At 64.1% G+C, this 56,557-nt stretch carries 50 protein-coding genes and 2 pseudogenes (2 of these 52 cut by a window edge); 26 read left to right on the forward strand and 26 right to left on the reverse strand.

The genetic code is table 11. From position 1 onward, the window contains the following. From EN852_RS19375 to EN852_RS19385, 3 genes are all read left to right on the forward strand, one after another. Positions 1–241, forward strand: partial view of a sugar ABC transporter permease gene (locus EN852_RS19375; protein WP_127876487.1) — the 3' portion only. It extends 629 nt beyond the left edge of the window; only the last 241 of its 870 coding nucleotides appear in the window; its start codon lies beyond the left edge, outside the window; the stop codon is at positions 239–241. Next, positions 238–1,062: a carbohydrate ABC transporter permease gene (locus tag EN852_RS19380; RefSeq protein WP_127876488.1), complete on the forward strand. Its 825-nt coding sequence runs from the start codon at positions 238–240 to the stop codon at positions 1,060–1,062. Before EN852_RS19375 ends, EN852_RS19380 begins: the two co-directional genes overlap by 4 nt. Before the next feature lie 81 nt (positions 1,063–1,143). Then, entirely contained in the window at positions 1,144–2,688 is a 1,545-nt protein-coding gene (locus EN852_RS19385) for a M81 family metallopeptidase (protein WP_127876489.1), read from the forward strand. 117 nt (positions 2,689–2,805) lie between these two features. Here the strand turns inward: EN852_RS19385 and EN852_RS19390 are convergent, their stop codons facing one another. From EN852_RS19390 to EN852_RS19415, 6 genes are all read right to left on the reverse strand, one after another. Continuing rightward, positions 2,806–4,860: a M3 family metallopeptidase gene (locus EN852_RS19390; RefSeq protein ID WP_127876490.1), complete on the reverse strand. Its 2,055-nt coding sequence runs from the start codon at positions 4,858–4,860 to the stop codon at positions 2,806–2,808. A 78-nt stretch (positions 4,861–4,938) separates the two neighbouring features. Beyond that, complete coding sequence (locus tag EN852_RS19395; RefSeq protein ID WP_127876491.1) at positions 4,939–5,355, reverse strand: nuclear transport factor 2 family protein; 417 nt, start codon at positions 5,353–5,355, stop codon at positions 4,939–4,941. A gap of 10 nt (positions 5,356–5,365) precedes the next feature. Continuing rightward, entirely contained in the window at positions 5,366–6,007 is a 642-nt protein-coding gene (locus EN852_RS19400) for a carbonic anhydrase (RefSeq protein WP_127876492.1), read from the reverse strand. 150 nt (positions 6,008–6,157) lie between these two features. Continuing rightward, a complete protein-coding gene (locus tag EN852_RS19405; protein WP_127876493.1) occupies positions 6,158–6,925 on the reverse strand; it encodes a DUF429 domain-containing protein in 768 nt (255 codons plus the stop codon). Then, a complete protein-coding gene (gene pdxY, locus EN852_RS19410; protein ID WP_127876494.1) occupies positions 6,922–7,806 on the reverse strand; it encodes a pyridoxal kinase PdxY in 885 nt (294 codons plus the stop codon). The genes EN852_RS19405 and pdxY overlap by 4 nt, the downstream gene beginning before the upstream one ends. 12 nt (positions 7,807–7,818) lie before the next feature. Then, on the reverse strand, positions 7,819–8,067 hold the full coding sequence (locus tag EN852_RS19415; protein WP_127876495.1) for a hypothetical protein: 249 nt from the start codon (positions 8,065–8,067) through the stop codon (positions 7,819–7,821). Positions 8,068–8,275: 208 nt separating this feature from the next. On the opposite strand from EN852_RS19415, the gene EN852_RS19420 reads away from it, so the two are divergent. From EN852_RS19420 to ppa, 5 genes are all read left to right on the forward strand, one after another. After that, positions 8,276–8,923: a LemA family protein gene (locus EN852_RS19420; protein WP_127876496.1), complete on the forward strand. Its 648-nt coding sequence runs from the start codon at positions 8,276–8,278 to the stop codon at positions 8,921–8,923. Between the two features lie 203 nt (positions 8,924–9,126). After that, positions 9,127–9,948 carry a YgcG family protein gene (locus EN852_RS19425; protein WP_246694329.1) on the forward strand — a complete coding sequence of 274 codons (822 nt, stop codon included), beginning with the start codon at positions 9,127–9,129 and terminating at the stop codon, positions 9,946–9,948. Positions 9,949–9,953: 5 nt separating this feature from the next. After that, positions 9,954–10,592: a TPM domain-containing protein gene (locus EN852_RS19430; RefSeq protein WP_127876498.1), complete on the forward strand. Its 639-nt coding sequence runs from the start codon at positions 9,954–9,956 to the stop codon at positions 10,590–10,592. Between the two features lie 229 nt (positions 10,593–10,821). Continuing rightward, entirely contained in the window at positions 10,822–11,331 is a 510-nt protein-coding gene (locus EN852_RS19435) for a GNAT family N-acetyltransferase (RefSeq protein ID WP_095816522.1), read from the forward strand. A gap of 121 nt (positions 11,332–11,452) precedes the next feature. Then, positions 11,453–11,989 carry an inorganic diphosphatase gene (ppa, locus tag EN852_RS19440; protein ID WP_127876499.1) on the forward strand — a complete coding sequence of 179 codons (537 nt, stop codon included), beginning with the start codon at positions 11,453–11,455 and terminating at the stop codon, positions 11,987–11,989. Here the strand turns inward: ppa and EN852_RS19445 are convergent. The 4 genes from EN852_RS19445 to EN852_RS19460 are packed head-to-tail and all read right to left on the reverse strand — an operon-like array spanning position 11,986 to position 16,441. Continuing rightward, the gene (locus EN852_RS19445; RefSeq protein ID WP_127876500.1) at positions 11,986–12,933 is read right to left on the reverse strand and encodes an ABC transporter permease; all 948 of its coding nucleotides are present in this window, start codon (positions 12,931–12,933) and stop codon (positions 11,986–11,988) included. The two genes, ppa and EN852_RS19445, sit on opposite strands and share 4 nt — an antisense overlap. A gap of 3 nt (positions 12,934–12,936) precedes the next feature. Beyond that, the gene (locus EN852_RS19450) at positions 12,937–13,914 is read right to left on the reverse strand and encodes an ABC transporter permease (RefSeq protein ID WP_127876501.1); all 978 of its coding nucleotides are present in this window, start codon (positions 13,912–13,914) and stop codon (positions 12,937–12,939) included. A gap of 1 nt (position 13,915) precedes the next feature. After that, complete coding sequence (locus tag EN852_RS19455) at positions 13,916–15,379, reverse strand: sugar ABC transporter ATP-binding protein (RefSeq protein ID WP_127876502.1); 1,464 nt, start codon at positions 15,377–15,379, stop codon at positions 13,916–13,918. A gap of 48 nt (positions 15,380–15,427) precedes the next feature. Next, on the reverse strand, positions 15,428–16,441 hold the full coding sequence (locus EN852_RS19460; RefSeq protein ID WP_127876503.1) for an ABC transporter substrate-binding protein: 1,014 nt from the start codon (positions 16,439–16,441) through the stop codon (positions 15,428–15,430). Between the two features lie 195 nt (positions 16,442–16,636). Here EN852_RS19460 and EN852_RS19465 point away from each other — a divergent pair, with 195 nt between their 5' ends. The 7 genes from EN852_RS19465 to EN852_RS19495 all read left to right on the forward strand — a co-directional run bounded on the left by EN852_RS19465 (position 16,637) and on the right by EN852_RS19495 (position 25,477). Further along, positions 16,637–19,054: a glucan 1,4-alpha-glucosidase gene (locus tag EN852_RS19465; RefSeq protein ID WP_127876504.1), complete on the forward strand. Its 2,418-nt coding sequence runs from the start codon at positions 16,637–16,639 to the stop codon at positions 19,052–19,054. A 33-nt stretch (positions 19,055–19,087) separates the two neighbouring features. Next, a complete protein-coding gene (gnd, locus tag EN852_RS19470; protein ID WP_127865952.1) occupies positions 19,088–20,101 on the forward strand; it encodes a phosphogluconate dehydrogenase (NAD(+)-dependent, decarboxylating) in 1,014 nt (337 codons plus the stop codon). Between the two features lie 13 nt (positions 20,102–20,114). Continuing rightward, positions 20,115–21,491 (forward strand): glucose-6-phosphate dehydrogenase, encoded by a 1,377-nt coding sequence (zwf, locus tag EN852_RS19475; RefSeq protein WP_127865953.1) that lies wholly within the window; start codon positions 20,115–20,117, stop codon positions 21,489–21,491. 18 nt (positions 21,492–21,509) lie between these two features. Continuing rightward, on the forward strand, positions 21,510–22,214 hold the full coding sequence (locus EN852_RS19480) for an ROK family protein (protein WP_127865954.1): 705 nt from the start codon (positions 21,510–21,512) through the stop codon (positions 22,212–22,214). 207 nt (positions 22,215–22,421) lie between these two features. Beyond that, the gene (locus EN852_RS19485) at positions 22,422–22,883 is read left to right on the forward strand and encodes a MucR family transcriptional regulator (RefSeq protein ID WP_127865955.1); all 462 of its coding nucleotides are present in this window, start codon (positions 22,422–22,424) and stop codon (positions 22,881–22,883) included. A gap of 107 nt (positions 22,884–22,990) precedes the next feature. Continuing rightward, positions 22,991–24,091, forward strand: coding sequence for an aminotransferase class I/II-fold pyridoxal phosphate-dependent enzyme (locus EN852_RS19490; protein ID WP_127876505.1), 1,101 nt, complete (start codon positions 22,991–22,993; stop codon positions 24,089–24,091). 147 nt (positions 24,092–24,238) lie between these two features. Beyond that, complete coding sequence (locus tag EN852_RS19495) at positions 24,239–25,477, forward strand: MFS transporter (protein WP_127876506.1); 1,239 nt, start codon at positions 24,239–24,241, stop codon at positions 25,475–25,477. Positions 25,478–25,633: 156 nt separating this feature from the next. Here EN852_RS19495 and EN852_RS19500 read toward each other — a convergent pair whose 3' ends face one another. Continuing rightward, positions 25,634–25,951: a GYD domain-containing protein gene (locus EN852_RS19500; protein ID WP_127865958.1), complete on the reverse strand. Its 318-nt coding sequence runs from the start codon at positions 25,949–25,951 to the stop codon at positions 25,634–25,636. A gap of 237 nt (positions 25,952–26,188) precedes the next feature. Between EN852_RS19500 and EN852_RS42420 the strand changes: the two are divergent. After that, positions 26,189–26,328 (forward strand): annotated as a pseudogene (locus tag EN852_RS42420) (MucR family transcriptional regulator); the annotation flags it as partial. 98 nt (positions 26,329–26,426) lie between these two features. Beyond that, a pseudogene (locus EN852_RS42425) lies at positions 26,427–29,623 on the forward strand (amino acid permease). Positions 29,624–29,858: 235 nt separating this feature from the next. On the opposite strand, the gene EN852_RS19515 reads toward EN852_RS42425, so the two are convergent. The 3 genes from EN852_RS19515 to EN852_RS19525 form a co-directional block, all read right to left on the reverse strand. Then, positions 29,859–30,059, reverse strand: a complete 201-nt coding sequence (locus EN852_RS19515; RefSeq protein WP_127876508.1) for a hypothetical protein — start codon at positions 30,057–30,059, stop codon at positions 29,859–29,861. Between the two features lie 124 nt (positions 30,060–30,183). Next, a complete protein-coding gene (locus EN852_RS19520) occupies positions 30,184–30,417 on the reverse strand; it encodes a hypothetical protein (RefSeq protein WP_127876602.1) in 234 nt (77 codons plus the stop codon). A gap of 200 nt (positions 30,418–30,617) precedes the next feature. Next, on the reverse strand, positions 30,618–31,688 hold the full coding sequence (locus EN852_RS19525; RefSeq protein WP_127876603.1) for a cyclic nucleotide-gated potassium channel: 1,071 nt from the start codon (positions 31,686–31,688) through the stop codon (positions 30,618–30,620). A gap of 346 nt (positions 31,689–32,034) precedes the next feature. Between EN852_RS19525 and EN852_RS19530 the strand changes: the two genes are divergently transcribed. Together EN852_RS19530 and EN852_RS19535 are read left to right on the forward strand one after the other, a co-directional pair. Further along, entirely contained in the window at positions 32,035–33,141 is a 1,107-nt protein-coding gene (locus EN852_RS19530; RefSeq protein ID WP_189546068.1) for an efflux RND transporter periplasmic adaptor subunit, read from the forward strand. Next, positions 33,138–36,341, forward strand: coding sequence for a multidrug efflux RND transporter permease subunit (locus EN852_RS19535; protein WP_127876510.1), 3,204 nt, complete (start codon positions 33,138–33,140; stop codon positions 36,339–36,341). The genes EN852_RS19530 and EN852_RS19535 overlap by 4 nt, the downstream gene beginning before the upstream one ends. A 115-nt stretch (positions 36,342–36,456) precedes the next feature. Here the strand turns inward: EN852_RS19535 and EN852_RS19540 are convergent, their stop codons facing one another. The 4 genes from EN852_RS19540 to EN852_RS19555 form a co-directional block, all read right to left on the reverse strand. After that, a complete protein-coding gene (locus EN852_RS19540; protein WP_127876511.1) occupies positions 36,457–36,882 on the reverse strand; it encodes an Ohr family peroxiredoxin in 426 nt (141 codons plus the stop codon). Between the two features lie 222 nt (positions 36,883–37,104). Continuing rightward, positions 37,105–37,770, reverse strand: a complete 666-nt coding sequence (locus tag EN852_RS19545; RefSeq protein WP_127876512.1) for a VOC family protein — start codon at positions 37,768–37,770, stop codon at positions 37,105–37,107. Between the two features lie 54 nt (positions 37,771–37,824). Further along, positions 37,825–39,141, reverse strand: coding sequence for an epoxide hydrolase family protein (locus EN852_RS19550; RefSeq protein WP_127876513.1), 1,317 nt, complete (start codon positions 39,139–39,141; stop codon positions 37,825–37,827). Between the two features lie 86 nt (positions 39,142–39,227). After that, positions 39,228–40,589, reverse strand: a complete 1,362-nt coding sequence (locus tag EN852_RS19555) for an epoxide hydrolase family protein (RefSeq protein ID WP_127876514.1) — start codon at positions 40,587–40,589, stop codon at positions 39,228–39,230. A gap of 222 nt (positions 40,590–40,811) precedes the next feature. Here EN852_RS19555 and EN852_RS19560 point away from each other — a divergent pair, with 222 nt between their 5' ends. After that, entirely contained in the window at positions 40,812–43,667 is a 2,856-nt protein-coding gene (locus EN852_RS19560) for a winged helix-turn-helix domain-containing protein (protein ID WP_127876515.1), read from the forward strand. Between the two features lie 266 nt (positions 43,668–43,933). Here EN852_RS19560 and EN852_RS19565 read toward each other — a convergent pair whose 3' ends face one another. The 7 genes from EN852_RS19565 to hemC all read right to left on the reverse strand — a co-directional run bounded on the left by EN852_RS19565 (position 43,934) and on the right by hemC (position 51,571). Continuing rightward, the gene (locus EN852_RS19565) at positions 43,934–44,899 is read right to left on the reverse strand and encodes an MBL fold metallo-hydrolase (protein ID WP_127876604.1); all 966 of its coding nucleotides are present in this window, start codon (positions 44,897–44,899) and stop codon (positions 43,934–43,936) included. Positions 44,900–45,440: 541 nt separating this feature from the next. Then, a complete protein-coding gene (locus tag EN852_RS19570; protein WP_127865969.1) occupies positions 45,441–46,157 on the reverse strand; it encodes a glutamine amidotransferase in 717 nt (238 codons plus the stop codon). An 18-nt stretch (positions 46,158–46,175) separates the two neighbouring features. Further along, positions 46,176–46,655 carry a TerB family tellurite resistance protein gene (locus EN852_RS19575; protein WP_127865970.1) on the reverse strand — a complete coding sequence of 160 codons (480 nt, stop codon included), beginning with the start codon at positions 46,653–46,655 and terminating at the stop codon, positions 46,176–46,178. 32 nt (positions 46,656–46,687) lie between these two features. Then, positions 46,688–48,256, reverse strand: a complete 1,569-nt coding sequence (locus tag EN852_RS19580; protein WP_127876516.1) for a heme biosynthesis protein HemY — start codon at positions 48,254–48,256, stop codon at positions 46,688–46,690. 10 nt (positions 48,257–48,266) lie between these two features. Next, the gene (locus EN852_RS19585) at positions 48,267–49,727 is read right to left on the reverse strand and encodes a COG4223 family protein (protein WP_127876517.1); all 1,461 of its coding nucleotides are present in this window, start codon (positions 49,725–49,727) and stop codon (positions 48,267–48,269) included. 205 nt (positions 49,728–49,932) lie between these two features. Further along, positions 49,933–50,646, reverse strand: a complete 714-nt coding sequence (locus EN852_RS19590) for a uroporphyrinogen-III synthase (RefSeq protein WP_127876518.1) — start codon at positions 50,644–50,646, stop codon at positions 49,933–49,935. Position 50,647: 1 nt separating this feature from the next. Continuing rightward, positions 50,648–51,571 carry a hydroxymethylbilane synthase gene (hemC, locus tag EN852_RS19595; protein ID WP_127876519.1) on the reverse strand — a complete coding sequence of 308 codons (924 nt, stop codon included), beginning with the start codon at positions 51,569–51,571 and terminating at the stop codon, positions 50,648–50,650. Positions 51,572–51,781: 210 nt separating this feature from the next. Between hemC and tsaD the strand changes: the two genes are divergently transcribed. The 6 genes from tsaD to EN852_RS19625 all read left to right on the forward strand — a co-directional run bounded on the left by tsaD (position 51,782) and on the right by EN852_RS19625 (position 55,830). After that, positions 51,782–52,867 carry a tRNA (adenosine(37)-N6)-threonylcarbamoyltransferase complex transferase subunit TsaD gene (gene tsaD / locus EN852_RS19600; RefSeq protein ID WP_189546070.1) on the forward strand — a complete coding sequence of 362 codons (1,086 nt, stop codon included), beginning with the start codon at positions 51,782–51,784 and terminating at the stop codon, positions 52,865–52,867. Beyond that, positions 52,864–53,868, forward strand: coding sequence for an NAD(P)H-dependent glycerol-3-phosphate dehydrogenase (locus tag EN852_RS19605; RefSeq protein WP_127876521.1), 1,005 nt, complete (start codon positions 52,864–52,866; stop codon positions 53,866–53,868). The genes tsaD and EN852_RS19605 overlap by 4 nt, the downstream gene beginning before the upstream one ends. 17 nt (positions 53,869–53,885) lie before the next feature. Next, entirely contained in the window at positions 53,886–54,182 is a 297-nt protein-coding gene (locus EN852_RS19610; protein ID WP_112100902.1) for a YciI-like protein, read from the forward strand. A gap of 93 nt (positions 54,183–54,275) precedes the next feature. Beyond that, positions 54,276–54,701 (forward strand): EVE domain-containing protein, encoded by a 426-nt coding sequence (locus EN852_RS19615; RefSeq protein ID WP_127876522.1) that lies wholly within the window; start codon positions 54,276–54,278, stop codon positions 54,699–54,701. Beyond that, entirely contained in the window at positions 54,656–55,354 is a 699-nt protein-coding gene (locus EN852_RS19620; protein WP_189546059.1) for a methyltransferase, read from the forward strand. The genes EN852_RS19615 and EN852_RS19620 overlap by 46 nt, the downstream gene beginning before the upstream one ends. A 50-nt stretch (positions 55,355–55,404) precedes the next feature. Continuing rightward, complete coding sequence (locus tag EN852_RS19625) at positions 55,405–55,830, forward strand: DUF1761 domain-containing protein (protein WP_127876524.1); 426 nt, start codon at positions 55,405–55,407, stop codon at positions 55,828–55,830. Positions 55,831–55,839: 9 nt separating this feature from the next. On the opposite strand, the gene gcvA is transcribed toward EN852_RS19625, so the two are convergent. After that, a protein-coding gene (gcvA, locus tag EN852_RS19630) for a transcriptional regulator GcvA (protein WP_127876525.1) crosses the window boundary here: on the reverse strand, positions 55,840–56,557 show its 3' portion. 203 nt of this gene lie beyond the right edge of the window; only the last 718 of its 921 coding nucleotides appear in the window; the start codon falls outside the window, past its right edge; the stop codon is at positions 55,840–55,842.

Genomic DNA, 56,557 nt, shown 5'->3' on the forward strand with positions numbered 1-56,557 from the left:
CATCAACATCGCGATCGTGCTCAACACCATCTATGTCTTCAACTCCTTCCCGATCATCTGGGTGATGACGCAGGGCGGGCCGGCCAACTCGACCGACATATTGGTCACGCATCTCTACAAGCTCGCCTTCCGCATCGGCAAACTGGGCGAGGCTTCCGCCGTGTCGCTGGTGATGTTCGCGATCCTGCTCATCTTCACCATGATCTATGTGCGGCTTGCCATGCGGGAGCAGCGCGCATGACGCCGAAGCTGAAACGCACCTTCATCGCGTGGCTGCTGCTGGCCCCTTTGATCGTGGTGACGATCTTCCCCTTCGCCGTGATGTTCCTCACCGCCGTCAAGCCGCGCACCGAGGTGCTGACGCCGACCTGGTGGCCGAGCGAATTCCGCTGGGAGAATTTCGCCGACATGTGGGTGGCGACCGGTTTCGGCCAGGCGCTTCTGAATTCGCTTTATGTCTCCGCCTTGGCGACCATCGGCGCGATCCTGATCTCCGTGCCGGCGGCCTATGCCATGTCGCGCTTCCGTTTCGCCGGCTATGGCGCCTTCCGCCAGTTCCTGCTGATCTCGCAGATGATCTCGCCGATCGTGCTGGTGCTCGGCCTGTTTAGGCTGATGGCTGCCTGGGGCCTGGTCGAGTCGACCACGGCTCTCGGCTTCATCTACATGGCCTTCAACGTCGCCTTCACGGTGTGGATGCTGCAGAGCTATTTCGACACCATCCCGCGCGACCTCGAGGAGGCGGCCTGGATGGAAGGCGCCGGCCGCTGGCTGACCTTGCGCAAAGTGTTCCTGCCGCTCTGCCTGCCGGCGATCGCGGTGACGGCGATCTTCACCTTCATCAACGCCTGGAACGAGTTCGTGGTCGCGCTCACCATGCTGCGCAGCCAGGAAAGCTACACGCTGCCGATCCAGGTTTTCTCGCTGGTCGCCGGCCGCTATACGATCGAATGGCACCATGTCATGGCGGCCACGCTCTTGGCGACGCTGCCGGTGGCGATCCTCTTCATCTGGCTGCAGCGCTACCTCGTCCGGGGCCTTGCGCTCGGGGCCGTCAAATAGCAATCCCGGCAATTCCAGGAAAAATACGCAGCGGTTTTCGTTCCGGAATCGCGAAAAAACAAGAAAGTCTAGGGAGCGTTCATGCGCATCTTCACCGCCTCGCTGGCGACGGAAACCAACACCTTCTCGCCGGTCCCGACCGACCGGGCCTCCTTCGAGATGGCCTTCTATGCCGGCCCGGGAAAACATCCGGAGACGCCGACGCTGTGCTCCTCGCCGATCGTGGCGCTACGCAAGCGCGCTGCGAAGGACGGGCTGACCGTCATCGAAGGCACGGCGACCTGGGCCGAGCCCGGCGGCCTGGTGCAGCGGCAAACCTATGAAGCGCTACGCGACGAGATCCTTGGCCAGCTAAGGGAAGCGCTGCCGGTAGATGCCGTCATCCTCGGCCTGCACGGCGCCATGGTCGCGCAAGGCTATGACGATTGCGAAGGCGATCTGCTGGAGCGGGTGCGCGCCATCGTCGGCCCGGAAGTGGTGATCGCCTCCGAGTTCGATCCGCACAGCCATCTGACGCCGAAACGCGTCGCGGCTAGTGATGTGATGGCCTATTTCCTCGAATTTCCGCACACCGATTTCTACGAGCGCGGCGAGCATGTCGTCGAGCTCGGCCTCGCCGCGGCGCGTGGCGAGATCAGGCCGGTGATCTCGACCTTCGACTGCCGGATGATCCAGGTGCTGCCGACCAGCCGCGAGCCGATGCGCTCCTTCGTCGACAGGATCAAGGCGCTGCATGGCAAGGACGGTGTGCTCTCGGTCTCGGTCATCCACGGCTTCATGGCCGCCGACGTGCCGGAGATGGGCACGCGCATCCTGGTCGTCACCGACAATGACAAGGCAAAGGGCGACAAGCTCGCCGAGACGCTGGGCCGCGAGCTCTATGCAATGCGCGAACAGACGGCGATGACGATGCTCTCCGCCGCTGCGGGTATCGATCAGGCGCTAGCCGTGCGCGCGGAACGCCAGGACAGGCCGGTGGTGATAGCCGACATCTGGGACAATCCCGGCGGCGGCGTGCCGGGCGACGGCACCATCGTGCTGCGCGAGCTGCTCAAGCGCGGCGTAACCAAGGTCGGCGTGGCGACGATCTGGGACCCGATCGCGGTGACCTTCTGCCACGCCGCCGGCGAAGGCGCCGTCATCGACCTGCGCTTCGGCGGCAAGGCCGGCCCTCAGGCCGGCGAGCCGATCGATGCGCGCGTCACGGTGCTGAAGACGACCAACGAAGGCTGGCAAAGCTTCGGCCCGAGTCGCGTGACATTGGGGCCGTCAGCGGTGGTGCGCATCGAAGGCACCGAGGTCGACGTCATCCTGAACACCAACCGCACCCAGACCTTCGAGCCGGACGTCTTCTCCAACATCGGCATCGATCCGATGGGCAAGGATATCCTGCTGATCAAGTCGACAAACCATTTCTACGCCGGCTTCGCGCCGATCGCCGCCGAGATCATCTATGTCGCGGCGCCGAGCTCCTATCCGAGCAATCCGGTGAAGACGGATTACAGGAAGTTGAAGCGGGCTATATGGCCGCGGGTGGCTGATCCGTGGAAACAGCCAATCTCCCCCCTTGTGGCGGAGATGCCCGGCAGGGCAGAGGGGGGCGCGAAGGATCGCGACCTCGCGTAGCTTAGGTAACAAGTCCCAAGCGGGATGTCGGAGCGACTTGAGGGCCTGAAACGTCGGCGGGACAGCGCCCCCCTCTGGCCTGCCGGCCATCTCCCCCACAAGGGGGAGATCAGCCAATCACACCAATCCCCGCTTCACCATCATCGCGTCCGGCGACGGCATCTTGCCGCGAAACGCCGTGTAGAGCTCCTCAGGATCCTTCGAGCCACCCGCGGCATAGATGTTCTTGCGCAGCCGCTCGGCCAGCTCGGGGTTGAAGGCGTCGCCCGTCTCCTCGAAAGCCGAGAAGGCGTCGGCGTCGAGCACTTCCGACCACATGTAGGAATAATAGCCGGCTGAATATCCGTCGCCGGCGAAGACATGGCCGAAATGCGGGGTGCGGTGGCGCATTGCGATCGTGTCCGGCATATGCAGCTTTTCCAGCGTCTCGGCCTCGAAGCGAAGCGGATTGGTGGGCGCCTCAGGTCTTGCATGATAGGCCATGTCGATCAGCGCCGAGGCGGTGAACTCGACCGTGGCGAAGCCGGCGCCGAAGGTGCGGGCGGCGAGCATCTTGTCGAGCAGCGCCTTCGGCATCGGCTTGCCGGTCTTGACATGCAGCGCGTGCTTTTCCAGCACCGCCGGCACCGTCAGCCAATGCTCGTAGAGCTGCGAGGGCAGTTCGACGAAGTCGCGGCTGACGGAAGTGCCGGAAACCGACGGCCAGGTGACCTCGGTCAGCATGCCGTGCAGCGCGTGGCCGAACTCGTGGAACAGCGTCTTTGCCTCATCCACCGACAGCAGCGCTGCCTCGCCGGCCGGCGGCTTGGCGAAGTTCATGATGTTGTAGATCACCGGCTTGGAACCGTGACCGAGCTTGTAGCCGGACTTCAGCGCGCTCATCCAGGCGCCGGATCGCTTGGAGGGCCGCGCGAAATAGTCGGCCAGGAACAGGCCGCGCTCGCTGCCGTCGGCATTCTTCACCACGAACGCGCGGGCGTCCGGATGCCAGGCGGCGATGCCCTTCTTCTCCTCGAAGGTGATGCCGAACAGTTTCGTCGCGACATCGAAGCAGGCCTCGATGACGCGTTCGAGCTGCAGGTAAGGCTTCAGCTCCGCCTCGTCGAAGGCGAATTTCTCGGCGCGCAGCTTCTCCTGGTAGAAGCGCCAGTCCCAGGCGGCGAACTTCTCGTTGCTGCCGGCTTCAGTCGCGAGCCGTTCCAGCTCCTTCTGGTCGGCGGCGGCTTTTTCCAATGCCTTCTCCCACACCGGATCGAGCAGCTCGTGCACCGCCTTCGGGGTCTTCGCCATCGTGTCGTCGAGCTTCAGCGCCGCGAAGGAATCATAGCCCAGAAGCTTCGCCTTCTCGGCGCGCAGCTTCAGCATGTCGCGCACGACATCGGTGTTGTCGGAGGCGCCGCCATTCTGGCCGCGCATGATGAAAGCTTTGAACGCGATCTCGCGCAGGTCTCGGCGCTCCGAGAAGGTCGAGAACGGCTCGTAGATCGAGCGCGACAACGTCACCGCATAGCGGCCCTTCTGGCCGCGCATCTCGGCCGCCTCGGCCATGGCGCTCTTCAGAAAATCCGGCAGGCCGGCCAGATCGGCCTCGTCGAGGAACAGCGCCCAGTCGCGTTCATCGGCAAGCAAATTCTGGCCGAATTTGGTACCGAGCGAGGAAAGTTCCTCATTGATGGCCGCGAGCCGCTTCTTGCCTTCGGCGTCGAGCTTCGCGCCCGACCGGACAAAGCCCTTCCAGGTTTTTTCCAGAACGCGCAGCGTTTCGGCATCGAGCTTCAGGCTGTCGCGGCGCTGGTAGAGATCGTCGATGCGGGCAAACAGCTTCTCGTTCATCGAGATCGCCGAGAAATGCCGCGACATCTTCGGCGAAACCTCGCGTTCCATCGCCTGGATCGTGTCGTTGGTGTGGGCGCCGGCGCGGCACCAGAAGATCGACGAGACATGGTCGAGCGGCTCGCCGGCAAGCTCGAGCGCGGCCAGCGTGTTCTCGACGGTCGGCGTCTCGCTGTTGCCGGCGATCGCGTCGATCTCGGCCTGGTGCGCCGCGAGTGCCGCGTCGAAGACCGGACCGAAATCATTGTCGCCGATGCGCGAGAAATCCGGCAGGCCGAGCGGCCCCTGCCAGAGGGTCAGCGGATGGGCGGCGAGGTCGACGGCTTGTGAGGATGACATGAGCGATTCCGGTGAGGTGGATAGAGGCGGGCTGTGTCCGATGTAGGGCGATGCCGCGCGACGCGCAACACGGCGGGGTCAATAGCCGCTGCAATCCTGCGCTACCGCCGTCTGCGTGCTGGCGACGATGCGCCCGCCGACGACGGTGAAGGTCTCGCGCATCAGCATGTCATTATTCGGAAAATCGTAGCAGGCGAGCACAGTGGTCTCGCCGTTCTCGCTCTTTTCGATGCGGTGGCGGATCGCAGCACCCGCGACCGCGCGCTGCCATTCGTCGATCGAGGCGATGAAGTCCTCTTTGGTCTGGACAACGCCGATGTCGTCAAGCTTCATGCGGACATCGTCGGAAAGCAGGTCCGACAATTCGCTGCGGTCGGCGACCAGCAGCGCCGAATACCAGCGATCGATGATGGCGCCGTCATCGGCGCTGGCGCGGACGATCGACGTCACCAGCAGCGCCGCCGCGACAAAGATCCTCCACCAGCTCCGCCGCATCACGCCTCCGTTAAAGCTCCGGCCGTTCGAAGTCGCCGGTTTCCTTGTTCATCACCCACAGCTCCCCGGCCGAGATGTCGAACCATGCGCCGTAGAGCGAGAGCCTGCCCTTGCCTTCGAGGATGGAGACGCAGGGAAAGGTCCTGAGATTGGCGATGGAATAGCGAATGGAAATACGTTCCAGCGCCGTCTGGCGCTCGGTTGCCGTCATCATCGTGCTGGCGGCCACGGTCTCGGCGGCCGGAGCGATCAGGCTCATCCATTTGCCGATGAAATCGCCAGGCGACAGCGGCGCCGAGTTGGTGTCGAGCGCGGCGCGAATGCCGCCGCAGCGGCCGTGGCCCATCACCACGATGTTCTTCACCTTCAGGCTCTGCACGGCGAATTCGAGCGCGGCCGAGGTCGAGTGATACTCGCCGTCCGGCTCGTAGGGCGGCACCAGATTGGCGACATTGCGCAGCACGAAGAGCTCGCCGGGACCGGCATCGAAGATCGCTTCCGGCGCGGAGCGCGAATCGCAGCAGGCGACGATCATCGTCTCGGGCGCCTGGCCGTCGCGCGCCAGCGAGCGATAGCGGTCGCTTTCGGCAGGGTAGCGACCGCTCATGAAGTTGCGATAGCCGGCGAGGAGGTGCTCGGGGAGGTGAGGCATGGGCGGCTAAAGCCTTTCCGGGGGTTGGAGGCGGCAGCTCGGTGCGATCGAAAAAGCCTCTAGCGGCAAATGCAGGTCGCGGGCAATGCCGAATTGCGGATGGAAGCGTCGCAATCGCGTACCGCCAAAGGCTGCACGGCCGATTTCGCCTCAAGCCCAGATGGCAACAGGAATGCCGAAACGATCCAGCAGCGGCGGATCGGGCGACGGCCGCGCCTCGCCGCTGGCGATCCGCCCGGCAATCAGCATCATCGCCGCCGCGTCGAGGAAGTCGTCGCTCGCAGCACCCCGTGGCGGCGCCTGATCGAGGAAGCTTTTCTCATAGCCATGCCGGCAAAGCAGCGCCTTGCGCTCCTCCATGCCGGCCGGGTTGACCGCGCCCTTGATCTTCTTCGGCAGCGCCATCGCCGTGCCGCCATTCAGCCGGCAGAACGCCACTTCCGGATGCGATTCGAAGACGCGGCCGCGCAAATCCGGCTTTGCGATCAGCAAAGCGTCGATCTCGCGGATCTTCGAAAAGATGCCGAAGGCCTGGATGGAAACGCCGCGCGGCGGGTCGGAGGTCCCCATCGCCACCGCGCTTGACCGCCGGTGCGCTTCATACCAGGCCTCGATCGTGGTGAAATCGCTGGTGTCGGCATAGAGCGCCGCGCGCGAGGGGATGGCAAAGACGCTCGACTGCCTTGCCCCGAGCAGCGGCCGCACCAGCGCTTCCGGCCCGCGGCCGCCCTTGCGCGAAAAATCCGGCAGGCCGATCGGCATGTCGACGGCGATCGTGGCCTCCGGCAGCGCGTCGAGCAGCGCGTGAAAACTCGGAAAGACCGAGACGGAGGGCGCGGCGCCAGCTTCGCGATGGACGGCGATCCAGCCGGCCTTGCAGCCGTCCACGCCGGCCAGCGCGTGGCCGGCCGGTTTCACGCCCGCTTGTCCCGCCCGGGATGCAGGAGATGGCGCAGCTGCACCATCGCCATCGGGTGCGACAGACTCTGCGCGTCGGTTTCGAGCTGCAGCTCGTCGCCGCCGCGTTTCGCGGTGCGCGCGAGGATCTCGTAGACGGCCGCCGTGGTCGATTGCAGCGCCTTGACCGGCGCCTGGCCGGAGAGAATCCGCGCCAGATAGACCGCGGCCGTCAGGTCGCCGAGCCCATTCGGCGGCCTCTCGATCACACGGTGCTCGGCAAGCAGCGCCTGGCTGCCGTCGAGCAGGAAATTGCCGATGCCGCCCGCCATCATCGCGGGCGCCGAGGTCACCAGCATGGTAGAGGGCCCGGCATGAAGGGCGGCCGCCGTCACCGCCTTGATATCGGGCAGCGGCGCGCCCGCCATCCACTCCAGCTCATAGCGGTTGGGCGTCGCGATATCCGCGATCGGCATCAATTTGTCGCGCATGGCTGCGGCCGTCGCCTCCGGCACGTAGAGCCCGCCGGAATCGCCCATCACCGGGTCGCAGACGTAAAGCGCGGTCGGCGTCTTCTCCTTGACGGCGGCGACCAGCGAGGCGACGGCTTCCGCCTGGCCCGCCTCGCCGAGATAGCCCGACAGCACGGCTCGCACCTCGCCCAGCCAGGGCGCCAGCTCGAGGTCGGCCATCAGCGCCTTGAACTGGTCGAGCGGCGGCACGATGCGGGTTGCCCGGCTGTGCCCCGGATGCCAGGGCAGGATGACGGTCGGCACCGCCCAGACCGGAAAGCCCAGCGTCTCCAGCGCGAAGACCGCGGCGCGATTTCCCACCGAGCCGCGGGCGACATGGCTGGAGATGACGATGACCGCGCGCGGCGCGTCGTTTTTTTCTGCATTCATGGAATCTGAATCCTAGCCGCCACGTGTGGCGGCATACACCAGCCAGGCCAATAGCCCAATGGCAATGACGAAGCCGAGCGTTCGGCCAATGCGGGTTCCCCAATATTCGATGGGATCGGCGCGGTCCGTGTCGGCGGCGGTGACGCGGTCGCGCGCGTCCTTCGCCGCGCGGGCGATAAACGACGCGCCTGGGGACGTCTCCTGTTGCACGCGTTCGAGGATGCGGCGCGATTCGGCCTCGTCGTCCCGGCGCTCTGCCATGGCAATTGCCCTTTCCGGCCCGCAGCTTAGAGCAATTCCAGGGAAAGTGCGAAGCGGTTTTCCGCCCGGAATTGCGTCGACAAAAAAGATGACATCTTGTTCGCGCGACTATTCACGGTGGCACCGCAGCGGGCGTCATCAGCCGGACATTTTCTTGCGCGTGGATTGTGGTAATGCTTCGCCTGCAACTTCTGTCGAGGGACCATTCATGATTGCCGAGCGCCTCTCACCACCTTCCGCCTTCCGTATCCTGCCCGCCTTCCTGATGATGGCTTTCGTGCTGCCGCTGCTCGCCGGCTGCGGCTACAACACCATTCCGACGGCGGAAGAGAACGCCAGGGCGGCCTGGAGCGAGGTGCTCAACCAGTATCAGCGCCGCTCCGACCTGATCCCGAACCTGGTCGAGACGGTGAAGGGCTATGCCTCGCATGAAAAGGACACGCTCGACGCGGTTGTTCAGGCGCGCGCCAAGGCAACGCAGATCACGGTGACGCCCGAGACGCTGAAGGATCCCGAGGCGCTGAAGAAGTTCCAGGATGCCCAGGCCGGACTGACTAGCGCGCTGTCGCGGCTGATCGCGGTGTCGGAAGCCTATCCCGATCTCAAGGCCAACCAGAATTTTCTCGCGCTGCAGGCGCAGCTCGAAGGCACGGAGAACCGCATCGCGGTTGCGCGGCGCGACTACATCCAGGCGGTCAGGGACTACAATCTGACGCTGAAGACCTTCCCGTCCGTGCTGTGGGCGACCTTCTGGTTCCGCGGCAACGAGCCCTTCGCCAACTTCACCGTCGACGAGGACAAGATGCAGGTGCCGAAGGTGGATTTCGGCACGAGCACCACCAAGCAGGGCGGGTGAGAGCTTCGGCTGAGATTTGATCGAGCTTGCAGGCCTTGAGTTCCTTCACACCCCCCTCTGTCCTGCCGGACATCTCCCCCGCAAGGGGGGAGATCAGCCGTCATCTGCGCTTTCGCCAATTTTCGGCGTCTGAAGGAGAAGGCCGGCAACGAAGCTGCCAATCTCCCCCCTTGTGGGGGAGATGGCCGGCAGGCCAGAGGGGGGTGCCTCGCGCCTACCTCGCGTTTCTTGGCCTTCTTGCCGCTCTCCTCCTCCCCCTCGCCGCCTTCGGCGCCGACCTTCCTGCGCTGACCGGCCGCGTCGTCGACAATGCTGGCATCATCGATGCCGGCACCCGGGCGGCGCTGACGCAAAAACTCGCCGACTTCGAAACCAAGGGTTCCGACCAGATCGTCGTCGCCACCATCCCCAGCCTCGGCGGCGAAGAGATCGAACCTTACGCCAACCGGCTGTTCCGCTTCTGGAAGCTCGGCCAGGCCAAGGAAAACAACGGCGTGCTGCTCTTGGTGGCGCCGAACGACCGCAAGATGCGCATCGAGGTCGGCTATGGGCTGGAAGGCACGCTGACCGACCTGCACACCAAGCTGATCATCGAGAACGACATGGTGCCGGCCTTCCGCGCCGGCGATTTCTCCGGCGGCATCACCAAGGCCGTCGACGACATGATCATGGTGCTGGAGGGCAATCCGGAGGAGCTGGAGGCGCGCGGCAAGCGCAACGAGCAGGCCCCGTTCAACTCCGACGACCTTTTCTTCGCCATCTTCATCACCATCTGGGCGCTGATCTTCTTCGGCGGCATCGCGATGACGGTGCTGCCGCCGATCTTCGGCCAGAAGATCGGACCGGGCCGCTACCGCTGGCTCGGCATGACCTTCGATCAGAACCGGCGTTCCTCTTCGGGCGGCTGGTCGTCGGGTGGCGGCGGCTGGTCCTCAGGCGGCGGCGGAGGCTGGTCGTCGGGCGGCGGCGGGTTCTCCGGCGGCGGCGGCTCGTCCGGCGGCGGCGGTTCTTCAGGCAGCTGGTGAGCACCATGGCAACGCGACCGATCAGCGCCGAGGACCATGACCGAATCGCCGAGGCGATCCGGACGGCCGAGCTGAAGACCGACGGCGAGATCTATTGCGTCGTCGCCAGAGCCAGCGACGGCTACTTCTTTCCGGCCGCTTTCACCACGACGATCGGCCTGTTCATCGCCAGCCTCGCCGTCGCCTACGGGCTTGAAGGCTTGTGGCTGACCATCCGGCTGCCGCATTTCGTGCTGGCGCAGATGTTGGCGCTGGCTTCGGTGTTCGCCCTGCTCTGGTTCCTGCCCGCCTTTCGCATCCATTTCGTGCCGCGAAGGCTGCGCTATCAGGCCGCGCATGCCAATGCGATGAAGCAGTTCCTTGCCCGCAACGTCCATCGTACGAGCGCGCGCACGGGCGTGCTGATCTTCGTCTCCATCGCGGAGCGCTATGCCGAGGTCGTCGCCGACTCCGGCATCGACGCCAAGGTCGGCCAGCATGTCTGGGACGGCGTTGTGCGCGAGCTGACGAAACATGCCGGCGACAACCGCCTGGCCGACGGCTTCGTGAAAGCCATCGAATCGGTCGGCGCGGTGCTTGCCGAGCATTTCCCGGTCACCGAAGGCGACACCAACGAGCTCGACGACCATCTCGTCGAGATCTGAACGCTGTGTTGAGATTCCGGTCAGGCCGAGTCGAGAATGACAGCTTCCGAGAACCGGAGCGGATCGTACTTTTGAGTACGTGAGCACCGGAAGCGCAGGAAGTTGCCGTTCGCAGACCGGCATCACCTGAATATCAACACAGCGTACGGCTTTCGTCTGTGCGAAAGCCGTCCAAGGGCCGTGGCGGACTCTTTGCAATCGCCCGATGCGGGTTTATGGTTAACCAATCATGAACACGCTGACCATCGACATCCGGAAGGCAGAGCCGCGCGACGCCAGCGCCATCGCCGAGGTGCACCAGCAAGCCTGGCGCGGCGCTTATTCCGGCATCATCCCGCACCGCACGCTGACCTCGATGATCAACCGCCGCGGCGTCGACTGGTGGGCCAACGCGATTCGCCGCGCCGCTACCGTGCTGGTGGTCGAGATCGGCGGAACCGTCGCCGGCTATGCCACGATCGGCAAGAACCGCGCCCGCGAGCTCCGTCAGCAGGGCGAGATCTATGAGCTCTATCTGCGGCCGGAATATCAGGGCATCGGGCTCGGCAGCCGGCTGTTCAAGGCGGCCAAGGCCCGGCTGGCGGACCACGGCCTGCGCGGCCTTGTGGTCTGGGCGTTGGAAGACAACCACAACGCCTTGGCCTTCTACGCCGGCAATGGCGGCCGCGATATCGCCGAAGGCGTCGAGGTCTTCGAGCAGAGGGCGCTGAAGAAGGTCGCATTCGTCTGGAACGACTAGCATCCCTAAGTTACAGGCGATCACAAACTGTGCGCTTCCATTAGCGTCCGGCACTAATCGCCGCATTGCACCATGACGCTTCGCCCGCTATCGGTCTTGCAATCGAGAGAGGGATTTAGCCATGCGTATCGAAGCCGTGCCAATCGGGAAGAACCCGCCTGACGACATCAACGTCATCATCGAGGTGCCGATCGGCGGCGAGCCGATCAAATACGAGATGGACAAGGAGGCCGGCACCTTGTTCGTCGACCGCTTCCTGCACACCTCCATGCGCTATCCCGGCAATTACGGCTTCGTGCCGCACACGCTGTCGGGCGACGGCGACCCGATCGACGTCCTGGTCTGCAACACCCGCGCGCTAGTGCCGGGCTGCGTCATCAACGTGCGGCCGATCGGCGTGCTGATCATGGAAGACAATGCCGGCCAGGACGAGAAGGTGATCGCCGTCCCCTCGCCCAAGCTGACGCTACGCTACGAGAACGTCACCGAATACACCCATCTTCCGGAAATCACCCGCCAGCAGGTGCAGCACTTCTTCGAGCACTACAAGGATCTCGAGCCCGGCAAATGGGTCAAGATTGAGGGCTGGCACGATTCCAAATATGCCAAGAAGATGATCGTCGACGCGATCGCGCGGGCCAAGGCGGCTAAAGCTTAACGCACCGCCTTCTCGCCGCCGGCGGCGGTGATTACGCCCACGATGATCAACCCGGTCAGCACCAGCCGCACGCCGGCGCTGACGCCGAACGTGTTGAGCATGGTGAGCAGCAACACCAGGAACAGCCCAGCGCCCCAGACGCCGGGCACATTGGCCTTGCCGCCGGCGACCGAGGTGCCGCCGATGACGACGACCGCGATCGAGGCGAGCAGGTACTCATTGCCGATATCGACATTGGCGCCGCGGAAATAGCCGGCAAGCAGCGCCCCGTCGATGCCCCCCAGCGCGCCGCACAGCGTATAGGTCAGGAAGCGGATGCGGCCGACATGGACGCCGGCCAGCCATGCGGCGCGAATGTTCTGGCCGATCGCCAGCACCGAGCGGCCAAAGATCATGCGCTGCAACGCGAGCGCGGCGCCAATCGTGAACAGCACAGTCAGCATCGCCAGCACCGGAATGCCCAGCACCTGCCAGTTGGTGAAGTCGGCGAAACCCGGCGGCGGCTTGATCTGCAGGCCGCGGCCATAGCTGATGTCGACCGACTGGATGATGAAGCTCGCCGATAGCGTCGCGATGATCGGCGGGATGCGCAGCGCCCAGATCAAGAGATAGTTGATGGCGCCGATCGCCGCGCCGCAGGCAAGCGCCGCGAGCAGCCCGACGACGATCATCGAATCGCTGCCGCCCATCACCTTCATGGCGACGGCGCTTGCCAGGCCGATATTGGCCGGCAGCGACAGGTCGACATTGCCGGGTCCGAGCGTGATGACGAACATCTGACCGACACCGACGATAACGGTGAACACGGCGAGCGAGAGCGCCGCCGTGACCATGCCACCGGCGCCATAGCCGCCGGTGAAGGCGACCGTTGCCAGCCAGACGACCAGCGCGCCGACGAAGGACCAGATCCAGGGTTTTTCAAGCAGCGTCCGCACCGAGGTCATCGCCTACCGCTCCCTGCGGCTGATCAGCACCCGCGCGGCCAGCACGATGATCAGAATCGCGCCGTTGGCGGCGACCTGCCAGTCGGGCGGGATGTGCATGAAGGTCAAGAGCGGTGAAGCGGCCAACGCCAGCGTCAGCGCGCCGAGCACCGCGCCGATCGGCGACACGCGGCCGCCGACGAACTCGCCACCGCCCAGGATGACGCCGGCGATCGACAGCAGCGTGTAGCCATTGCCGATATTGGCGTCGGCCGAGGTGGTGATGCCGATCAGCGCCATGCCGGAAAGCAAGCCGAATAACCCTGTCAGCGCGAAGAGCATGATCTTGGTCTTGAGCAGCGACCAGCCGGCGCGCCGCAACGCCGCGGCATTGCCGCCGGAACCGCGCAGGATGACGCCGTAGGAGGTGCGCATCAGGCCGAAATGCACGACCGCCGCGATGATCAGCGCGGCAAGGATCGGGAATGGGATGTAAGGCGGCTTGAAGGACATGACCGAAAGCAGCCAGTCCGGCGCCTTGCCGCCGGGCTTGGGCAGAACCAGGATGGCAAGCCCCTGCCAGACGAAGCTCATGCCGAGCGTCACCACGATGGACGGCAGGTTGCGCAGATGGATCAGCGCGCCGAGCAGTGCGTAGACGCCAATCGAGCCGAGCAGCACGACAATGCCGATGAGCGGCGCGTCCCTCAGCCAGGTCGCGGTGACGCAGCCGACGAAGCCGACGAAGGTGCCGATCGAGAGATCCAGCTCATTGCCGGCGATGACGAACATCTGCGCGATCGTCGCCAGCGCGATCGGGATCGCCAGGTTGAGCATCAGGTTGAAGCCGAAATAGCTGATGGCGCGTGGGTTGAGCCAGGCAATCGCCATCAGCACCAGCGCCAGCGACAAAGCCGGCAAAAGACCGCGCAACAGGCGCGCCCGAGCGGCGCTGCCGCGTGGCGAGGATTTCGGGAGCGTGCCAGGAGCAATCGCGGTCATCTCAGGCCGCGTCGCCGAACGAGGACTGGATGATCTTTTCCTCCGTCAGCTCGTCGCGCCGCAGATTGGCGACGATGCGGCCGTTCTTGAACACGTAGACATGGTCGCAATTGTCGAGCTCTTCGGTTTCGGTCGTGTACCAGAGGAAGGTGCGGCCCTTGGCGGCCTCCTCGCGCACGAGGTCGTAGACTTCGAGCTTGGTGCCGATATCGACGCCGCGCATCGGGTCGTCCATCAGCACGATCTCGGCGTCGGAGCCGAGCGCGCGGGCAAACAGCGCCTTCTGCTGGTTCCCGCCCGACAGCGAATAGATGTTGTTGTTCATGTCGGGCGTGCGGATGCCGATCTTCTGCTTCCAGAATTCGGCGAGCTCGGCCTCGCGCTGCGGCGAGATCAAAAGGCCATTGCGCAACCGGGCCAACGAGCGGATGCCGATATTCTGCGCGATCGACCATTGCGAAAAGATGCCGTCCGACTGGCGGTCGCCGGCGACCAGCGCCACCGGCGCCGTCACCTCGATGCCGGCCTTGGCGCGCGAGGCGGCCGAGAAGGTCGCCAGCAAAAGGTCCGTCTGGCCATGGCCGGCAAGCCCTGCAAGGCCGATGATCTCGCCGGCGCGGGCGACAAGCTCCTTGCCGTCCTGCTGCCTGGCCGGGCGCGCGCGAACCCTGAGCGCGCCGGCCTCGGTTTTCCGGGTTTCGGCGGCGGCCTTCTGATGTCTTTCGGCGCCGCCCATGGCGGCGACGAGCTTGTCGCGGTCGAAGGCGCGGGCGGCATTGGCCGCGACCACCTTGCCGTCGCGCATCACCACGATGCGGTCGGCGTTCTGCAGCACCTCGCCCAGCACATGCGAGATCAGGATGCAGCTGCCGCCTGCCTCGACGAAGCGACGGACGAAGGAAAGCAGCTGGCCTGCGGTGTGCGCATCGAGCGAGGAGGTCGGCTCGTCGAGGATGACCAGATGCAGCGGCTCGCGGGTCAGCGTGAAGGCGCGCGCCACCTCGACCATCTGCCGCCGCCCGATCGACAGGTCACCGGCGATGTCGTCCGCCGAAATGCCGTGCTCCGGAAAGATCTCGTCGAGCTTGGCGCGGATGAGATCGGCCGCCCTACGCCGCCAGCCGAAGCCCTTGAGCGCGGGATGGTTGATGCGCGTGTTCTCGGCGATGCTGAGATTGGGACAGAGCGACAGTTCCTGGAACACGCAGCGTATACCGAGTTCGAGCGCACGGGCCACAGAATAGCTCGCCTCTTCGTTGCCGCGCACCGCGATCTGCCCGCCATCCGGCCGCAGCGTGCCGGCCACCATATGCATGAGCGTCGACTTGCCGGCGCCGTTATGCCCGACCAGCCCGACGCATTCGCCGGCGCCGACATGGAAGTCGACGCCGTTTAGAGCCCGAACGGCGCCGAAATGCTTTTCGGCGCCGTTCAGCCTGACGATGTCGGTGTTTGCCTTGAGCATGCTCAACGATACCCGGCTGGCGATGCGGCTGGCAAATTCACTCCGCCACTACTTGATGTTGGCCTTGATCGCCGCGATAGCCTCTTCCTGCGTGTATTCGTGCGTGGCAACGCCGCCTTCCTTGATCTTCGGCAGCGCGGCCTCGAAATCATCCTGGGTGAAGGCGAGATAGGGCACCAGGAGATCGTGCGGTATGTCCTTGTGGCCGTCGAGCACCTGCTGCGCCACCCAGAAGGCCAGCGTCGACACGCCGGGCGCGATCGAGGCCGACCAGGTCTTGTAGCCGTCCTTCTCCTTCTGCTCCTTCCACCACTTCAGCTCGTCCTGCCGGTTGCCCATGATGATGGTCGGGCGCGGCTTGCCGGCGGCGGCGAAGGCTTGCGCCGCGCCATAACCGTCGCCGCCCTGGTCGACGATGCCGACGACATCGGGGAGCGAAGGCAGGATGGTCGCCACCGCTTTTTGCGCCGTGGTCTGGTCCCAGTCGCCGGTCACCGATCCGACGATCTTGAACTCGGGATGGGCGGCGACGCCCTCGAGGATGCCGGCATGGATGGCATCGTCGATCGAGGTGCCGGCGAGGCCGCGGATTTCCAGCAGATTGCCGCCCTTGGGCTGGAACTTGGCCATCTGCTCGACTTCCTGCTTGCCCATGTCCTTGAAGTCGACGACGACGCGGTAGGCGCAGGGCTCGGTCACGATGCCGTCGAAGGAGACGACGACGATACCGGCATCGCAGGCCTGCTTGATGGCGCCGTTCAGCGCATCGGGTGAAGCCGCGTTGATGACGATGGCGTCGTAGCCCTGCAGGATGAGATTCTGCACCTGCGCCGCCTGGGTCGGCACCTCCTTATCGGCGGTGGTGAAGACGTCCGCCGCGGCGACGATCTTGTCTTCGACCGCCTTCTTGGTGACGATGCCGTAGCTGTCGAGCATCGCCTGGCGCCACGAATTGCCGGCATAGTTGTTGGAAAAGGCGATCTTCTTGCCGCTGGTGTCGGCAAGCGCTGTGCCCGAGGCGAGCATCGCCGCGAATGCACCTAGTACGAGCAGTTTCTTCATGTCGGTTCCTCCCGAGGTTGCTGGTCTTCACAGATGGTCGTAAGGCGAATTGCCTGTTTTTTATCTATTGTCAGACAAATTTAGAGGAACCGCAAGCTGTCAACTGCAAAGCTTGATGGGCCAGCGATCAACTTGCGGTGCGGCAATTGAAATGCCTCCGGCTGATGGTCTAGGAACGCGGCAGGAGGCCAATGCATGGCAGTGACGCCGATCGTTGCTAAAGGCGCGCCCGGAATACCCGCGCGATGGACGTCAAGCGCCAAGAGCGGCGTCGGAACCGCCCTTTCGGCAAGAAGCCCGCTCTGGTTCACCACCAGTCACGGCATCTTGAACGAGATTTACTATCCGCGCCTCGACAGCGCCTGCACGCGCGACCTGGGGCTGGTCGTCACCGGTTCCGGCGGTTATTTTTCCGAAGAGAAGCGCGATGCGGCCCATACGGTCGAACCTTTCGACGATGGGGTTCCTGGCTACCGACTGACCAACATCGCTTCCGACGGCGTCTACCGTATCGAAAAGCGAATCGTTACGGATTCGAAACGACCTGTCCTACTCCAAGAAACAAGTTTCACCGCGATCAAGGGCCAGGCCGCCGACTATCGCGTCTACGCGCTGCTTGCGCCGCATCTCGTCAATGCCGGTATGGGCAACACGGCCTGGATCGGGGAGCATAAGGGACAGCGCCTTCTCTTTGCCACCGGCCGCGGCGTTTCACTGGCGCTTGCCTCGTCCTTGCCCTGGGGCAACTGTTCGGCGGGCTATGTCGGCTTTTCCGACGGCTGGCGGCAGCTGCGCGACAGCGGCGCGCTCGACCCGTCCTGCCAGGCGGCCGAAAACGGCAATGTCGCGCTCACCGGCGAAATCGGCTTTGCGGTCGGCAGGAAGGTTGCCTTGCTGGCGCTCGGCTTCGGCGTTTCACCGCAAGAAGCCGCCGACCTCGCGCTTGCAGGCCTGAAAGAGGGTTTCGAGCCGGCTGCGAAAACCTATGTAGAGAATTGGCGGAAATTCCAGGCGGGGTTGGAAAAGCTCGACCGTCGCGGCGCTTCCGGTCTGAACACCTACCGCGCCAGCACGGCAGTGCTGGCGACGCATCTGTCGGTCGCCAGGCCCGGCGCCGCGGTCGCCAGCCTGTCGATCCCCTGGGGCTTCAACAAGGGCGACGACGACCTCGGCGGCTATCACCTCGTCTGGCCGCGCGACCTGGTCGAGACGGCGGGCGGCTTCCTTGCGGCTGGTGATGGTAAGCAAGCGCTGCAGATCCTCACCTATCTGCGATCGATCCAGCAGCCGGACGGCCACTGGCCGCAGAATGTCTGGTCCGACGGCACCGCCTATTGGCCCGGCATCCAGATGGACGAATGCGCCTTTCCGCTGCTGCTGGCCGACGCCTTGCGCCGCGCCGGCCATCTGCCGAAGTCGAAACTCGCCGACTTCCTGGGCATGATCGAGAACGCGGCCGCCTATGTCGTGCGCAACGGTCCGGTCACCGGCGAGGACCGCTGGGAAGAGGACGCCGGCTACAGCCCGTTCACGCTGGCCGTGGAGATAGCGGGGCTGCTCGCCGCGGCCGACATGCTCGAAGCCTGCGGTAAAAGTGAGCCGGCGAACTATCTGCGCGAGACCGCCGATTGCTGGAACGATCAGATCGAGCGCTGGACCTACGTCACCGGCACGGAGGTAAGCGCCAAGGCGGGGGTCGAGGGCTACTATGTCCGCATCGCCCCGCCCGACGACGGCGGCGCCGCCTCGCCGAAGGACGGCTTCGTGCCGATCAAGAACCGGCCGCCGGCCGATACGGACAAGCCGGCCGAAGCCATCATCAGCCCGGACGCGCTGGCGCTGGTCCGTTTCGGGCTCAGAGCCGCGGATGACCCGCGCATCCTGAACACCGTCAGGGCAATCGACGCCGAGCTGCGCTGCGAGCTGCCGCAAGGGCCGCTCTGGTACCGCTATAGTGACGACGGCTATGGCGAGCACGAGGACGGCTCGCCCTTCGACGGCACCGGCCGGGGGCGGCCATGGCCGCTGCTTGCCGGCGAGCGCGCCCATTACGAGTTGGCCGCCGGCCGCAAGGACAGAGCCACGCAGCTGCTTGAGACTTTCGAGCGCTCGGCCGGCGTGGGCGACCTTCTGCCGGAGCAAGTCTGGGATCGACCCGACATACCGGACCGCGAGCTTTGGCTTGGCAAGCCGTCGGGCAGCGCCATGCCGCTGGTCTGGGCGCATGCCGAGCACATCAAGCTGCTGCGATCGCTGCGCGACGGCGCCGTCTTCGACCTGCCGCCGCAAGGCGTCGAGCGCTACATCAAGCGAAAGACCGTTGCGCCATTCAGGACGTGGCGCTTCAACAACAAGATCCGTTCCATCCCCGCCGGCAAGGCGCTGCGCGTCGAATTGTCGACGCCCGGTATCGTCCATTGGAGCAGCGACAAATGGCTGACGGTGCAGGACAGCAGGACGGTCGAAAACGCGTTCGGCATCCATCTGGTGGATTTGCCCGTTGACCGCCTGCAACCGGGAACCACCATCGTCTTCACTTTTTTCTGGCCGGAAGCGATGCATTGGGAGAATGTCGACTTCACCGTCGCGATCGACCAGCCAAACGGCCAGTGAATTCTTCTTTCCTCAAGCAATCGGGATGAAACCATGCAGATCGGAATGATGGGACTGGGCAGGATGGGCGCCAACATGGTGCGGCGCCTGATGCGCGACGGCCATGAATGTGTCGTCTACGACATCAATTCGGCAAGCGTCGCCGGCATGGTCAAGGACGGCGCCGTGGGCGCCGCCTCGCTGGAGGAGTTCGTCGGCAAGCTCGCCAAGCCACGCTGCGCCTGGCTCATGCTGCCGGCCGCGATCACCGGCAGGATCGTCGACCAGGTGGCGGCGCTGATGGAGCCGGGCGACATCATCATCGACGGCGGCAATTCTTACTACCACGATGCCGTCGACCAGGCGGCGAAGCTGGCGGTGAAGGGCATCAACTTCGTCGATGTCGGCACCAGCGGCGGCGTCTGGGGTCTCGAGCGCGGCTACTGCCTGATGATCGGCGGCCCCGACGAAGCGGTGAAACACCTCGATTCGGTCTTCGCCACGCTGGCGCCTGGCCCGGACGCCGGAGCCAACCCGTCGAAGACCGACGGAACGGCGGCTTTCGGCTATCTGCATTGCGGACCGAGCGGCGCCGGCCATTTCGTCAAGATGGTGCACAACGGCATCGAATATGGCGTCATGGCCGCCTATGCCGAGGGCATGAACATCCTGAAATCGGCCAATGCCGGCAAAAGGCAGCGCACCGCCGACGCCGAGACGAGCCCGCTCGAAAACCCGCAATACTACCAGTTCGATATCGACCTGCCCCAGGTCGCCGAAGTCTGGCGGCACGGCAGCGTCATCGGTTCCTGGCTGCTCGATCTCACCGCCGGCGCGCTGAAGAGCGATCCGGCGCTCGCCCAGTTCGGCGGCCGCGTCTCCGACTCCGGCGAAGGCCGCTGGACGCTGAAGGCGGCGATCGACACCGGCGTGCCCGCGCCGGTGCTGTCCTCGGCGCTGTTCGACCGCTTCTCCTCGCAGGGCGAATCGCAATTCGCCGACAAGCTCCTGTCCGCCATGCGCTATGCCTTCGGCGGCCATGTCGAAAAGCCCAAGGCCGGCGCGTGAGGGGAGAAACGGCATGAGCCAGGAGAGGTCCGACACGCTGGTGCTTTTCGGGGCGACCGGCGACCTTGCGCACAAGAAGATATTCCCGGCGCTCTACCAGATGGTCGCCAAGGGAACACTGACCGAGCCGATCATCGGCGTCGCCTTCGACCCGTGGGACCTGCCCAAGCTGGTGGACCGCGCCCGCGACGGCATCGTCACCGCGCTGGGCGGCATCGACGACATGGTCTTTGCCAAGTTCGCCTCGCTGCTGCGCTATGTCAGCGGCGACTACCGCGACGGCGCCACCTTCGAGAAGCTGAGGACGGCGCTGGGTCCGGCGCTACACCCGCTGCACTACATGGCCGTGCCGCCAACGATGTTCGAGACCGTCGTGCAGGGGTTGGAGCAGTCCGGCACCGCACGCGGCGCGCGGCTGATGATCGAAAAACCCTTCGGCCACGATTTGCAGTCGGCGCGCTGGCTGAACCGGGTGCTGCATCTGGTGTTCGACGAGCAGTCGATCTTCCGCATCGACCACTATCTCGGCAAGGAAGCGATCCAGAACCTGCTCTATTTCCGCTTCGCCAACTCTTTCCTCGAGCCGATCTGGAACCGCAATTTCGTCGAGAGCGTGCAGATCACCATGGCCGAGGATTTCGGCATCGAGGGCCGCGGCAAATTCTATGACGATGTCGGCTGCATCCGCGACGTCATCGAGAACCACCTGCTCAACATCCTTCTTCTGCTCGCCATGGAGCCACCGGTCGGCCGCTCGGCCGACGACCTGATCGACGAGAAGGTGCAGGTGCTGCGCGCGATCCGCACGCTGACCAGGGACGATGTCGTGCGCGGCCAGTTCGACGGCTATCTGGCCGAGCCGGGCGTCAGGCCCAACTCGCCGGTCGAGACCTTCGCCGCGGTGCGCTTCTTCGTCGACACCTGGCGCTGGCGCGACGTGCCCTTCTTCATCCGCGCCGGCAAGAACATGCCGGTGCACGCCACCGAGGTGATCGTGCGGCTGAAGCGGCCGCCGCTCGACGTCTTCGATCCGATCAAGGCGGACGACGCCAATTATGTGCGCTTCCGCATCGACCCGCAGGTGGCAATCTCGATCGGCGCCCAGCGCAAGAGGCCCGGCGACGACATGATCGGCGAACAGGTGGAGCTCACCGCGCTCGACGACACCAAGGGCGACATGCCGCCCTATGAACGGCTGATCGGCGACGCCATGAACGGCAATGGCCAGCTGTTCACGCGCCAGGACGCGGCCGAGCTTGCCTGGCGCATCGTCGGTCCGGTGCTCGGCGACACCACGCCGCCGGCAATCTATGCGCCCAAGACCTGGGGGCCGGCCGACGCCATGAAAGGTTTCGGCCCGCCCGATGGCTGGATCAATCCGACCAGATAATTTCCGGGGAGGAGGGAAATGGCGAAGGCAGCAAAGACCGCCGCGACGGGCAGCGATCCGATCGTGCTCTGCATCGATGTCGGCGGCTCGCATGTGAAGATCCTCACCAGCGCCGGCGGCGAGATGCGCCGCGTTCCGTCCGGCCCGAGCCTGACGCCCGACAAGGTTGTCGCTTCGGTCAGGGATCTCGCCGAGGGCCTGGACTATGACGTGATCTCGATGGGTTATCCCGGCCCCGTGTCGGACAACAAGCCCTCGCTCGATCCCTTCAATCTCGGCAAGGGCTGGAACGGTTATGATTTCACCGCCGCCTTCGGCAAGCCGGTGAAGCTCGTCAACGACGCGCTGATGCAGGCGATCGGCAGCTATGACGGGGGCCGCATGCTGTTCCTCGGCCTCGGCACCGGCCTGGGCGCCGCCATGATCATCAGGAATGTCGGCCAGCCGATGGAGCTTGCCCATCTGCCCTACAAAAAGGGGGCGACTTTCGAGGATTATGTCGGCGAGCGCGGCCTGCTGAAGCACGGGAAGAAGAAGTGGCGCAAATACGTATTCGACGTGGTCGGCAGGCTTCGCGCCGCCTTGCAGCCGGACTATGTCGTGATCGGCGGCGGCAATGTCGACAAGCTCGATGAATTGCCTGAAAAATCCCGGCGCGGCGACAACACTCGCGCTTTCGAGGGTGGATTTCGTCTATGGCGCGACAAGGCGCTGATCGTCTGATATTGTTACATTTCAGTATAATTGTTCAAAACGGCGTGTATTGACGCTACAAAACGTTGCGCCGCGCAGATTTGCCGACTAGGAATTCACCAGCCTGCGGCCCCTGCGGCTTTCGAATTCGCCAACAACGCTCGCAGCGCTTTGATATTACACACCGCGAAATACGGACTGGTTTCGCGGCATTGCGGCACAAAATGGAGGAACTACGTGGACGAGGACACCAGCACAACCAAGGAAGTCGACCTGCTCGAGCTCACGGCTCACATCGTATCTGCCTATGTCGCGAAAAACCGCCTGCCCGCTTCGGACCTGGGCGGACTGATCGCCAGCGTCGCCTCGTCGATCGGCGGGATTAGCCAGCCGACGGAACCCGCCGCGCCCCCGCCGGTTCCCGCCGTCAACCCCAGGCGCTCGGTGACGCCGGACTACATCATCTGTCTCGAGGACGGGAAGAAGTTCAAATCGCTCAAGCGCCATATCGGCGTGCATTTCGGCCTGACGCCGGAGGCTTACCGCACCAAATGGGGCTTGCCGGTCGACTACCCGATGGTTGCGCCTAATTATGCGGCCTCGCGCTCGCAGCTGGCAAAATCGATCGGCCTCGGCCGCAAGGCGGAGCCGGAACCGGTGAAGCCAACCAAGGGCAGGAAGGCCAAGGCGCCCGCCTGAAATAGCGCGCCTGCACCAATGATTTGAGGAAGCCTGCCGAGGAATCTGCCTTGGCAGGCTTTCCGCTTTTGTGGCTTTGATACTACCGGAGATTGGGGAGGCAAGCCATGAACTACGCCAGGATGCTGATCGAGAAGGAAGCGCCGGAGGAATACGGCTACGACCGCATCCGCTACAATCTTTCCGAAAGCTCGATCGCCGACCAGAAACTCTCCGACATCGGCCTCGCGCTGCCCGACCTCACCTTGTTCTATGGCGAGCATCGCGGCGACAAGCAACTTCGCGCGCTGATCGCGGGGCAGGACAAGGGCCTTTCTCCCGACGATGTGCTGGTGACGGCCGGCGCGGCCGGCGCGCTGTTCATCATTGCGACTTCGCTGCTGTCGCCCGCTGACCATCTCGTCGTCGTGCGGCCGAACTACGCCACCAACATCGAGACGCCGAAGGCGATCGGCTGCGCCATCTCCTATGTCGATCTCGATTTCGACCAAGGCTTTGCCATCGACGTCGAGCGCGTGAAGGCCGAGATCCGCCCGAACACCAAGCTGATCAGCGTCACCTGCCCGCACAATCCGACCGGCACGATGATGACCCGCGCCGAACTCGACGCGCTGATCGCGCTTGCCGAACATCACAGATGTCGCCTGCTGGTCGACGAGACCTATCGCGACCTCTCCTATGGCGAGCGCCTGCCCTCGGCGGCCTCGCTCAGCCCGAGCGCGATCAGCGTCTGCTCGCTGTCCAAGGCCTTCGGCATTCCGGGCATCCGCATCGGCTGGCTGCTGACCCGCGATCCCGAGCTGCAGGAAACCTTCCTCGCCGCCAAGGAGCAGATCGGCATCTGCGGCAGCGTCATCGACGAAGCGGTCGCGCGCGCCACCCTCGAACGCCGCGACGCCTTCCTGGCCTCGCTGCTCCCCGAAATGGCCAGGCGCCGCGACACCGTGCAGGCGTGGATCGACGGCGAGAAGCTGGTCGACTGGGTGCGCCCGCAAGGCGGCGTCGTCGGCTTCCCGCGGCTCAATGTCGATGCCGGCTTCGACCTCGACCGCTTCTACACCAGGCTGCTGGAGGAGCACGGCGCCTATGTCGGCCCAGGTCACTGGTTCGAGATGCCGAAGCGCTTCTTCCGCCTCGGCTTCGGCTGGCCGACGGAAGCGGAGTTGCGCGGCGGCCTCGACGCCATCTCCGCCGCGTTGCGGGACTGAGCCGCCATCTCGCGCAAAAGATTCGATTTTCTTTTGATCCAGCGGGGATTTTTGCGCGCGTGACAGGACGAACTGGGCTAAAGCGTTCTGGCCGGACCAGCGCCCACCGTGCCCCGCCGGCCATTGTCGCAACGGGGCTCTCGAATCATGACCGCCGAAGCAACTTCACCCGACCAGCGTTACGCCGCGTTCCGGCACCGCCCATTCCTCAGCTACTGGACGGCCCGTTTCCTCACCACCTTCGCCACCATGATCGTGTCAGTCGCTGTCGGCTGGCAGGTCTATGACCTGACCCGCGACCCGTTCGACCTCGGCATTGTCGGCATCGTCCAGTTCCTGCCTTCGCTGCTTCTGGTCCTGGTCACCGGCGTCGTCGCCGACCGCTTCGGCCGCCGGCTGATCATGACGCTGGCTACGCTGGTCGAGGCCGGCTGCGCCTTGGCCTTGCTGCTTCTGACGCAGCGCGGCCTGCATGGCCCGCTGCCGATCTTCATCGTGCTGGTGATGTTCGGCATTGCGCGGGCCTTCTACGGCCCGGCTTCGTCCTCGCTGTTCGCCAATCTGGTGCCGCAGGAGGATTTCGCCAACGCGATCGCCTGGAATTCGTCGGCCTGGCAGACGGCGACCATCGTCGGCCCCGTCGCCGGCGGCCTCCTCTACGGCGTTTCGGCGGAGGTCGCCTACGCCACCGCCGCCATCCTGATGCTTGCCGCCGCCGTGCTCATCTTCACCATTCCGAAGCCGGCGCAGCAGACGGCCACCGACAAGCCGACGATGCAGACGCTGTTTGCCGGCTTCGGCTATATCTGGAGCGAGAAGATAGTGCTCGGCGCGATCTCGCTCGACCTCTGCGCTGTGCTTCTGTCCGGCGCCTCGGCGCTGCTGCCGGTCTATGCGCGCGACATATTGGAGCTTGGCCCGTGGGGCCTAGGCCTGCTGCGCTCGGCGCCCGGCATCGGCGCCATCTGCGTCGCCGTCTGGCTTGCCGGCCATCCGATCCGCGACCATGCCGGCAAGATCATGCTGGGCTTCGTCGCGCTGTTCGGCGCCTTCACCGTGCTGTTCGGCGTCTCGACCATCACCTGGCTGTCGATCCTGGCACTCGCTCTGCTCGGCGCCACCGACATGTTCAGCGTCTATATCCGCGAGACGCTGATCCAGCTCTGGACACCGGATGAGGTGCGCGGCCGCGTCAATGCCGTCAACCAGGTCTTCGTCGGCGCCTCCAACGAAGTCGGCGAATTCCGCGCCGGCACCATGGCGGCGCTGATCGGCACGGTTCCCGCCGTGGTGATCGGCGGCATCGGCGCCATCGCGGTCGCCGGTCTGTGGGCCTGGCTATTCCCGGCGCTGCGGCGGGTACGGCATCTGAACAGCCGGAATTGATTAGCGTGGATTTAAGCCGCAGAGTCCGACGTTTGGGCTGAATCGGGCTGGGCCGACGACGACCGGGATGGGACCGGGAACCGACGGCCCGGTATCGGTCGGAGCCTTCGACAAGCTGCCGTTCAGCTACTGGACGCGGTCCTTCGCGTCCCAAACCTACAATGGTGGGCGGAAGTCGACCTTCCTTTGAACGGCTTGGTCCACATCCTTCGGATCCATGAGCACCGTGACCCGAGACTTCACCATGCCGCTGGCCTGAGCGACAATAGCGGTCGCAGCCATGTCAATGTTGCTCGGCAGGTCAAGGATAACAACGAAGTCGTCGCTGCCAAAGGCGAAATAGAACACTTCGAGTTTGCCGCCGATCTCCTCGGCGAGTTTCTCGACCATCATTCGCCGTTTCGAACCGCCCTCCTTCAGCAAGCCCTTGAGACCCTGGTCCGTGTAAGAACCCTGGACGAGATATTTCGGCATCGCGGCTCCTCACTTTCAAAGTTTTTGGTGACAGGAGGTAGGATACAGCCTGCAGTTGGATCGCGGAATAGGTCGTCAATGTACCCCTTGCCGGGCAAGCGGCTTCGGGCGCGTCTCACGACGTGCGCTTGGAGGCGGCGGCAAAGTTCACTGAACGACCGACATGAGGCGCGCCAGGCCGTCTTGCCGCGCTGCCCCGCAGGGCCCGCCGCGATGCCGGCATAAGGTCGATGAAAGCCCGATTTCATCATCTGCCTGGAAGATGGCGTGAAGTTCAAATCGCCTGAGCGCCACGCAGTGCCGGTAACGGCATGACACCGGATGCGTGCCGCGCACAATGGAAGCTGCCGTCCGACTATTCCGTGGTAGCGACTAACTAGGCCGCCGAGAGATCCCTACTTTGCTGCCGCTAAGGACTTCGAAAGGATTTTGCTCGCATCGTTGATTAGCGCTCACGAATAGATTGGCGGCTGGAATGCAAAGGGATCATTCCTTGCGACCGCATCCCCGATCGTTGGGTTGGATCGGCACGACCGCGCTGGCCATGGGTGGCAGCAACCAAAGCCTGTTTCTTATAGCCGCGCTTTTCGTCGGCCAGGGTGCGATCCCGGGCCAGGGCAGCGCTGCCGTTGTTTTGCTGATCGTAGGCGTCATCCTCAGTTGGGCAGCCGCGCCAGCGTGGATAGAGCTGATATTACTATGGCCCGACCGCGTGGGCGGCATCGCGGCGACGTGTTCAGAGGCATTCCGACCGTACAGTCCGGTTCTCTCAGGTTTGGCCGGTACATGCTATTGGTGGGGTTGGGTTCCAACCTGTGGCTTGACGGCACTGCTTTCGGCGTCGGCAATACAGCAATGGTACCTGCCGGATATTCCCGTCGAGTTCGTGGCCTGCGCGTTGGTCGTGTGCTTCACCGCAGTCAATCTATGCGGAATAAAATGGGTCTCTCGGCTAGTCGTTCCGATAGCCACGGGTTCGGCCTTCCTGGCATTCGCGGCCGCGATCATCCCGATCCTCTCGGGCAACGTCGATTGGCGGCAGGCGACGACCTTCGCTTTAACGTCACCCTTCGCAGGCTGGTTTGGAGATCTGACCTCGATAATGGCCGGCCTTTATCTGGTCGGGTTTGCGGCCCCCGCGTTTGAAGCGGCGACATGCCATGTCGGCGAAACAGTCGACCCGAACCGCAACGTTCCTCGTGCGGTGTTTGCAAGCGCCGCAATGGCCGGACTTTACTTCATTGTCCTGCCAATTGTCTGGTTGGGTGCGTTGGGGTCTCAGCCGCTGGGCATGGACCTGGCTGTCGCTCTGGGGCCTGCCTTTGCCCCCCTGCTTGGCAGTTTTGGCAAGGCAGCCGCTATCTGGTTCATGATGCTCAACATGTTCCATGGAACGATGCAGCCGCTGGCGGGCGCCTCTCGGACATTGGCGCAGCTGAGCGAGGACGGGCTGCTGCCGCGGTTCCTCGGCCGACGTTCGGCGACGGATTGTCCATGGGCGGCGACGTTGCTGACAGCCTCAATGGCTATCCTGTTCCTTGTCATAGGCGATCCGATATGGCTGATCGCGGCGGCGAATTTTACCTATTTGATTGGAATTTGCCTGCCCAATGTCGCGGCCTGGCTTTTGCGCCGCGACCATCCTTGGGTCGACCGACCTTATCGAGCCCCGAAGGGAGCCATTGTGCTTGGCTTGGTTGCCTCCGGGATATGGATGCTAGCCGCTTTGCTCGGGTTTCAGCAGTTCGGACTCCCTACGGTCATTGTCGGTCTCGTCATGGCCTATTCGGGGGCCGCCCTCTACGCATGGCGAACAATCGAGGATCGGCTCCGCGCAGGGTTGCCGGCGGTCGGGCAGTCGCTGCATCTTAAGCTGACCGGCGCTATGTTGCTGGTTCTGGCGCTGGACGCCGCTGGCTACGTCATCGCGGTAAGCACTGTCTCGGCCGAACATGGCGCTCTGATAGCGGCGCTCGAGGACATCTTTGTCGCGGTGGCGATGTTGACCATCAGCGTCGGACTGGTTCTGCCAGGGATGATTGCGCACTCGGCAACCGAAATCAGCGAAGCTGCCAAGCGGCTCACCTCCGGTACGCCTCGTGACTTCAGTCGAGCTATGGTGGCCCTCGGTCGCGGTGACCTTGGTGCAGCCCACGCCTCCGTCAACATCACGCCCGTTTCCATTCATTCGAGGGATGAAATCGGCGAGATGGCGGAAAGCTTCAATCTAATGCAGCAGGAAGTTCTCCAGGCCGCTCATAGCCTCGATGACGCCAGAGACAATCTTTCCTTGGCGCGAAGCCAACTCGATGCGTCGTATCAGAGCATCGTTCATCTCGCTCATCACGATGCGCTCACCGGCCTGCCAAATCGGGTAGCATTTGCCAAACATTTGGCCCTGACCTTCGAACAGTCGATTGCTAGCGGCGAGACCTTCGCGGTCTTTTGTATGGACCTGGACAATTTTAAGGAGGTCAACGACGTTTTCGGACATGCCATTGGCGACGAGCTCCTGAAGGAAGCCGCGCTGCGCCTCACAATCGCCTCGCAGGATGCTTTCCTGGCAAGAGTCGGGGGCGACGAATTCACTTTGATTGCGGCACATCCAATTTCGCTTGAACCGCTCGAGCAACTTGCTGGCAGACTGCTGGCCACGGCCGATGATGCCTTCGATATTGAAGGCCAAAAACTGCGCATTGGATTGAGCATTGGCATCGCGGTGTTTCCCAAAGACGGAAGCGATGCCGGGACGCTTGTGGCGAATGCCGATGCGGCGCTTTACCGCGCGAAAGCGGAAGGTCGACTAAATGCCCGCTTTTTCGAACCGGAGATGGATCGCCATCTGCGCGAACAGCTGGCGCTGCAGCTTGACCTTCGATCGGCGCTCGAACGGGATGAATTGATGCTGCATTACCGGCCACAAGCCACAATTGATGGAAAGGTGTTCGGATTTGAAGTTCTTCTGCGGTGGCGCCACGAAAGGCTAGGCCTCGTCCCCCCAACGACTTTATTCCGTTGGCCGAGAAGAATGGTCTGATCGTTTCGATTGGCGAATGGGTGCTCAGACGCGCTTGTCGCGAGGCTGCAGCGTGGTTCGCTCCTCTGAAGATCGCGGTTAACCTGTCGCCGGTGCAGTTTCAACATGGGGACCTGGTGAACCTTGTCCACTCGATTTTACTCGAAACGGGGCTCGCTCCTGCCCGTCTGGAGTTCGAAATCACTGAAGGGGTTCTCATAAACGACCCCCAGCGGACTCTGTCTATCCTGCGTCGGCTCAAATCCCTGGGTGTCAAGATTGCAATGGACGACTTCGGCACTGGCTATGCTTCTCTTTCCTCATTGCGGTCGTTTCCGTTCGACAAAATCAAAATAGATCGCAGTTTCATTGTCGATGTGGCGACCAGTGACCAAGCGGCAGCAATCGTGCGTGCCGTCATAGGACTAGGGTCCGCTCTCGGCGTGCCCGTTATCGCCGAGGGCGTCGAAACCGAAGCTCAGCGTTCCTTCCTTGCCCGGGAGGGCTGTGTCGAAGTTCAGGGCTACCTGGTAGGCTGGCCTGCGTCCATCGAGACCTTTTCCGATTTGACGGCCAAGGCCAATGCTGGGCTTGTTCGAGGGCCAGCCCGTCGGGAAATAATAGAGATCCCCCGTCGCTCTGAGAGGAAACGGTGAAGTCTGGCGAAAACAAAGCCGCGCCGCGACTTTGTTTTCGGGGTTTCACGCGGGGCCGTTGGAGGTGAGCGACGCTGAAAGGCGGCTCACGGGAGCCCCGGCGGCCTGCCACAGACGACGGTCAAAGCGTGGACGTACTGTTAGTGGTTGCTGAATAAGCGACCCGGAACATTCGATCGGCGCCGCTGTTCCTTTTGACCAGGAGGAAACAGCCATGCATCAGGTCGAACACTATTCAGAGCGACGCGAACCAGAGCTCATGGAAGACGCATGCGAAGTCGCCCACTTCGCCAGAAAATTCCATCTCACGATGCCTGAAGCGAGGATGCTCATGCGGCAGCACGGCAACAATCACGCCCGACTTGAGAGGGAGGCGAGAAAGCTTGTGTGTAAAGAGCGTTGACCAAGCTTTTTCCGACTTTGGACCGCCGATCATCGGTCACGCCAAGTCGGATGCCCCAGGCATTGTCGCCGTGCGGAAGGCTTAGTTGCGATAGGTTTCAGCGTCGTCAGCCGACGGTGCTTGAGATCACCCGCAGATCACCCGCGCGCGGACCCTTCTACTCCGAAAAGCTCACACTGACGCCGCGCTGCCGAAAATAGGCCTGCATCAACTTGCGCCCGGCGCGGTTGTTCTGCACCAGCCTGGCCGGATCGAACACCGCCTGCTTCTTCCCCTCTCGGGCCAGCGCCGCCTTGAGGGTCGCGATATGCACATCGAGGTCGGCGTTGTCCGCTCGGAGCGAGGCATAGATATTTTCGATCGCTTCGGCCAGGGTCAGTTCGTTCAACAGTGTCTTCCTTTGGTTGATCGGGCGGCGCCTTAGCACAGATTCGCGGCTGCGCCGATACCGATGAGACTGCCTGTGCACAGCGCCGGTGGCGAAGCCCGATCCATTCGCCAGCGCCTCGGACCTTTAGAGCAATTCCAGGAAAAGTGTGAGCGGTTTTCCGTCCGGAATTGCGTAAAAACAAGGAGATAGTCCAACGACACTTATGCGGACGGCTGCGCTGCGCCGCGCCGCTCAAGCGCGGTCGTGCGGATGATTTCAGCGATCTCCGGGCTGCTGCTGCACAGCATCTGGAAATCCGACGAGTGCAATGACAGGAGTGACACCGCTGTTGCGGCGCTGACGGTCGCCATGCGCGGTTCACCAGTGATCAGCGCCATCTCGCCGAAGAAGGCGCCGGGGCCGAGTTCCACCGGCTTCGGTGCCGCGACGCTGACGCGCCCCTCCACGACGAAGAACATCCGATCACCGGGCTCGCCGCTGCGGCAGATCACGGCGCCCGCCGGTACCGTGCGAGGTCGTAACGCGCTCACGATCTCGACCAGCGCGGCCGGGCCAAGTTTCTGAAACAACGGCACGGCGGCGACCAATTGCCAATTGCGAACGAAATCCCCGCGACGGACTTCCTGAGCGAAGCCGGTGGCAAGAATGCCGGCCCAGAGCGCGAAGATGCCGATGCCGCTCATCATGACAGCCCCAGAGAGGACGCGACCAGCGAAGCTTTGCGGAATCTCGTCGCCATAGCCGGTGGTCGACAGCGTGACCACCGCCCACCACATTGCCTGAGGGATGCTGCCGAACTTTTCCGGTTGGATATCGCGCTCGATGACATAGGCCGCGAGGGCGACGCCGAACAGAACGACGCCGAAGAGCGTGGTGACGCCGATCAGATTGCGCGCTTCGTTGGCCAGCACCCTGCCCAGCACCGGGAAGAAAGTCGAGTCGCGCAGCGGTTTCAGCAGCCAGACACCACAGTACAGGCTCCAGTCGGAGGTGCCAATGAGCAGAAAAGCGGCGAGTGGAACCAGGACCGCGAGCACATCGATGGCGATTGCCGGCGTCCTGTCCCTAACGTCTCCCGCCCGGCGCTTGAGCAGCGTCGCGGCCATTTGCAGGAGATAGGCGCCCCAAACGACAGCGAGTACCGCGGTCAGAGCCAGCCTGCTTCGTCCGGATATGTCCGGTATCGTGAGCCCAGCCACCGCCAGAAGCCCAGGCGCAGCCAGCACCGCATTGAGCGGCGCGTAAATTCTCAAGAAAGGCAGTACCGACATTCTGCGCCCACCAGCCGCGACCACCTTCCAAAATAGATGCCTTAAAGGCAAGCGCAACGGTGCTTGCTCTCGCTGCAATGTGCATCATCACCAAACGGCAGCCACAGGGTGGACATTTCTGCCCACATGGAAAATGATCATGTTGCCATGCACAATACCGCAGTGCTCAAATCTCGACGAGAAGCCTGAGCGTAGAAGCGGATCAACCGACCTCCGGGTCCAGCGAGCGGGGACGCAAATGGACACCACAGGGAATGGGCAATTGCGTTGCGACGCGGACGGCCGACCCCGTCGATCGGCCGGCTGGCTGGCCCGCGCCGCCGTCTCGGCGGCATTCCTGCTCGGCATGGCTTTCAGCAGCGCTGCATTTGCGCAGGACCGGCAGCTACCCGTGGTGACGGCGGCCAAGCCGGTGGTGCGTGACATCGTCGAGGACGACGAGTTCGTCGGGCGCTTCGAAGCCGTCGACCAGGTCGCCATCCGTTCGCGCGTCAGCGGCTATCTGGACAAGGTCAGCTTCCAGGACGGCGCACTGGTCAACAAGGGCGACCTGCTCTTCACCATCGACCAGCGTCCGTACCAGGCCGCTTATGATGCCGCCAAATCGCAAGTGGACGTCGCCAAGAGCCTGCTTGAATTCACCAAGATGCAGCTGGATCGCGCCAACGAACTTGCCAAGACCGGCAACATCTCGCCTGCCACGGTCGACGACCGCCGGCGGGAATACCTTGCGGCGCAGGCGCAGATGCAGGGCGCGACGGCCGCGCTGACGACGGCCAGCCTGAACATGGAATTCACCGAGATCAAGGCGCCCTTGTCCGGCCGCATCGACCGCCGGCTGGTGTCGGTCGGCAACCTCGTGCAGCCGGATTCCACCTTGCTGACGACCATCGTCACGCGCGACCCGATCGACTTCTATTTCGACGTCGATGAGCGCCTGTATTTCAGCTACGCCCGCGACGCGAAGGCGCGTGGCGGCAGCATGCAGGAAGGCGCCGGCGGCCTCGATGTGGAGGTTCATGTCGCCGACCGCGCGGAGGCGGTGTTCAAGGGCAAGCTCGATTTTGCCGAGAACCGGATCGACAACGCGACCGGCACCATGCGGGTGCGTGCGAAGTTTGCCAACCCCGACGGCATTCTCCAGCCAGGCATGTTCGGACGCATCAACGTGCCGGGGTCGCTGCCGCATAGCGGCGTGCTGGTGCCCGACGAGGCGATCGGCGCCGATCAGGATCGCCGCATCGTCTTCCTGGTCGACGAGGCCGGAATGGTGTCGGCGAAGCCCGTGCGCACCGGACCGCTTCTCGACGGCTACCGGGTGATCCGCTCGGGTCTGACCGGCGGCGAGACGATCATCGTCAACGGGCTGATGCACGCCAGGCCCGGCACCAAGGTGAAGGTCGAGATGGTGACGTTGCCGCCCAAGGTCGAGACCGTCGGGTTGCAGCAATGAGGTTCGCGCATTTCTTCGTCGACCGCCCAATCTTCGCGTCGGTCGTTTCGATCGTCCTGCTGATCCTCGGCGGCATTGCTTATACCCAGCTGCCGGTCGCGCAATATCCCGAGATCGCGCCGCCGACCATCGTCGTTCGCGCGCAGTATCCGGGCGCCGACGCCCAGACGGTCGCAGCGACGGTGGCAACGCCGATCGAGCAGGAGATCAACGGCGTCGAGGGCATGCTCTACATGTCGTCCTATTCGTCGGGCGACGGGTCGATGGCGCTCACCATCACCTTCAAGCTGGGCACCGATCTCGACAAGGCGCAGGTGCTTGTGCAGAACCGCGTGTCGGTCGCCGAGCCGCGCCTGCCCGAAGAAGTCCGCCGCCTCGGCATCACCACCACCAAAAGCTCGCCCGACCTGATGATGGTCGTGCACATGCTGTCGCCTGACAACACCTACGACCAGCTCTACGTCTCGAACTACGCCCGCTCGCGGGTGCGCGACATACTGCTCAGGTTAGACGGCGTCGGCGACCTCATCATCTTCGGCGAACGCGAATATTCGCTGCGCATTTGGCTTGATCCGGAAAAACTGTCCGCCCTGGGGATGACCTCGGGCGATGTGGTGCAGGCGCTGCGCGACCAGAACGTCCAGGTGTCGGGCGGCTCGATCGGCGCGCCGCCGACCGGCACCGGCACGGCGTTCCAGTACACGGTCACCACGCAAGGCCGCTTCAACGACGCCCGCGACTTCCGATACGTGATCGTCAAATCGACCGACGACGGCCGCCTGATCTCGCTGCAGGACGTGGCGCGTATCGAGCTCGGCGCCAAGGATTACGTCACCAACTCCTATCTCAACGGCAAACCGGCGGTGGCGCTCGCCATCTTCCAGCGGCCGGGCACCAATGCGCTCGCCGCGGCCGCGGAGATCCAGGACAAGATGAAGGAGCTTTCCCGCGACTTCCCGAAGGGGTTGAGCTACGACATCGTCTACAATCCGACCGAGTTCGTCGCCGAGTCGATCCAGGAGGTCTACAAGACGATCCTCGAGGCGATGCTGCTGGTCATCATCGTCATCATCGTCTTCCTGCAGTCGTGGCGCATGGCGATCGTGCCGATCGTGGCGATCCCCGTGTCGCTGATCGGCACGCTGGCTGTGCTTTACGCCGCCGGCTTCTCGCTCAACATGCTGACGCTGTTCGGCCTCGTTCTGGCGATCGGCATCGTCGTCGACGATGCGATCGTCGTGGTCGAGAACGTCGAACGCAATATCGCCAGTGGGCTGGCGCCCAATCCGGCGTCGCACCTGACCATGAATGAAGTCGGAACGGCCATCATCGCGATCTCGCTGGTGCTGATCGCCGTGTTCGTGCCGACGGCCTTCATCCCCGGCATTTCCGGGCAGTTCTACCTGCAGTTTGCGATCACCATCGCGGTGTCGACGGCGATCTCGGCATTCAATTCGCTGACGCTTTCGCCGGCGCTGGCCGCATTGCTGTTCAAGCCGCACCACGCCGCGGCGGCGCCGCCGCGCTTTTTCCTGGCGCGGTTCGGACGCGCGCTCGCCGACGGGTTCAATCGCGGCTTCGACAGGGTCGCCCATTGGTATTCGAGCATCATCCGCGTGTTGGTCGGCTCGTGGATAACGATCGCCGCCATGCTGGCCGTTTTCGCGGCCCTGATCTCCGCCACGGTCTACATGGCGCAGGTGGTGCCGCGCGGTTTCATTCCGTCGCTCGACCAGGGCTATGCGATCGTCGTCGTCCAGTTGCCCGACGGCGCCTCGCTGTCGAGGACCGATGCGGTCATCCAGCAGGCGTCGCAGATCATCCAGAAAACGCCAGGCGTCGACTACGCTGTCGCCTTCGCCGGCTTCTCCGGCGCGACCTTCACCAACGCCAGCAACCAGGGCGTGATCTTCGCCAGGTTCAAGCCGTTTGACGAGCGGCTGAAAGCCGGCCAGTCGGCGACCAAGGTCATCGGCAATCTGTTCGGCAGCCTGCAAAGCATCAAGGAAGCTTTCATCATAGCACTGCCGCCGCCGCCGATTCGCGGCGTCGGCAATGCCGGCGGCTTCAAGCTGCAGATCCAGGAGCGCAACAGCGCCGACATGCGGCAGATCCTGGCGCTTGCCTACGAGATCGCCGGCAAGGCCAACAAGACGCCGGGGCTGATGGGCGTGTTCACCACCTTCTCCGCGTCGAGCCCGCAATTCTTCCTGGCGATCGATCGCGACAAGGCGCGCATCCTGAACGTGCCGATCCCCAACATCTTCGAGACGCTGTCGATCAATCTGGGCACTGCCTATGTCAACGACTTCAACGCTTTCGGGCGCGTCTACCAGGTGCGGGCGCAGGCCGACCAGGCGTTCCGCCTCGATCGCGCCGACATCTTGAAACTGAAGGTGCGCTCGGCGACCGGCGCGCTGGTTCCGCTCGGCACGTTGATCGAGATCCGCGACGTCACCGGCCCGGCGCTGGTCCAGCGCTACAACATGTACGTCTCGGTGCCGCTGCAGGGCAACGCCGCGCCCGGCGTTTCCACGGGCGATGCGCTTGCATTGATGGAAGGGATCACGGCAAAGACGCTGCCGGCAGGTACCTCCTATGAATGGACCGAGCTCGCCTATCAGGAGCGCAACACCGGCAATGCCGCAGTCTATATCTTCGGACTGTCGGTGCTGTTCGTGTTCCTGGCGCTGGCGGCGCAATATGAAAGCTGGGTGCTGCCGTTCGCCATTGTGCTGGTGGTGCCGCTCGGCGTGCTCGCGGCGTTGCTCGGCGTGACTTTCCGAGGGCTGGACAACAACATCCTCGTGCAGATAGGTCTCATCGTGCTGATCGGGCTTGCCGCCAAGAACGCGATCCTGATCGTCGAATTCGCGCGGCAGGCGCAGGAACGCGGCCTGACGGCCGCCGAGGCTGCCGTCGAAGCCTGCCGGCTCAGGCTGCGGCCGATTCTGATGACCGCCTTCGCGTTCATCCTCGGCGTCGTGCCGCTGATGATCGCAACGGGCCCGGGCGCGGAAATGCGCCAGTCGCTCGGCACCGCGGTGTTCTCCGGCATGCTCGGCGTCACCTTCGTCGGCCTGTTCCTGACGCCGGTGTTCTATGTCACGCTCAGGTCGCTGTTTTCAGGGCGCAAGCCCCGTGCCGAAGCCGAGGCTACGGGGCCGGCAGAGGCGCCATCGGAGACGCCCGCCGAGTAGCGCAACCTCGACCTCCAGGGTCCTCGCTTGCGATGTCTGCGTGCAGCAAGCCGCGAGCTGATCTCTACGGACGAGATGAGGCCGACAAGAGCCTGCGGATGTCAAAAGCGGACATTCACGTCGATAAGGGCACGATCACGACATTGATGTTGCCTCGTGTCGCTTTGGAGTAAGGACAAATCTCGTGGGCTTGATCCACCAGAATTTGTACGACATCCCGCTCCACACCCGGCACGGCAATACTCAGTTGGACGCTGAGAAAGTGGCCGTTTTCTCCGTGGTTCAGATTCACCTCGGCCTCGATGCTCACCCCTGCAGGCAGCGCGATTTTTCGTTCGTGTGCCACAGATGCGATTGCGCTTGCGAAGCTGGCCGACCAGCCGGCTGCGAGCAATTGCTCCGGATTGGTGCCTATACGCGCCGATCCGGGCGCCGAAAGCCAGATGTCCAGAAGGCCGTCGGAGCTGCGCGAGGCGCCATTTTCGCGGCCGCCCGCAGTTGCGGTCCTGGCCGTGTAGACAACCCTCGCGATGCGGCTCATGGGCATTCTTCTTCTGGCAGCGGTGACCGCCGGGGGCGGTTACCGCTAACTCGATCAGGCATTGACCTCGATAACGGCATCAACGAAGGCCCGCGGCGGAGGTCATGGACTGCGCCAAATTCGTGCCCCTTGGAAAACCGGCAATCGGAGCCCGATTGCCATTACAAGCGCCTTCGATGTTGTCGCGCGAGCGGTTCGAGTGCGCACTGCGCGCCCAACCTTTCAGAGCGGAAGCTCGGTGCCAGCCTGCTCCGCCACCATGTACTCGGCGTACCAGTCCGGCCAGTTCTCATCACGCTGGCCGCCTGTCCGCTGCTCGTGCTCGCCATGAGCCACAGATGCACGCCGCAGTGCGGCCGCCAGTTCGACCGACGACATAAATGTGGCGCCGTCAGCGTCGACGCGGCCTGGCGCTCGCGCAGTGACCTCCTGCAAAAGCCAGTTGTTTCCGGCCGGATCGCGGAAGGAAGCCCACGAGGCGTAGCTGCGTCTTTCCGGGTCAGGCCCGCTGACACGCCCTTTATCACCGGCATAGTGATACACTTCGCTCACATCGAGCCCGCGATCGGCGAGCTCGGCGCGTGCCGCCTCTATGTCCGACACAACGAGTTCACCAGCGGTTTCGAGAATGTCGAGCTCGATACGAGCATAGGGGCCCGGTGCAACGCCCGAGCCGAAGACAACCGAACAGTTTGATCCAGGAGGCGTAAACTGGACGACATGAAATCCGTCGCCTGTGAGGTCGGCGTCCAGCCGCCAACCCAAACCCGTGTAGAACAGCTTAGCGCGCTCGACATCAGAAACTGGAATGACCACGACCTCGAGCTTCATGTCGTGGGGTTTTTGCGTCTCGACTGCGGTGTCGCGGCGGGTAGTGGCAATCGTCATGTCTGCCTCCTGCGTTGAATCTGATGGGAATGCTTCTTTGGCCCTTCGGTCGGTTCAGTTTCTTTGCCGCAGCGACCTGAAGGCAGCGCGCAACTCGGCGGAGAAGAGCTCCGGCTGCTCCCACGCGGCGAAGTGGCCGCCTTTGTCGACCTCATGGAAGTAGATCAGGTTGGGATAGGCGCGCCGGGCCCACGTCTCGGGGGCTTGATAGCCTTCCCCCGGAAAGACCGTGATGGCGACCGGAAGCGAGACTTCGTTCGTTTTTTCAGGTTGGGCAAAAACGGGACTGCGCCCGCCGCCGTACTCCCAGTAAATTCGCGCGGACGAGGTGGCGGTGTTCGTCAACCAGTACAGAGTTATGTCGTCCAGCACCTCGTCCGGTGACTTTTCAGGGTCGCTTTTGTCGTAGGTCCAGCCTGAAAAGCCCGGATGCCCGAGCATCCACGCTGCGAGCCCCACAGGGGAGTCATTGATGGCGTAGCCGATCGTCTGCGGTCGGGCACCCATCATCGTGGCATAGGATCTATTCCCCATCTTGGCGGCCATGCTGAGCGCGTCGAATGCCGTGCGCTCCTTAGCCGTCAGGCCTGCCGGCGCTGGTCCGCCGGCGGCGAGCACAGCAGCTATCTCGGGAGGTACGACAGCCGGCAGGTTGACATGGATGCCAAGAAGTCCTGCAGGGGCCAGGCGGCCCATCGCATTCGAAACGGGGGAGCCCCAGTCGCCGCCTTGGGCGACATATCTTGTGTAGCCGAGGCGCTTCATCAGCTCTGCCCAGGCTCGCGCGATGCGATCTGTATCCCAGCCGGTCTCGGTCGGCTTGCCGGAGAAGCCGAAACCCGGCAGAGACGGCAGTACGAGGTCGAACGCGTCCTCAGGGCTGCCGCCATGCGCGGTGGGATCGGTGAGCGGGCCGACCGTTTTGAGCAGTTCCAGCACCGAGCCAGGCCAGCCATGCGTCATGATCAGCGGCAGGGCATGGGGATGTTTCGATCGAACGTGGATGAAGTAAATGTCAACGCCGTCGATCGTAGTCGTGAATTGAGGCAAGGAATTCAGCTTCGCTTCCGCTGTCCGCCAGTCGTAGGCCGTGCCCCAATACTCGACGAGCGGCTTGATCTTCGCGAGCTGAATGCCCTGCGACTGGTCACCGACGGTCTCCCGGTCGGGCCACCGTGTTTCCGCAATACGACCGCGAAGATCGTCGAGCGCCGCTTGCGGCACCTGAACTTTGAAGGGCCGGATCGAGCGATCCTCGACGGGATTTGCCAAGGCGGGCGCGGCGAGGGTGCAAACTCCAAACGCCAGCGCACCGGTAGCGAGCACAATGCAAGTCGCAACTGCGGCAAGTGTCTTGATGAGAGGGTTCATTGCAGTCGCTCCCTTCGAGGTTCGCTATGCAGCTAAAGCGGGGTGGAAGATGACGCGCGTCCGGCACGCCATCCCCCGCCGACACGTCAGGTCTGCAACGTCTTGAATGTTGCGCGCACTTCATCGGTGAAGATCTTCGGCTGTTCCCAGGCCGCGAAATGGCAGCCCTTGTCTGTGCGGCCGTAATGCAGAAGCTTCGGGAACGCGCGTTCAGTCCAGCTCTTCGGCGCCGTGTAGATTTCACTGGGATTCGCAGTGGCGCCGACAGGAATTGTGATGCCCTTGGCGTCGAAGAAGCCGGCCTTTGCCGTTTGCGTGTGCTCCCAATAGAGGCGCGCCGAAGAGATCGCCGTGTTCGTCAGCCAGTAGAACGTGATGTTGTCGAGGATGTCGTCGCGGGTAAGGCCCTCCGGCTCTCCGTCGAAGGAGCGAGCGATCAGCGCGTAGCTATCCGCATCGTGATCGAGGATCCACGCCGCCAGGCCGGCCGGTGAATCGACGATCCCGTAGAGCGTTTGCGGACGAAGCGCCATTTCGTTGGCGTAGCCCAGGCCGTTCTTATAGAAAAACGCCACCTGCTCGTAGGCGCGCTTCTCGTCGGGGCCGAGATCGGCAGGGGGCGGGCCGCCGGAGGCAAGCGCCTTCACGATCTCGGGCGGAATCGTCCCCGGCATGTTCGTGTGGATGGCGACCAGCCCGGGAGGTGCGATCAGGGCCATCTGTTCGGTGATAAGTGCTCCCCAATCGCCGCCCTGCGCGACGTACCGCTCGTAGCCGAGGCGCTTCATCAGCACGATCCACGCCCGCGCGATGCGCGGTGGATCCCAACCGGTTTCGGTGGGCTTGCCGGAAAAGCCATAGCCCGGCATCGACGGGATAACCACGTCGAACGCGTCGCCCTCGGTACCGCCGTGGGCAGTGGGATTGGTCAACGGATCGATGATCTTCAGCAATTCAATGACCGAACCGGGCCAGCCATGCGTGATGATGACAGGCAGGGCGCCCTCATGCTTGGATTTCACATGGATGAAGTGGATATCGAGGCCGTCGATCTCAGTGACGAAATTCGGCAGCGCCTTCAACCGCGCCTCGCATTTGCTCCAATCATATTCTGTTGCCCAGTACCGCATGAGCTTCTGCATCGTGGCGAGTTGCACGCCCTGCGTTGGCCCTGCCGACGCCGGGGTCGACCAGATCCGCCGGGAGGCCTCGTCGGATACGAGCTCGCGCTCGGGCCAGCGCGTGGCCATGATGCGCCGGCGAAGCTCGGTGAGCTCTTCCTGCGGGAAGCCAACGGTGAAGGGGCGAATGCCATCGCTGGTTGATGCGGCGGCCTTTTGTGACGGGAGCAGGCTCGCGGCGCCTGCGGCGGCGATGCCGACCGCAGCAGTGCCCAAAAGTCGCCGGCGATCCTGGTCGATTGCTTCGGAGGTTCTGGTCGTGTTCATGGGACTCTCCTAGGGTTGATGGATGCGATCTGCCCTGCTTGACATACCCCCCGGTGATGGGATTAGCCCGTTATGCATCGTGAGCCCTTGTTAGCCGCTGCCCGCCTGCCGCTTTTTTGAGCAAATAGGACCGCCAGACAGTGGGACCCCCTATGGTGCGGGAGCGCTCCTTGACCTAAACTGAGGCGCTGGGTGCAGGCGGCTCCCAAAAGAAGAGACGCCATGACGATAACGGCAAGTCGGGCCAAAGACGGACTGTCGTTCGGCCCTTTCTGTTTGGCTGCGGGTGAAAGGCTCCTGACAAGAGAAGGCGCTCCTGTAGAGCTTGGCTCGCGCGCCCTTGAAATTCTCATCGTGCTGACTTCCGCCCCGAATGAAGTCGTCAGCAAGAAGGATCTGATGTCGCGGGTCTGGCCCGATGTGGTTGTCGAGGAAGGCAGCCTGCGGTTCCACATGACCGGACTGCGCAAGGCGTTGGGCGACGGAAAGGATGGCGCGCGTTACATCGCGACACTTCCGGGGCGCGGCTATTGCTTCGTTGCACCGGTTTCGCGATCAAGCGGCCCACACGACAAGGCCCCATTCATCGCCGCCGGGTTTCCACATGCGAATCTTCCAAACCGCTTGAGCAGAATGGTCGGGCGGGATGAGGACGTTCTCAAGCTGTCGGCGCAATTGAATGCTTCGCGGTTCGTCACCATCGTCGGCGCCGGCGGTGTCGGCAAAACCACCGTTGCGATCGCAGTCGGGCATCATCTGATCGACGCATTTTATGGAGCGGTGCTGTTCGTCGATCTGGGAATGATCGGTGATCCCGGTCTGGTCACGACAGCCGTCGCCTCGATGCTTGGGCTAGCCGTTCAAACGGAAGATGCCACGCCCAATCTGATCGCTTACTTGCGGAACAAGCGGATTCTCTTGATCCTCGATACCTGTGAGCATCTCTTGGATGCGGTGGCGCCTTTGGCAGCAAGCATCGTCGGTGCGGCGTCGCAGGTCCACATTCTGGCGACGAGCCGCGAGGCGCTTCGGGTCGACGGCGAGCATATCTATCGGTTGAATGCGCTTGCCTATCCGCCCGACGGGCCCGGACTAACGGCGGCCATTGTCCAGACCTTCCCAGCCACCCAGCTGTTCGTCGAACGGGCGGTGGCAGGCGGCGCTCGTTTGGACGTCGGCGACGCGGAAGCCCTGCTCATCGCAAGCATCTGTCGAAAGCTCGACGGAGTGGCGCTCTCCATCGAACTGGCGGCAAGGCGCGTCGAATCCTATGGGCTGCAACAGACCGCCGCACTTCTTGACCAACGTCTGACACTGCTGTGGCTCGGTTCGCGGATCGCGCCGCCGCGTCAGCAAACTCTGCAGGCGACGCTGGATTGGAGCTTTGGGCTCCTGACCGACCTTGAGCGTGTGGTGTTGCGTAGGCTCGCGGTATTCGTCGGTCATTTCACGCTCGATGCGGCCCTGGAGGTGGTGACGAGCGCGACCCTCGATCGATCGACCGTCCTGGGCGCCGTGGACAGTCTCGTCGCCAAATCGATGGTAGCGACGCGTCCGGTCGGAGCGATGATACGCTACCGGCTCCTCGATACCACGCGCGCCTACGTTCTCGAGATCCGCATCGATGACGCCGAGGCTGCCGATCTGGCAGTGCGTCACGCCGCGTACTTTCGAAGATGGCTAGAGCAGACAGGAATGGAGTGGCCGAGACTGGCAACCGGTGAGGAACGGGCTCCTCATTTCGCGGCCATCAATAACGTCCGGGCTGCCCTGCAGTGGTGCTTCAGCGACCGCGGCAACGCCGACATCGGCATCGGGCTGGTCACCGCTGCCGCGCCGGTTTTTTTGGCGATGTCATTGTTGCCGGAATGTCACCACTGGTCCGAGCGCGCGATATTGGCCTTCGACACCTCAGCTCTTGGCGGACTCGACGAGATGCATCTCCAGGCAACCCTCGGCGTGTCATTCATGTTCATGCGGGGAGGACGCCAGAGGGCGCGCGTAGCCCTGGAGAGGAGTCTGGCGATTGCCGAGGAGCGCGGCGATCCGCTGGATCGAGTGCGTCTGTTGGGTCCGCTTAACATGTTCCATCTGCGGACGGGCAATTTCGTAACCGCCCTCGAATTTGCGAGACGTTGTTCAGCCACAGCCGCCGGTCTGGAGGATTCGGTCGCGATCGCGCTTGCGCACTCGATCCTGGGCATCTCGCTCCACTTGCGAGGTGACCTCGCGGAGGCGCGCGCAGAGCTGGAAGCGGCGCTCGACCGTGGGCCCCGCTCTCAGCGGACCACGACGATCTATCTGGGCTTCGAAGGCAAAATCCTGGCCAGGGCAATTCTGGCGAGGAACCTTTGGCTGCAAGGCCATCCGGATCAAGCTGCGACACATGCCCGGCAGGCCGTCGACGAAGCTGCCGCCATGGATCATTCGCTCACACTGGCGATCGCGTTGATCTGGGCGATTTCCGTCTTCCTGTGGACCGGGGACCTGAAGAGCGCCGATGCCTACATCGACATGCTCATCGCCCGCGCGGAGTCCCATTCCATGACTCCTTACCTGCTGGTCGGTCGGGGATACAAAAGCGAGGTCGCCATCCGTCAGGGCGATGCAAAAGGCGGTGTCGAGGGCCTGCAGACTTGTCTTCAGAAACTGCACGCGGCCCCTTACGAATTGCTCACGACTCCGCTCAACCTCTCGCTGGTCAGGGGATTATCGACGATCGGTCAGGTAGACGAAGCGACTGCGCTGATCGACGAGTCGCTTGGCCTCGTCGAAAAGAACGGCGACCAATTGTACCTCCCGGAGTTGCTGCGGATGAAGGGAAGCCTCCTTCTCCAGTCGCAACGCGACCGCGACGAAGCTGCCGCCTATCTCATGGAAGCGCTGGAGTTGAGCCGCAGTCAGGGCGCGCGGGCATGGGAATTGCGGACCGTAATCGATATGACGACGCTGATGGCCGGGCGCGGGGAAATCAATGCCGCTCGAGAGCTCTTGCAGCCCGTTGCGGCATACTTTGCCGAAGGCCTGAGTACAGCGGATGTTATGGCTGCCAAACACCTGCTGACGACGCTGGGGTAGAACCTGAAGCCACTCCCCAGAGGCGTCGTATGCCATGTCTTGACGCCGTCGACACCCGTCCCGCTGTTATTTGTCACAGGAATTGAAGGCGAGATGGCGCGGCGATCGCCCCGGCGGATCTCGCCTCTGTCGCGGAAGCGCCGACGTCGAATACCCACAATCCGAGGAGTAGAGCCCGGCGGTTGATCGTGGCTCAGAGGTTGCTCGGATTTTGCGTCGTTTCGTCATCGCGGTCGTTCGAATTGCGTGAATGTGTGAACTGGTAATCACACGCCTTGGTACACCAGCCGAGTGAAGAAGCCGGGATCGATGACGGATTTGCCCCACTTGGCGTCGAAGGTGGCGGTTGGCTTGACTGCGACCGTCTCGTCGCGCGACCGGCCTTGCTTTTTCAGCTTCGCGACGTTCTCGCGGACAGCCACAAGCATGTCGCGGAACTCTTGCAGCTCCGCCCGGTTACTGGCGGGCTTGCCGTGGCCCGGAATGATGATCGTCTTGTCTGTCGTCGCGGCCAGATTGGCCTCCGACGCCGCGATCATGCCATCGATGCTGCCGCCGGTGGAATAGTCGATGAAGGGGTAAAGGCCATTCCAGTACGTGTCGCCAGCGTGGACGATGTCCGCTTCGGCGAAGGTAACGGATATGTCGCTGTCGGTGTGAGCAGAGCCATAATATTTCATGCCTACAGAGGCGCGGTTAACCTTGATGGCGTGCTCGTTCGCGAACACGTCGGATGGCAGCCCGTCTGTCGGCAGCGGCAAGAAGTTGTAGTCGTAGTCTTCGACGCGCTGGACCTGCGAAAGGTATTTGCGCGTGTTTTCATGGGCCGTGATCTTTGCCCCGAGCGCGCCAAGCCACGCGTTGCCGTCGGCATGGTCGAAATGCCAATGCGTGTTAATCACATGCGTTACGGGATCGGCCGAGAGCTTATCCAAGGCTTCGGTCACATGTGTCCGCGACACTCCGATGCCGGCGTCCACCAGAAGTTTGCCGTCCGGCCCCGTGAGGACGGCGATATTCCCGCCCGAACCCTCCAGCACGCTAATGCTGCCGCGCAGCTGATGCGCGACGATCGGCGATACGGCAGCGCTATCCTTGACAAGACTGACAACGCCGCGAGCCTCGGCATACGCTTGCCTGGGACTGAGCCATCCGCCGGTGGCCGCTGAAGCAGAGGCGGCTGCGCAACAGAAGCAGAAGCTCCTTCGCGAAATCAGATTTGTCTGAGACATCATTTCCACTCCGCTTGGAAAGCAATGGCGCCAAGCACGACTGACGTTTGTCCGTGCCGACACCCGCGGGCTGATTGTTCGTTTCACAATCGCCTCCAATGCCGGGACGATATCGCATCGGCTGCAAGGCTTCTGGTTAAAAGAGGTAAAACCGACGTAGAGCAATGCCGGCCAAGACCGAAGCGATGATGTTACGCGGACGCCTGGCTGTTCCTAACCGGATAGACGAGATGCCAGCCGTTCCTGACTTGGTCAGGTCCGTTCCTCACTGGAGCATTCCTTCTCGAAATGACAGGTTGGCGAGCATTTGGTGCACTGTGCCAACTTATCGCCCCCGTCACGGACGCTAGGTTCGCTGCAATCCGGGAGGATCGTCGGCTACATCACCCAATCAAAAGCGCTGCTCAGAAACATCAGCTTTCGGGGTGTGGCTATAGCTAGGTCAATGTCCAATTTGAGGCGCAAAGCGATCGTCCACGCCATGGCAGACGCAAGCCATCTTCGGTCAAAACCGGCCGTTCATGGCAATTCGGCCTTGGCTCTACCCCACAGCCGGCTTGCCAAAAATCAGCTGCAAGAACTCGCTCAGCCAGCGCTTGAGGTGCATGTCCCAGATCAGCCGGCCGCCGAGATGGTCGCGGCCGGGCTGGGCGCCGGGGAGCTCGAAGCGATGCGCGCCGCGCACCACCCAGCGCTGCATCATCGCGCGGGTCAGCTCGCCATGGAACTGGATGCCCCAGGCATTGTCGCCATAGCGGAACGCCTGGTTGGGATAGGTTTCCGCCGTCGCCAAAAGCGTCGCTTCCTTGGGCAGCGAAAAGCCTTCGCGGTGGAACTGGTAGACCATTTCCGGCCAGTGCAGCAGCTTCTTGCCGGCCTCGGTTGCCTTCAGCGGATACCAGCCGATCTCGACCAGCCCGTCTCCATGGCCCTCGACCTTACCGCCGAGATGGTTGGCCAGCATCTGCGCGCCGAGGCAGATGCCGAGGAAGGGACGGTTCTCCTTCAGCGGGATTTGCAGCCAGTCGGTCTCGCGGCGGACGAACTCGTCCCCGTCATTGGCGCTCATCGGCCCGCCGAACACCACCGCGCCGGCATGATCGTTGAGCGTGCAAGGCAGTTCGTCGCCGAGCGGCGGCCGGCGGATGTCGAGATCGAAACCTTCTTCCAGCAGCATGTGGCCGACGCGGCCGGGGCTCGAAGTCTCCTGATGCAGGACGATCAGGATTTTTGGTCTCGGCCTCGGTCTGGGTGGCATGGAAGGCGATGGGTCCTGTTATTCGTCGCTTGAACTGCCCCGCGCGCCGGGCGCCTCGGCCGCCGCCTTGCGGCGCGCCTCGATGCGGTCACGCCGCTCGACGCCGATCAGCTCGGCGACCCGCCATACCGTGTTGTCCTCGAGCTCGTGCAGCTCGCCATCGGCATAGACGATTTCCCACATCAGCCCGATGAAGGCCTTGCGCGCCTCGGGGTCGAGATCGCGCTTCAAGACGCTGGTGAAGGCGTAGAGGTCGATCGCCTCATTGTCGGCGCGTTCGCCGGCGGCGGCCAGCGCGTCGAGCTCCGCGCCGCTCACCGAATAGGTCTCGGCCAGGATCTGCTTGAACCGCTCCCATTCGACGTCCTGGCGCACGCCGTCGGCGTTCATCACATGATAGAGCAGCGCGGAAGCCGCGACCCGCGGATCATCGGCGCTCGGCTTGGTCTCGCCGGCAGAAGGCAGATCCCTCAGGAAGGACAATACGCGCTCGAACATCGATATCTTTTCCCTGCCCGCCAAAACCTACCTCAAAACAAACGAAACCGGCGCGGCGATTTTTCCGCAGCCTCTTCCGGCGCGACGCCCGGATCGTCGGGCAGAGGCGGCAACTCCGAACCCTGCCCGACGGCTTCCGCCTCGCCGGCCGCGTCGGCAACCGCCAAATCCTTCTCGCCGCCATTCGCCGACGCCGGCTTCCCGGTCGGAGCATCGGCAACGATGTCGATGGCCTTTTCAGCGGGTGCGGCCGGAGGCGCGGCGGTGATCGCCGGCACCACGACATCCGTCTCGCTGTCGATCAGATGGCCGAGCCGCTCCATCGGCGCGCGCCAGGTAAAGGCGTCGAGCTTGCCGGTGACCGGCGACACCGGTGCCCAGCGCTCGGAAATGACGCCATCCGCTACCCAGGCCGGATCGCGTGGCGCCCGCACGGCTTTCGACAAGAGCTGCCGCACCTTGCCCTGGTCGCCGGTCTCGGCTTCCTCGATATCGGCGAGCAAAAGGTAGGCGCCTTCGCGGCGATCCATGCGGATCGCGGCCTCCGCCTCGCGCCGCGCCGTCGCGTAATCCTGCGCGTCGAGCGCCGCGCGCGCCACAGCCATCGACGACTCGGCGTGGTTTCTCTTCAATTCCTGCAGCTTCTTTGCGCGGTTGAGGCGGTCGAGCACCGCGTCGCCCGGCCTCGCATGCGTGTAGAGTTCGGCGATATCCGGATGCGGCTCGGCCTTCCAGGCGGCCTCCAGGATCTTGGAGGCCTTGCGCACGTCGTTTTGCCGGATAACCAGATCGGCGGCAATCACCGCCGCCGGCGCGAAACCGGGCGCCAGCTTGTTGGCCTCGAGCGCTGCGGTGCGGGCAGCGTTCGGGTCGCTGTCGACCAGCGCCTGCGCCTTGGCGGTGAGCAGCACGGCGCGGCGGCGGTTGGCGGCGTCGCGCTCGATCTGCCGCGTCGATTTCTGCGCCTCGACCAGCTTCAGCGCGCCATCCCAGTCGCCGCGTTCGGTCAGTTCCTCCAGCGTCGATTCGGCCGCCCAGGCGAGCTGCGGCGCCACCGCCACGGCGCGGCCGGCATAGTGTCGCGCGGCGTTGCGGTCGCCGAGCCGCTCAGCTTCCAGGTAAAGCCCGCGCAGGCCGAGCAGCCGCATCTCGGGATCGTCGAGCATGCGCTCGAATTTCTCGCGTGCGCCCTCATGGTCGCCTTCGAGCAGCGAGGCCTGGGCGTCGAGCAGATTGATCAGCGGCTCCTGGTCGGAGCTGATCAGCTTCGCCGCCTCCTTGGTCTTCTTGCGCGCCAGCGCGCCGTCGCCGGCGCCGGCCGCGATCATGCCGGTCGACAGCGCCTGATAGCCGCGGTCGCGGCGGCGCACCCGGAAATAGCGCGAGATCGTGTAGGGGCTGTTCCACAGCGACTTGATCAGCCACCAGACGATCATCACCGCGGCGACCACGGCGACGATCGCCACCGCCGCGACCATCAGCGTGACCTGGTACTGGTAGCCGTTGAAGGTAACGAGCATCTCGCCCGGACGGTCGGCCAGCCAGGCGAAGCCGAGTCCAAGCGCAAAGACGACGGCGAGGAAGGCGAGGAGACGGATCATCTTGTGATCCTCACGCCTTCGTCGCGCCGGCGATCAGCGCCTCGAGCTGCTTTTCGACCTCCAGCCGCGCCTTCAGTTTGCCGGCAAAATCGGCGCCGGCCGCCTTCGCGGCGTCGGGCAGCGTGTCATACTCGCTGAGCGCCTTGGCATAGTCGCCCTGGTTGACCGCCACTTCCATGCGGGCGACGGTTTCGGGCGCCCCCTTGCCTTCGATGGCGCCGACCGGCCGCACCTTGACCAGTGATTCCGCGCTCGACACCAGGCTCTGGAAGAAGCCGGCATTCTGGTCGACCGGCTTTGCCGCCTCGACCATGGCGTTAGCGGCGGCATCGGCCTCCGAGGCGATGGTGGCGCGGGTCGGCACGCCCTTGTCGGCATAGGAGCGCAGCGCCGCGAGCTCGGGCGCGTCCGGCGCGATGGCCGCGAAGGTGTCGAGCTCGGTCGCGAACGGCGCGCCGCGGTCGAGCGCCGACTTCAGTGCCGCAGCCGCGATCGCCAGCGCGATCTTGGGCTGCGAGGCCTGCGCCTCGACCTTGCCGGAGAGCTGCGATACGGACTGCTCCAGCGCCGCCACCCGGCCATCCTCGGCCTTGGCCGCGTCGCCGGTCGATTTCACCAGCGCGTCGAGCCCGGCGATCTTCTCGTTGAGCGGCCCAAGATCGACGGATGCGGCATTGCCGTTCTTCTGTAGCTCGGCGACGGTCGTCTCGATCTGGCCGACCTTGTCGCCGAGTGCCTTGAGCGCGCTACCGTCGCCGCTTTGACCGGCCGAGGATTTCAACGCCGCCACATCGGTCTTGACCTGCTCCAGCGCAGAGGAAAGGCCCTCCACCTTGGCGAAAGCACCGGTGTCGCCGTTTTGCTTCAGCGCCGCGATCTGGCCCTTCAGCGAAGCGATCTCGCCATTGACGCCGTCGAGCGATCCGCCGCCCGATCCCGGCGCGCCAAGCATGCCGACCGCCTGCAGCAGGCCGGCGCCGGCAAGCGCGATCACGCCGCCGATCACGCCGGCGGCGATGCTGTTTACGCCGGCTTTGCGCGACGGCTGCGGCACGCGAACCGCGCTCCGTGTGTCGGCTGACTTTGCTGTCGAGGCGCTCGCGCTTGCCGCAGCGGATGCGTCCTCGAAATTGTACTCGAAGCCCTTGGGCTGGCTCTTCGGCGCATCGGAGCCGCCGGGATATGGCTTTTCCGGCTCGTCCTTGCCGGCCTCGGGCTTATCGGACGTCGTCCGCACGGCGTCGCTATGCTCCCACGGCTCGATATCGGCCTGCTCGGCGTGGATCGGCTCTTCCGGCGCCTCCGGCTGCGAAGCGGCGGCGGCCTCTTCCGCCTTCGCCTCGTCGGTCTGCGTGGCCTTGGCCTTCGCGGCATCCTCATCGGTGATTCGCGAGACGGCGCCGGGCTCGAGTTCGATGGTCACCGGCTCGCGCCGGGTCTTCGAATGTCGCATCTTCGGCGTCTTGACCATGCTTGGGCTCCGCAAAATTGCTTGGGATGGATCAATGGGTCCAGAGCGTCAGGATGCTCTAGCACATCACCAAGCGGTGAAAAGGGGCGGTGTGATGACGCGGCTTAGAGCAATTCCAGGAAAAGTGTGAGCGGTTTTCCGTCCGGAATTGCGTAAAAACAAAGACATAGGGCATTTCACCGTTTCCGTGAAACGGTGAAATGCCCTAGCGCGGTTGCGACAAAAGCGCGAGAAGCGCGTCCTCATCCGGTCGCGGCGCGATCCGGATCCCGTGCCCGGCTACCCCATCCAGCGGCTTGGCGACGCGCGCAGAAAGCGTCAGAAAATCCGTCTTTTCAAAGAGCTGCTTCAGGACCGGTCGCGCAATCAGGTTGGCCAACGCCGCGCTGGCCTTGGCTGAATAGAGCAGCACGACCTCGACCGGCTGGCCCGACAGGCGGGTGACCACCTCGGCATCGCCATGGTCGATGCCGGTCGTGTCGTAAGTCTCGATCGGCTGGACATGCACGTCAGCGGCCGTCAGCCGCTGCTCGAACGCCTGGAAGCGGACACGGCCGCACAAATAGACGATTGCCTTGCCGGCAAGATCGCCGGCGATGAGATCCGCCAGTGCTTCTGCGTCGCCCGGGCCTTCCGTGACGGATAAAAATCCCGCCGCGCGGCAGGCTTCGGCCGTCCTTTTGCCAACCGCGTGGCATGGCAAGCCTGCGAGCGCCGCGATCAGCGCCTTTGGCGCTTGCCGCACCGCATTGGCGCTGGTGACCGCAACCGCGACGGCATCGGCGCCGATAGTCGCCTCGACCGGCAAGGCGCTGGTCTCGGTCAGCGGCAGCAGGACAGGCTGGAATCCCAGGGCTTCGAGGCGTCGTGCCGTGCGCGACGCGCCGGGCTCCGGCCTCGTCACCAGGACGCGGACCATGTCACGCCCAGCCGTCGAAGAATTCGGCGCCCGCCCTGGCGCGAACCGTGCGCGCGGCGTCGAGCCCGATCTCCGCCGCGTCCGCAGCCTCGCCCTCCAGCCGAACCTCATGCGATTGCGTGCCGTCGGGCGAGATGATCAGCCCGGCAAAGGACAGTTTCTCGCCCGACACCGTCGCATGGCCGGCGATCGGCGTGCGGCAGGATCCATCGAGCGCGGCGAGGAAGGCGCGCTCGCAGGCGAGCGCCTGGCCGGTCGGCACGTGATGGATCGCCGCCAGCATTCTTTCGACCTCGCGGTCGCCGATGCGCGTCTCGATGCCGATCGCGCCTTGTCCCGGCGCCGGCGGGAAATCCTCCAGCGGCATCAGGTCGGTGACGACATGTTCCAGCCCGAGCCGCTTCAGCCCGGCATAGGCGAGGATGGTGCCTTCGGCGACACCCTCGTCCAGCTTGCGCAGCCTGGTCTGCACATTGCCGCGAAAGATCACCACATCGAGGTCCGGCCGCATCCGGCGGATCAGCGCCTGGCGCCGCAGCGACGACGATCCAACCGTCGCGCCGTGCGGCAGGTCGGCGATCCGCTTCGCCCGTTTGCCGATGAAAGCGTCGCGCGCATCCTCGCGCGGCAGGAAGGTGACAAGCTCCAATCCGTCGGGCAGCACCGTCGGCATATCCTTGGAGGAATGCACGGCGATGTCGATGCGGCCGTCGAGCAGCGCTTCCTCGATTTCCTTGGTGAACAGGCCCTTGCCGCCGGCCTCCGAAAGCGGCCGGTCCTGGATACGGTCGCCGCTGGTCGAGATGGCCACCACTTCGAACGCCGCCTCGGAAAGGCCATGCGCCTGCATCAGCCGCGCCCGCGTCTCATGCGCCTGGGCCAGCGCCAGCGGGCTGCCGCGTGTTCCGATTTTCAAAGTTTGCATGGCGCGCGGTCCGTGATAACCCCCGTCCTTGCCGAGGTCTGTCGAGATTCAGGTCAGGCCGCGCCGAAAATGGTGGGTTCCGAGTACCGGAGCGGAGCGTACTTTGATACGTGAGCACCGGAAGCGCAGGAACCCGCCATTTGCAGGCCGGCATCACCTGAATATCGATAGACCTCCGGTGATACAATCTTCATGGACAGCGACCAATTGATCCGCGTTCTGGGCATTGAGACGAGTTGCGACGAGACGGCGGCCAGCGTGGTGGCGCTGGACGGTGGCGCCGCGCCGGAAATCCTGTCCAACGTCGTGCTTAGCCAGATCGAGGAGCACGCGGCCTTTGGCGGCGTCGTGCCGGAGATTGCCGCGCGCGCCCATGTCGAAGCCCTGGACGGGATCGTCGAGGCGGCGCTTGCCGATTCGGCCGTGTCGCTGGACGAGGTCGACGCCATCGCCGCGACGGCAGGGCCCGGTCTCGTCGGCGGGCTGATAGTTGGCCTGATGACGGCCAAGGCGATCGCCGCCGCCGCGAACAAGCCGCTGATCGCCATCAACCACCTGGAAGGCCACGCGTTGACGGCGCGGCTGACCGACGGTCTCAACTTCCCCTATCTGCTTCTGCTCGTCTCCGGCGGCCACACCCAGATCGTCGCAGTGCGCGGCGTCGGCGATTACCAGCGCTGGGCGACCACGATCGACGATGCGCTCGGCGAAGCCTTCGACAAGACGGCCAAGATGCTTGGCCTGCCCTATCCCGGCGGACCGAATGTCGAGAAGGCCGCGGCCAGCGGCGACGCCGGCCGATTTGCCTTCCCGCGCCCGATGAAGGGCTCGGCGCAACCGGACTTTTCCTTCTCCGGCCTGAAGACGGCGGTGCGCCAGGCGGCGACAGCGATCGCGCCGTTGAGCGACCAGGACGTCGCCGACATCTGCGCCTCCTTCCAGGCGGCGGTGGCCGACGCGCTGGGCGACCGCGTGGCGCGCGCGCTGGCCCGTTTCCGCCAGGAATTCCCCGACCAGGCAAAGCCGGCGCTGGTCGTCGCCGGCGGCGTCGCCGCCAACCGCACCATCAAGGCGACGCTTGAAGCGCTTTGCTCGCAAGCCGGCTTCGCCTTTGTCGCGCCGCCGCAGAAACTGTGCACCGACAATGCAGCGATGATCGCCTGGGCCGGCATCGAACGCCTGCGCGCCGGGATCGCCGACGAAAACACCGCCGACTTCGTGCCGCGTTCGCGCTGGCCGCTCGACAGCGTTTCCACGCCCATGGTCGGCTCGGGCCGACGTGGTGCCAAGGCATGACAGCCAAGCGATCCGCCAGCGGCTGGCGTGTTGCGGTGCTGGGCGGCGGCGCCTGGGGCACCGCACTGGCGCTGGCCATGCTGCGCGCCGGCCATGATGTGCGCCTCTATGCGCGCGACACCGAAACCGTCGCCGCCATCGCCCGCGGCGAGAACGCGCGCTATCTGCCGGGCATCAGCATCGAGCCCGGCATCGCGGCCACCAGCGACATTGCAGCTGCCCTCGACGGCACCGACTGCGTGCTCGCGGTGACGCCGGCGCAGTCGCTGCGCGCCGTCCTGGCCTATGCCCGCAACCACGTTCCTGCGGGCGTGCCGCTGGTGCTCTGCGCCAAGGGCATCGAGCGCGACACCGGCGCGCTGCTCTCGACGATCGTCGAGGAAAGCCTGCCCAACAATCCGGTCGCCGCACTTTCCGGTCCGAGCTTCGCCAGCGACGTCGCGCGCGGCCTGCCGACCGCCGTGGTGGTCGCCGCCCGCGAGGCGGAATTGGCGGCGGAGCTTGCCGCGCGCTTCTCGGCGGAGAACCTGCGCTGCTATTCCAGCGACGACCTGATCGGCGTCGAGATCGGCGGCGCGCTGAAGAACGTCTTCGCCATCGCCGCTGGCGCCGTCACCGGCGCGGGCCTCGGCGCCAGCGCCCAGGCCGCCATGGTGACGCGCGGCTTCGTCGAACTGCGCCGCATCGGCGCCGCTTTCGGGGCCAGGCCGGAGACGCTGATGGGACTTTCCGGCCTTGGCGACCTCTTGCTCACCTGCTCCTCGGCACAGTCGCGCAATTTCGCCTATGGTCTGGCGCTCGGCCAGGGCAAGCCGCTTGCCGGCCTGCCACTGGCCGAAGGCGTGCCCACGGCGGGCATCGCCGCCCGCATCGCCGCCGAGCGTGGCATCGAGGCGCCGATCATTTCGGCCGTCGCCGCCATCCTCGACGGCAAGATAACCATCGGCCAGGCGGTGACCGCGCTGATGACACGCCCGCTCAAGACCGAAACCGACATCTGAACCATCGGAGTTGAAAAATGCTGTTTGCATTGATTTGCAAGGACAAGCCCGGCAGCCTGCAGCTGCGCGTCGACACGCGACCGGCGCATGCGGCGTTCCTGGAAGGCCTGATCGCTGAAGGCAAGCTTGCCTTTGCCGGACCGTTCCTCGACGCCGACGGCAAGCCGGACGGCAGCCTGGTGATGATCGAGGCGCCGGACATGGCCGGAGCCCAGGCCCTGGCCGCCGCCGATCCCTACGCCAAGGCCGGCCTGTTCGAGAGCGTCCAGATCCGTCCGTGGAACTGGGTGTTCCAGAAGCCCGCCGGCGCATGATTGTTCGCGGCTCTCGCCGCAGCGACAGCGAGAGAGTAAGCATAGACGGGAACGCCATGCGTGGCGGTGCGGCAAAGCAACGGGACAAACGATATGAACTACTGGCTGTTCAAGTCCGAACCCTCGGTCTTTTCCTTCGAGGCGCTGAAGGCCAAGGGCAAGGCCGGCACGCAGTGGGACGGCGTGCGCAACTACGCTGCCCGCAACAACATGAAGGCGATGCAGATCGGCGATCTCGGCTTCTTCTATCATTCCAATGAGGGGCTCAACATCGTCGGCATCGCCGAGGTCTGCGCGCTGGCGCATCCCGATACGACGACCGACGATCCGCGCTGGGAATGCGTCGACATCCGCGCCTTCAAGGACGTGCCGAAGCCGGTGACATTGGAACAGGTCAAGGCCAATCCCAAGCTTGCCGAGATGGCGCTGGTGCGGCTCGGCCGGCTTTCCGTGCAGCCGGTAACGCCGGCCGAATGGAAAGAGGTCTGCCGCATGGCCGAGCTCAACCCGGCGCCGTGACGAACCTCACGCCCAAGAGCGCCAAGAAATTCATCCTCGACAACACGGCGCTGATGGCGCCGCCGCATGTTCCCGAAGTGCTTTTGCACCTCGCCGACGAGGCGCATGATCTTTGGCTGCGCACCGAGGAGGAACTGGCCGAGATCGGGCTGCCACCACCCTTCTGGGCCTTCGCCTGGGCCGGCGGCCAGGGCCTCGCCCGCTATGTGCTCGATCATCCCGGAACCGTGCGGGGAAAACGCGTGCTCGATTTCGCCTCCGGCTCGGGCCTCGTCGCGATCGCGGCGATTAAGGCAGGTGCTGCGGAAGTCATCGCCGCCGACATCGACCCGTTTTGCGCGACGGCGATCGCGCTCAACCTCGAAGCCAACGCCGTCGTAGTGGAGTTCCTCGGCGCGGACTGTGTCGGCTCCGACGGTGGCTGGGACGTCGTGCTTGCCGGCGACGTCTTCTACGACAAGGCCTTCGCCGAGAGGCTCATGCCCTGGTTCGCGGGCCTGCGGGCACGCGGCGCCGACATCCTCGTCGGCGATCCCGGCCGCGCCTACCTGCCCAGGACCGGACTGCAGTCGCTTGCCGTCTATGAGGTCCCGGTGACGCGGGTGCTGGAAGATGCCGAGGTCAAGCGCACGACTGTCTGGCGCCTTGCTTGACGCGATCGCCGAACAAGCGTTCCATCGCATTTCGATTTGGAGGGGAAAGCATGGATTTTTCGGTCGTGAACTGGCTGGCGGTGATCGTCGCCGCCGTCGTCGCATGGTTGTTCGGCGCCGTCTGGTACATGGGTTTGAGCAAGCCTTGGTTGAACGCGGCGAAGCTCGACCCGGCCACCATGAAGCGCTCAGCCCTTCCGTTCGTTATCAGCTTCATCGCCGAGCTCATCATGGCGCTCGTCCTGACGCTGGTGGTGGGGGCAATCACCGGCGGCGAGCCGAACCCGGTCGCGGGCTTGCTGTTCGGCTTCGTGCTTTGGCTCGGCTTCATCGCCACCACCTTGACCGCCAATCACCGCTATCAGGGCTTCGGCTGGACGCTGACGCTGATCGATGCCGGCCACTGGCTGGGCGTGATGCTGATCATCGGCGCCATCATTGGCTGGTTCGGCGCGCCGGCCGCCCCAGCGGGCTGACGACAGGTCTTATGTCGGCGTTTTCGCCACCTCGTCCAACAGCCATTCGCGGAAGGCGATGATCCGCGCGTCGTCCTTCGCGGCCTCGGGATAGACGAGGAAATAGGCAAATTCCGGCGCGACCTTGATGCCGAGCTCGAACGGCCGTACCAGGCGCCCCTGCGAAAGATCGTTGGCGACCATGGCGAAGTCGGCGAGCGCCACCGCATTGCCGTCGAGCGCCGCCTGGGTGGCATCGGTCGACGATCCGAAGACCAGCGTGCGGCTGTCGTCGAAATCATCGACGCCGGCCGCGTGCATCCACATGCTCCAGTTCGGCCAGGTCACGCCCTGCCGCGACCATTCGATATGCGCAAGCGTGTGGTTGAACAGGTCGCGCGGCTCCCTCAGCGGCGGACCTGACACCAGCAGCGCCGGGCTGCACACCGGGATGATGATGTTCTCGAACAGCCGGTGCGCGACGAGCCCCGGATATCTGCCGGTGCCGAAGCGGATGCCGATATCGACATCGTCGCGTTCGAAATCCCTGACATCGTAGGTGATGTCGAAGCGCAGCTCGATGCCGGGCTTCTGCTGGCGGAAATCGTCGACGCGCCGCATCAGCCACTTTGTGGCGAACTGCGCGTCGAGCGTCACCTTCAACAAGGATGTGCCGCGCGTCATCTTGCGCGCGCGGCTGACGGCGCGGCTGAGCAGGTCGAGCGCATCGATCGACGCGTCGTGAAGC

The sequence above is a fragment of the Mesorhizobium sp. M2E.F.Ca.ET.209.01.1.1 genome (assembly GCF_004010375.2).
Lineage (GTDB): Bacteria > Pseudomonadota > Alphaproteobacteria > Rhizobiales > Rhizobiaceae > Mesorhizobium.

Excerpts from the sequence above, each read along its gene's own strand:
- EN852_RS19380 (WP_127876488.1), top strand. The coding sequence starts at position 238 with ATGACGCCGAAGCTGAAACGCACCTTCATCGCGTGGCTGCTGCTGGCC.
- EN852_RS19385 (WP_127876489.1), top strand. The coding sequence starts at position 1,144 with ATGCGCATCTTCACCGCCTCGCTGGCGACGGAAACCAACACCTTCTCG.
- EN852_RS19390 (WP_127876490.1), bottom strand. The coding sequence starts at position 4,860 with ATGTCATCCTCACAAGCCGTCGACCTCGCCGCCCATCCGCTGACCCTC.
- EN852_RS19395 (WP_127876491.1), bottom strand. The coding sequence starts at position 5,355 with ATGCGGCGGAGCTGGTGGAGGATCTTTGTCGCGGCGGCGCTGCTGGTG.
- EN852_RS19400 (WP_127876492.1), bottom strand. The coding sequence starts at position 6,007 with ATGCCTCACCTCCCCGAGCACCTCCTCGCCGGCTATCGCAACTTCATG.
- pdxY (WP_127876494.1), bottom strand. The coding sequence starts at position 7,806 with ATGAATGCAGAAAAAAACGACGCGCCGCGCGCGGTCATCGTCATCTCC.
- EN852_RS19415 (WP_127876495.1), bottom strand. The coding sequence starts at position 8,067 with ATGGCAGAGCGCCGGGACGACGAGGCCGAATCGCGCCGCATCCTCGAA.
- EN852_RS19420 (WP_127876496.1), top strand. The coding sequence starts at position 8,276 with ATGATTGCCGAGCGCCTCTCACCACCTTCCGCCTTCCGTATCCTGCCC.
- EN852_RS19430 (WP_127876498.1), top strand. The coding sequence starts at position 9,954 with ATGGCAACGCGACCGATCAGCGCCGAGGACCATGACCGAATCGCCGAG.
- EN852_RS19435 (WP_095816522.1), top strand. The coding sequence starts at position 10,822 with ATGAACACGCTGACCATCGACATCCGGAAGGCAGAGCCGCGCGACGCC.
- ppa (WP_127876499.1), top strand. The coding sequence starts at position 11,453 with ATGCGTATCGAAGCCGTGCCAATCGGGAAGAACCCGCCTGACGACATC.
- EN852_RS19445 (WP_127876500.1), bottom strand. The coding sequence starts at position 12,933 with ATGACCTCGGTGCGGACGCTGCTTGAAAAACCCTGGATCTGGTCCTTC.
- EN852_RS19450 (WP_127876501.1), bottom strand. The coding sequence starts at position 13,914 with ATGACCGCGATTGCTCCTGGCACGCTCCCGAAATCCTCGCCACGCGGC.
- EN852_RS19455 (WP_127876502.1), bottom strand. The coding sequence starts at position 15,379 with ATGCTCAAGGCAAACACCGACATCGTCAGGCTGAACGGCGCCGAAAAG.
- EN852_RS19460 (WP_127876503.1), bottom strand. The coding sequence starts at position 16,441 with ATGAAGAAACTGCTCGTACTAGGTGCATTCGCGGCGATGCTCGCCTCG.
- EN852_RS19465 (WP_127876504.1), top strand. The coding sequence starts at position 16,637 with ATGGCAGTGACGCCGATCGTTGCTAAAGGCGCGCCCGGAATACCCGCG.
- gnd (WP_127865952.1), top strand. The coding sequence starts at position 19,088 with ATGCAGATCGGAATGATGGGACTGGGCAGGATGGGCGCCAACATGGTG.
- zwf (WP_127865953.1), top strand. The coding sequence starts at position 20,115 with ATGAGCCAGGAGAGGTCCGACACGCTGGTGCTTTTCGGGGCGACCGGC.
- EN852_RS19480 (WP_127865954.1), top strand. The coding sequence starts at position 21,510 with ATGGCGAAGGCAGCAAAGACCGCCGCGACGGGCAGCGATCCGATCGTG.
- EN852_RS19490 (WP_127876505.1), top strand. The coding sequence starts at position 22,991 with ATGAACTACGCCAGGATGCTGATCGAGAAGGAAGCGCCGGAGGAATAC.
- EN852_RS19495 (WP_127876506.1), top strand. The coding sequence starts at position 24,239 with ATGACCGCCGAAGCAACTTCACCCGACCAGCGTTACGCCGCGTTCCGG.
- EN852_RS19500 (WP_127865958.1), bottom strand. The coding sequence starts at position 25,951 with ATGCCGAAATATCTCGTCCAGGGTTCTTACACGGACCAGGGTCTCAAG.
- EN852_RS19515 (WP_127876508.1), bottom strand. The coding sequence starts at position 30,059 with ATGATCGGCGGTCCAAAGTCGGAAAAAGCTTGGTCAACGCTCTTTACA.
- EN852_RS19525 (WP_127876603.1), bottom strand. The coding sequence starts at position 31,688 with ATGTCGGTACTGCCTTTCTTGAGAATTTACGCGCCGCTCAATGCGGTG.
- EN852_RS19530 (WP_189546068.1), top strand. The coding sequence starts at position 32,035 with ATGGCTTTCAGCAGCGCTGCATTTGCGCAGGACCGGCAGCTACCCGTG.
- EN852_RS19535 (WP_127876510.1), top strand. The coding sequence starts at position 33,138 with ATGAGGTTCGCGCATTTCTTCGTCGACCGCCCAATCTTCGCGTCGGTC.
- EN852_RS19540 (WP_127876511.1), bottom strand. The coding sequence starts at position 36,882 with ATGAGCCGCATCGCGAGGGTTGTCTACACGGCCAGGACCGCAACTGCG.
- EN852_RS19545 (WP_127876512.1), bottom strand. The coding sequence starts at position 37,770 with ATGACGATTGCCACTACCCGCCGCGACACCGCAGTCGAGACGCAAAAA.
- EN852_RS19550 (WP_127876513.1), bottom strand. The coding sequence starts at position 39,141 with ATGAACCCTCTCATCAAGACACTTGCCGCAGTTGCGACTTGCATTGTG.
- EN852_RS19555 (WP_127876514.1), bottom strand. The coding sequence starts at position 40,589 with ATGAACACGACCAGAACCTCCGAAGCAATCGACCAGGATCGCCGGCGA.
- EN852_RS19560 (WP_127876515.1), top strand. The coding sequence starts at position 40,812 with ATGACGATAACGGCAAGTCGGGCCAAAGACGGACTGTCGTTCGGCCCT.
- EN852_RS19565 (WP_127876604.1), bottom strand. The coding sequence starts at position 44,899 with ATGTCTCAGACAAATCTGATTTCGCGAAGGAGCTTCTGCTTCTGTTGC.
- EN852_RS19570 (WP_127865969.1), bottom strand. The coding sequence starts at position 46,157 with ATGCCACCCAGACCGAGGCCGAGACCAAAAATCCTGATCGTCCTGCAT.
- EN852_RS19575 (WP_127865970.1), bottom strand. The coding sequence starts at position 46,655 with ATGTTCGAGCGCGTATTGTCCTTCCTGAGGGATCTGCCTTCTGCCGGC.
- EN852_RS19580 (WP_127876516.1), bottom strand. The coding sequence starts at position 48,256 with ATGATCCGTCTCCTCGCCTTCCTCGCCGTCGTCTTTGCGCTTGGACTC.
- EN852_RS19585 (WP_127876517.1), bottom strand. The coding sequence starts at position 49,727 with ATGGTCAAGACGCCGAAGATGCGACATTCGAAGACCCGGCGCGAGCCG.
- EN852_RS19590 (WP_127876518.1), bottom strand. The coding sequence starts at position 50,646 with ATGGTCCGCGTCCTGGTGACGAGGCCGGAGCCCGGCGCGTCGCGCACG.
- hemC (WP_127876519.1), bottom strand. The coding sequence starts at position 51,571 with ATGCAAACTTTGAAAATCGGAACACGCGGCAGCCCGCTGGCGCTGGCC.
- EN852_RS19605 (WP_127876521.1), top strand. The coding sequence starts at position 52,864 with ATGACAGCCAAGCGATCCGCCAGCGGCTGGCGTGTTGCGGTGCTGGGC.
- EN852_RS19610 (WP_112100902.1), top strand. The coding sequence starts at position 53,886 with ATGCTGTTTGCATTGATTTGCAAGGACAAGCCCGGCAGCCTGCAGCTG.
- EN852_RS19615 (WP_127876522.1), top strand. The coding sequence starts at position 54,276 with ATGAACTACTGGCTGTTCAAGTCCGAACCCTCGGTCTTTTCCTTCGAG.
- EN852_RS19620 (WP_189546059.1), top strand. The coding sequence starts at position 54,656 with ATGGAAAGAGGTCTGCCGCATGGCCGAGCTCAACCCGGCGCCGTGACG.
- EN852_RS19625 (WP_127876524.1), top strand. The coding sequence starts at position 55,405 with ATGGATTTTTCGGTCGTGAACTGGCTGGCGGTGATCGTCGCCGCCGTC.